Genomic DNA, 57,671 nt, shown 5'->3' on the forward strand with positions numbered 1-57,671 from the left:
AGCTCTCATCTATGATCTGACAAAGTGCGTGTATGATCAAAATGTGCATTTCTTGAATTCTAGCCGTATCATCGCTTGGCACGACAAGATTATAATCACAAAGCTTATTCATCATTCCACCACCTTTTCCGCTAAGCCCTAAACAAAGCATATTAAGTTCTTTTGCTTTTTTAAAAGCTTCTAAAACATTAGGGCTTTTTCCACTCGTTGAAATACCGATTAAAATATCATTTTCATTTCCTAAAGCTTCCACTTGTCTTGAAAAAACAAACTCAAAACCATAGTCATTTCCTATAGCACTAAGTGCTGAAGTATCGGTTGTAAGTGCTATACCTGCTAAAGCCTTGCGTTCTTTTTTATAACGCCCACTGAGTTCAGCTGCAAAATGCTGTGCATCAGCTGCACTTCCACCATTTCCACAAATCAAAATCTTGCCACCTTTTTTAAGACATTCACATAAAAGCTCACCTATTTTAGCGATTTGTCCTTTTAAAATTTCACTTTCTTGAACGATTTTTTGATGTTCTTGCCATTCTTTTTCTACTAAATTTATCATTTTTTATCCTTAATCTTTTCTATGATCTTACTTGTGCTAAATCCTTCTTCAAAGTCGATTAATTTAACTTTTGAAACAATATCCGTACCCACAACAAGCTTATCTTTATAATCAGCTCCTTTAACCAAAATATCGGGTTTTAAAAAGCTTATAAGTTCCAAAGGGGTATCTTCATCAAAAATCACTACAAAATCTACAAAATAAAAAGCTGCCAACATACAAGCTCTTTGAAACTCTGAATTTACAGGACGACTCTCACCTTTGAGTCTTTTCACACTCGCATCTGAGTTTAAACCTACAATCAAAACATCACCCAATCTTTTAGCTTTCTCAAGGTATTTTATATGTCCAAAATGCACGATATCAAAACAACCATTGGTAAAAACGATCTTTTTATCATTTTGTTTTAAAAGCATTAAAAGTTCTTCTTTGCTTTTGATTTTTTTCTCAAAATCCACACGATTAAAACTCTTAATCTCATCAAAACTCACACTCACGCTACCTATTTTACTCACTACAACAGCTGCAGCTTCATTAGCAAGTTCACAAGCTTTAAAAATTTCAATCCCATTTGCCAAACAAAAAGCTAAAATGGCGATCACACTATCGCCAGCCCCTGTTACATCATAAACTTCTAAGGCTTTAGCGGGTGCGATTTTTAAACTCTCATCAAAAAGTGCGATCCCCGCTTCTGAAAGAGTGATGATAGAATAACGCAAAGCAAAATCTTCTTTTAATTTTTTAATCCCTTTTTCTAAATTTTCACCCTCTAAATTTTCAAATTTTAAAGCTTCTAAAGCTTCTTTTTTATTAGGCGTGAGTAAGGTTGCACCGCTATATTTACTAAAATCACTGCCTTTAGGATCAACTAAAACAGGGATATTTAAAGCCTTAGCCTTTTTTATCACAGCCTTGCAAACTTTAGGGGTTAAAACACCTTTGGCATAATCACTTAAAACCACAGCTTTAAAATCTTTAATCTTTTCATCAAACAAAGCTATAAGTTCATCTTCAAGCAAAATTGCACTTATGTCTTCTTCATCTAGTCTTAAAACCTGCTGATTGTGTGCCATAATGCGATTTTTAAAAGGGGTTTTGCGTCCTTTTTGGATCAAAAATTCTCCTTTTAAATTTTCTTGTAAAAATTTCCCACTCTCATCATCACCCACAACACCAAGCGCAAAAACATCAGCTCCCAAGCTTTTTAAATTTGCATAAACATTCGCAGCCCCGCCTAATCTTTTATCTTCTTTAAGAGTTTTAGCTACCAAAACAGGAGCTTCAGGACTGATACGCGAACAATCACACCAAGTGTAATTATCCACCATAAAATCCCCTATAATTAAAATTTTAGGTTTTTGCTGACTTAAAAACTCAAGCATTTACTTCCTTTTCAAAAAGTCTTTTTATCTCACCTAAATAATCTTTTACCCCTTCTTCTAAAGTGAATTTTGGCTGATAATCCCAAGTTTGATCTAGCTTTGCTTCAGTATGGAATTGATAAGATTTTACATAAGGATTTGGGATATATTCACAAGGCAAATCAGTCTTTAACTCTTTTTGCAAAATATCAACTATATCTTGAAAAGTCCTTGCTTTACCACTACCTACATTATAAACTCCACATTTTGAGTCAAGAGCGATTAAATTGGCATTAATAACATCTTTAATATAAGTAAAATCTCTATAAATTTGATCACTTCTTTCAAACAAGCGTGGATTTTTTCCTGCTAAAATTTGATGGCCAAATTGTAAAACCATAGAAGCGGTTTTGTTTTTATAAAATTCGCCTTTTCCATAAACATTAAAATATCTAAGTCCTACTAAATGGGCTTTATCGTAGTATTTTTTCGCTAGCTTATCCATCATCAATTTTGAAAAAGCATAAGGATTTTTTGGTTCTTCATCTTTACCTACAGTTTGTGGACTTTTTGCATCACCATAAACCGAAGCTGAACTTGCATAAATAAGCTTTGCATTAAGATCTATGCTAAGTTCTATAAAATCTTTAAAAGTATTTAAATTGGTTTGCAAAACCTTAGTTTGATCAAAAACCGTAGTGTCTGAAATTGCTGCTTGATGAAAAATAATGTCTGGCTTAAAATCTTCAATCTTTTTTAAAACTTTTTCATCGTTAATATCGCCTGCAAAAAGTTCTCCATCAAATTCAAGTAAATTTTTAAAATGTCCAAAACTTTGTAAATTTCCATTTTCAAAAGTCGCACTGCTACGCATTTTATCAATGATTAAAATTTCATGTTTTTCTTGCAAATTTAAAGCCAGTTGCGAACCTATAAATCCTGCACCACCTGTGATTGCTACTCTCATTTAAATGTCCTTTTCTTTAAAAAAACTCAAAATTTCTTTTAAATTTTTAAATTGTCTAAAAAAATCGCCTTCTTTTTTTTCTTCATTTACCAAAATCAAAGTGCCAATATTAGCATTTAACCCTGCTTGCATATCGCTTAGATTATCCCCGATAAAAATAGAATTTTTCATATCTAAATTAAACTCATCTTTTGCTTTTAAAAGCATTCCTGCTTTAGGTTTGCGACATTCACAACCTTCTAAATGCGGACAATGATAAATTTTATCAATTTTTATACCTTGTTTAGTAAATTCTTTAAGCATATAATCACAAAGCTTAAAAAAATCACTTTCCTTATAATATCCTCTTGCAATGCCTGATTGATTTGTCGCTATAAAAAGCAAATATTTTTTAGCTAAAAAATATCTACAAAGTTCAAAAATTCCATCACAAAATTCAAAATCTTCTATTTTATAGACATATTTTTTATCTATATTAATCACACCGTCTCTATCTAAAAATAATGCTTTTGTTTTCATAAAAAACATTATAATATAGCTTTTTTGAAAAGAAAATAAACATTATCTTTATTTTCTTAAGATTTTTATAAAAATAAAGATATATAATATCTGGCAATCTAATTTTTACTGAGGAGAAATCAAATGAAAAAATTATTAGTAGTTTCTGCTTTGGCATGTCTTGGTGTTTCTGCTTTTGCTGCAGATGGTGCTACACTTTTTAAAAAATGCGCAGTATGCCATGGTGCAAATGCTGACAAAGTTTACTTAAACAAAGTTCCAGCTTTAAAAACTCTTTCTTCTGCTGAAAGACTTCAATACATGAAAGAATATTCAGAAGGCAAAAGAAATGCTTATGGTCAAGGTGCGATCATGAAACTTAACCTTAAAGGTTTAACTGAAGAAGATTTTAAAGCTATCGAAGCTCATATTGAAACTTTAAAATAATTTCTAAAAAAGGCTTTTCTTTTTAAGAAAGCCTTTTTTTATCCAAAGCTTCTTTTTTACGCCTTTCTAATTCTATAGCATCACGCAAAGAATCCTCATCATCATTTAAAGTAGTAAATTTATAATCATCATCAAATTGTTTATTTTTAATCCCCCAAAGCAAAGTTGCCAAAATGATAAAAAACGCTAAGATAGAAACCCCTATCATCATCATGATTATACTATTCATTCTTTAATCCTTAAAGCATTTAAAATAACTATTATACTACTAAAAGACATAGAAATAGCAGCGAATAAAGGATTAATCATACCCAAAAAAGCCAAAGGTATGGTACAAGCATTATAAAACAAAGAAAAAGCAAGATTTTGCTTGATAATTTTAAAGGTATTTTTAGATAATTTGATGGCTTTTTTTAAAGAAAGCAAGTCATTTTTCAAAAGTAAAACATCACTACTTTCTATAGCTAGATCACTTCCTTCTCTTAAAGTCATCGAAACACTTGCATATTTTAAAGCTAGTGCATCATTTACCCCATCACCTACAAATAAAACTTTGTAATTTTTGCTTAAATTTTCTATAGTTTTCATTTTATCTTCTGGCAAACAAGAAGCTTGATAATTTTGAATTTCTAACTTTTTAGCGATTTTTTCCACTGCTTTTTGATGATCGCCACTTAGTATCATTAATTCTTTTTTTTCTTTTTTAAGATAAGCGATAAGCTCTTTTGCACCTTCTCTTAAAACACTATCAAACTCAAAAGAAGCTAAAATTTTACCTTCCTTAGCAAAAATAAAATGTGTATTATCAAATTCTTTAGCCACAATACCCTTTTCTTGCAAAAATTTAGAACTTCCGCCTAAAAGCAACTCTTCATTTAACTCAGCACTTAAACCTTTAGCTTGAATACTTGAATGCTTTTTAAAATCTAAATTTAATTCCTTAGCTCCTTTTTGCTTTAAATACGACGCAATATTTTGAGAGATAGGATGTTTAGAAAGTTTTACAAAATTATAAAGCTCATTTAAATCAAGCGCTTCATCTAAAAAAACCTCTTTAAGTTCAAGCTCTATTTTGGTTAAAATACCCGTTTTATCAAACACCACGCAATCACATTTGCTTAAATCTTCTATCACGCTAGAACTTTTAAACAAAATATGTTTTTTCAAAGCTCTACCTAAAGCTACAAGATTGCTCACTGGCGTTGCTAAAGCCAAAGCACAAGGACAAGCGATAATCAAAACTGCAATCGCATTGACTAAAGAAATTTCAAAACTCTCTTCCTTGTAAAAAAACCAAAAAGCAAAACAAACAAAAGCGATCAATAAAACCGTTCTAGAAAAATAAGCCGAAAGACTATTGACCAAACTTTCAAGTTTTGCTTTTTTAGAACTTGCAAGTTCTAAAAGCTGGATAATTTGACTGAGTTTTGAATCCTTGTAAAGCTTTGTTGCTTCATACTCCACACTTCCATCAAGCACTATACAAGCTGAAAAAATTTCATCTTCTTTTTGTATGAGTTTTGGAATACTTTCTCCGTTTAAAGAAGAAGTATCCACGCTCATTTCACCACTTTTACAGATCCCATCGATTAAAATTTTATCTCCAGTTTTAAGCAAAATTCTATCCCCTAAACAAACCTTTTGCACTTCTTTAGGAACAAATTCTTTACCATCAAAAACCAAAACTTCATTTTGCAAAAAATCATTAAGCCCATCTATGGTATCTAAAGCACGCTTTTTGCTAAACATCTCAAGATATTTTCCTATAAATACAAAGCAAACTATCATCGCCACAGAGTCAAAATACACTTCCCCCACCCTAAAAAACATAGCCCATAAAGAATAAATATAAGCCAAACTCGCTCCACTAATTACCAATACATCCATATTTAAACTATGCATTTTTAAAGTTTTAAAAGCGCTTTTATAAAAATGAGATCCCGTATAAAAAAGCACAGGAGAACAAAGGATAAATTCAGCAAAATTTAAAATATCTTTAGTATCCTTATCCATACCGCTAAAAAATCCTGCGTATTTTGCCACTGCTATCCACATGATATTCATCACACAAGCTATAGCCACAACAAGCTTAGAATAAAATTCCCTTTTTAATAAATCCGCTTTTTTTGAAGCCTTGCTCGCATCATAAGCACTCGCTTTATAGCCTATACTTTCAATAAGTCTTAAAATTTGCACCAAAGAAATGCTTTGTTCATCAAAAACAATGCGTGCTTTATGGTTTAAATGATTGATATCAAGTTCTAAAATTCCTTCTTGCTTCGTTAAAATTTTCTCATTAAGCCACACACAAGCTGCACATTCTATACCGTGTATCATGAGATAAATTTCACTAAATCCTTCTTTAGTTTTAGTAATAAACTCATCATAATTTTTCATTTCATTTTGAAAATTTACAGGGCTTAAAGTTTGATTTCCAAGCTTTTCATAAAACTCATCTAATCCACTTTCATGTAAAATTTCCCAAACGCTCTCACAACCCTTACAGCAAAAAAATTTACCCTTATACTTTATCATTTGGGCTTGTTTATAATCAAGTCTACAATGTTCACATTTCATAATCATTCTTTAAAAAAATATTTTTTATAATTATAGACAAATTTGACAAAAAGTGCATTTTTTTACTAAAATCACATTTTACAAAAATTATTCTGCTAAATCTTACGAGGACTCATGGAAAAAGAAAAAAAACAACATCAAAGAACCCACGTTCCAGTGGAAGGTTATAAAATCGAAGAATTAAAATTATTAGATTTAGAAAATCTAGTTAAAATCGCTAATGAATGTGAAATCGAAAACCCAAGAGAATTTCGCCGTCAAGAACTTATTTTTGAAATTTTAAAAGCACAAACAAAAAAAGGCGGTTTCATACTTTTTACAGGGATTTTAGAAATTTCTTCTGAAGGTTATGGCTTTTTAAGAGGCATGGACTCTAATCTTAGCGATAGTGTTAATGACGCTTATGTTTCAAATTCGCAAATTAGAAAATTTGCTCTACGTGTAGGCGATATCGTTACAGGACAAGTTAGAGAACCAAAAGATCAAGAAAAATACTACGCTCTTTTAAAAATCGAAGCGATCAATTATCTGCCTTTACAAGAAGCTAAAGAAAGACCTTTATTTGATAACTTAACCCCTATTTTTCCAACAGAAAAAATCAAACTCGAATACGATGCTATGAAGCTTACAGGTCGTGTTTTGGATCTTTTTACTCCTATAGGAAAAGGACAACGCGGACTCATCGTTGCTCCACCACGCACAGGTAAAACAGAGCTTATGAAAGAACTTGCTACTGCTATTGCAAAAAACCACCCAGAAATGCATTTAATCGTGCTTTTAGTCGATGAAAGACCTGAAGAAGTTACCGATATGCAAAGATGTGTAAAAGGCGAAGTTTTTAGTTCTACTTTTGATTTACCTGCTTATAATCATGTGCGTGTAGCTGAACTCGTGATAGAAAAAGCCAAAAGAATGGTAGAAACAGGAAAAGATGTTATCATCTTACTTGATAGTATCACAAGACTGGCACGTGCTTATAACACCGCAACTCCAAGCAGTGGAAAAGTCCTAAGCGGTGGGGTAGATGCTAATGCTTTGCACAAACCAAAACGCTTTTTTGGTGCAGCTAGAAATATAGAAAATGGAGGCTCTTTAACCATAGTTGCTACAGCTTTAATTGACACAGGTTCAAGAATGGATGATGTGATTTTTGAAGAATTTAAAGGCACAGGAAATAGCGAAATAGTTCTTGATAGAAATATCGCCGATAGAAGAATTTATCCTGCGATTAATATCATCAAATCAGGAACAAGAAAAGAAGAATTACTCCAAGGCGTAGCAAATCTTCAAAAAATTTGGGCGATCCGTTCGGCGATTTCTCAAATGGATGATGTTGAGGCATTGAAATTTTTATATTCTAAAATGCTTAAAACCAAAGACAATGTAGAACTTTTATCTATAATGAACGAGTAGAAAATGCTTCAAGCTCTAGCGATTAAATACAGACCAAAAACCTTTGATGAACTCATAGGACAAAAAACAGTTAGCGTAAGTTTAAAATACGCTCTAAATCATAATCGCTTAGCTCATGCTTATCTTTTTTCAGGACTTAGAGGAAGCGGAAAAACCTCAAGTGCTAGAATTTTTTCTCGTGCTTTAGTTTGCGAACAAGGACCAAGTGATACTCCATGTGGCACTTGCAAGCACTGTCTTGCAGCACTTGAAGGCAAACATATAGACATTATAGAAATGGATGCTGCAAGCAACCGTGGACTTGAAGACATACAAACCTTAATCGAGCAAACCAAATACACCCCTTCTATGGCAAGATTTAAAATTTTCATCATCGATGAAGTACATATGCTTACCCCGCAAGCTGCAAATGCACTTTTAAAAACCTTAGAAGAACCACCAAGTTATGTTAAATTTATACTTGCAACAACAGATCCTTTAAAACTCCCAGCTACTGTACTTTCAAGAACGCAACATTTTCGCTTTAAACAAATTCCACAAAGTGAAATTTTAAATCATCTTAAAGAAATTTTACTTAAAGAAAATGTTAAATTTGAAGAAGAAGCTTTAAAATTCATAGCAAGAAGCGGCAATGGATCTTTAAGAGATACTTTAACCTTACTTGATCAAGCTATTATTTTTTGTCAAAATGAAATCAGCATTAGTAAAATTACAGATATGCTAGGCTTTTTAGATCCTCAAAAAATCAAAGCCTTTTATCAAGCTATTTTAACAAAAGACAAAGAAAAAGTTTTTGCATATTTAGAAGAATTGCAAGACTATGAAGCTTCAAGCGTGATTGATGAAATGCTTTTTTATTTAAAAGAAAGTTTTTTTGCAAAAAGTACAGAATTTTCTACTTTAATTTATGAAAGATTTTTCCGTATTTTATCAAAAGCTAAAAATATGCTTTGCGATGATGATGGCTTTACGCTTTGTGTTATGGCTTTTATGATGATGGAAGCAAGTCATTTAAAAGAAATTGACGCACAAATCCAAGAAATCAAACAAGAAAATATAACAAATACTACACCTAAGATCACACCTTCTCCTATCATGCCTAATCTTGAGAAAAAAATAGAAAAAAATGCTTATGAAATCTTGCTTGATAGTATTTATGATAGGGATTTTGATCTTGCAGAATGCTTTAAACAAAGCACAAAATTTATTAGTTTTGAAAATAATACTTTAAATATAAGCTCAAACGCACAAGGAAAAAATCGCGATACGCTCAATAAAGGTTTTAAACTCATGCAAAAACTTTTTAAAGCTAAATTTGGAGAAAATGCAAAAATTAATGTGCAAAAAGCACTAACAATTGATGAAAATAAACTTCAATCCTTAACCCAAGAATTACCAAACAGTGAAAATAAAAACAATATTCAAAGTTCTATTAATATACTTAAAGAAGGGGCTAAAAAATTTGACCCACAAGAAGATCTTAAAGAGGCTCTTAAAGATTGTTTTGGCAATCCTCAAATCCAAAATATAGATTAAGGTATTGCTTAATAATAATATAATTGATCTTTAGCTACAATATTTTTATAAATTATTTAGAAAGAGGAATAAAAATGCAAAGAAGAGACTTTCTTAATGGCATGGCCTTAGCTGTCGTTGCCGGCATGACACCCTTACAATTACTCTATGGAAAAGATAGCAAAATTGAAGACTTTACAAAAGAATATTATCCTCCCAATCTACTTGGATTAAGAGGTAGTAATAATAAAAGCTATAAATACGCTCACATGCTAAGAGATGGAGATAAATTTGGTTTTAGCAGTATAAAACCTAAAGAAAAATATGATTTAGTAATCGTTGGAGCTGGAATCAGTGGGCTAGCTGCAGCTTGTTTTTATCAACAAAAATTTGGGGAAAATAAAAAAATTTTAATTCTTGACAATCATGATGATTTTGGAGGACATGCTAGACGCAATGAAATACAACTTGATGAAGGAACCATTTTAAGTTACGGAGGAAGTGAAAGTTTTCAATCCCCAAAAGCACTTTATTCTAAAGAAGTAATCGAACTCTTAAAATCACTTGGAGTCAGTATAGATGAATTAGCAAAACGATTTGATGTAAATTTTTACCCAGATTTAAAATTAAGCAGAGGGGTATATTTTTCAAAAGAAAATTTTGGTGTTGATAAAGTTGTCAATGGAAATCCTAGAAAAGTTATTTGCGATGATATCCCAGATTCTAAAAATAATGGAAAAAGTATTGAAAATTTTATTAAAGATTTTCCTATGACTTCTAAAGATAAAAGAGAGTTAATATCTCTTTTTAAAAGCAATAAAGACTATCTCAAAGGTTTAAGCAAAGAGGAAAAAGAAGAATATATGGCTAAAACAAGTTACAAAAAATTCTTAGAAGAAAAAGTAAAATTATCCCAAAAAGCCATAACATTTTTTGAGGGAATGACGGATGATTTTTTAGCTTTAGGTATAGATGCAATCTCTTGTGAGGATGCAAGAATTTCTTTTTTACCTGGGTTTGATAAATTAGGACTTGATCCTATCGAAGGAGAAGCTTTGGCCGAAATGGAAGAACCTTACATTTATCATTGTGCCGATGGAAATGCTACAGTAGCAAGATTAATGGTAAGAAAGCTGATTCCTACAGTGTCACAAAAAGGTAAAGATATGGACGATATCACCTTAGCCCATTTTGATTACTCAAAACTTGATGACCCTAATAATAAAGTTCGTTTACGATTAAACAGCACTGTTATTCATGTAGAAAATACAAAAAATGGAACCTTAATAAGCTATATCAATCAAGGAAAAAAATATAGAATTAAAGCAAAAAATGTTGTAATGGCTAATTATAACAGTATGATTCCTTATATTATCCCTAGTTTACCTAAAGAACAAAAAGAAGCCTTAAGTAAAAATGTAAAAACATCTCTACTTCACACCAAAGTAATTATAAGCAATTGGGAACCATTTATTAAACTAGGAGTTCACGAAATTTATTCACCGAAAATGCCTTACGCTAGAACAAAACTTGATTATCCGGTTGATATGGGTGGCTATCATCACCCAAGAGATCCAAAAAAACCTATATGTATTCATATGGTTTGCTCTCCTTTAGCTCTAGCCAATATTCAAGGTATTGATCTTGAAGGGCTTGATGCAAGAGATAGAGCCAGAGTAGGTAGAAATTTATTATTTACCATGAGTTTTAAAGAACATGAAAAAATCATTAGGGAACAACTTCAAGGAATGTTGGGATCTGCAGGTTTTAACCACGAAAAAGATATATTAGCAATTGTTGTAAATCGCTGGGGGCATTGTTACTCCTATACAGAAAATAGTCTTTATGATGATCCTAAAATTGCAGAGCAAACCAGGCTTATAGCTAGAAAACCTTTTGGCAATATTGTTATAGCTAATTCAGATTCAGATTGGTCAGCTTATATGCATTCAGCTATCGACCAAGCTTATCGCGCTATTAATGAGATCAAGGCTTAGATTTTCTAAGCCTTAAAGAATTAAGTACCACAGCAACAGAACTAAAACACATTGCAAGTGCTGCTATATGAGGACTTAAAGTGATAAAAGGTACAAATCCTGCTGCGATAGGAATGCAAAGTACATTATAAATAAAAGCCCAAAAAAGATTTAGCTTGATAATACTGCGTGTTTTTTTAGCAAGTTTAAAACATTTAAAAATCGCTGATAAATCATCTTTTATCAAGATAAAATCCCCTGTTTTTTTTGCAAGTTCATTTGCTTTTGAGAAACTCATACTCGCGCTTGCAGCAGATAAAGCCGCCGCATCATTGATCCCATCTCCTACAAAAAGAGTTTTTTTAAATTTTTGAATGATTTGTAGTTTTTCTTCACTCTTAAGTTGAGCGTGAAATTCATCTATTTGTAATTCTTTGGCTATTTTTTCTACATTTTTTATATGATCACCACTTAAAATAAAAGTTTTAAGATTTTGCTTTTTTAAATTTAACACAAGCTCTTTGGCCCCATCTTTTAAAGCATTGCTTAACAAAACACCACCTAAACACTTTTTATTCTTAGCAAAATACACCCTAACATATTCTTTAAAAGAATCAAAAAAGATATCGCTTTCTTTTGTGTCAACTTCATTTTTGTGCAAAAACTCCGCGCTACCTACAAGATAAATATTATTATCTTCTTTGTATTTTATACCAGAACCCACAATCACTCTTCCCTCGCCCTTTAAATCAAAAATTTGATCTTTATGCAAAGCCTTGGCTATAGGATGAGAGCTTAAACTTTCAATTTGACATAATTTATCAAAATCATCTTTAGAAAGATTGTGCTTAAAAATACTCAAATTTTCCTTTGTTAATGTACCTGTTTTATCAAAAAAAGCGTACTTAACTAAGGCTAATTTTTCTAAAGCAGCAGGATTTTTAATAAGAATGAAATTTTTTGCCGCATTTGCACTTGCCACAACCAAAGCTATAGGCGTTGCAAGCCCTAAAGCACAAGGACAAGAAATCAAAAGCACAGCACAAGCGTGTAAAAAAGCTGTATTTAAATCCGCTTTTACCGCCCAAAAAACAAAAACTAAAAAAGCAAAAAATATTATACCCCCTACAAAGTATTTAGAAATTTGATCTGCTAAATTTGCCAAAGGACTTTTAATATTTCCTGCTTCAAAAACTAGATTTTTGATTTGTTCTAAAGTACTATCCATAGCCTTTTTGTTTGCTTTGATCCTTAAAGCGCCATTTAAAACTACTGCTCCTGCTTGAACTTCATCGCCTTCTTTTTTTAAAACAGGCAAAAACTCTCCATTTAAAAAACTCATATCAAGCTCTGCGCTCCCTAAAAGCACTACTCCATCTGCAACAATGCTTTCTCCTTCTTTTACCAAAAGCACATCGCCACTTTTGACAAAAGAACTTGGAATTTCTTTAATACTTTCATCTTCAAGCAAAATTTTTGTCTTTTTTGTATCTATATTTTCCAAAATTCTTTGATAATCTTGTGCTTTAAATTTAGCTTTACTTTCAAGATATTTTCCTAAAAGCACAAAGGAAATAATCATCATTGCACCACTAAAATACAAATCTTCTTCTTTAAAAATTTGCAAATACACCAAAAAAGAATACACAAAAGCACTCAAAGTCCCTAAAGCTACAAGGGTATTCATATCTAAATTTTTACTTTTAAGTCCTAAAAAAGCATGAGAAAAAAAATCTCTCCCGCAATAAAATATCCCAAAAAAACTCAAAGCCATTTGGATATTTTGTGAAAAAGAACTTTTAACAAACATTTCAAAATACATAATAATCACACTCAAAACTATACTTAAGAGCAAATTTTTTCTTAATTCTAAGTGTTTTTTTGCCTTGTATGCGTTCAAGCTTTGTTCATCTTCTAAAATTTCAAAGCCTAAATTTTTAATTTTTGCGATGATATCTTTGCGTTTTTCTTGATCTTCAAGTAAAAAAACTCCGCTAGAATTCACATAAGAAACACTAGCATCTTTAACACCATCAATTTTTTTACAAGCTCTTTCTATAGCGTTAGAACAATTAACGCAAGTCATTTTACCTATTTTTATACGCAATTCTTCCATTATAAACGCTCTATGATTTCAAAACCTAAATCTTGAAATTCTTTTGAAAAATTTGATACTTGATTCTCTTCTAAATTTAAACTTAAAATTTTTTGCTCCAAATCCACTTCTATATTTCCAAATTCATCTTCAAGAGAATTTTTGATCAGATTTACACAATTCATACAATTAACATTTTTTACTTTAAATTTCATTTTCACTCCTTATAGGATGTATGGTAATGTGCCCGATTTCAAATTCATGTAGTAATTTATGGGATAAATCCTGAGATAGTTTTTCAAATTCCTTTAGATCGCAAACTTTCACTTTTAAATGCATAGAAGCTACTAGCATTTTATTGGTGATTTGAGTAATATGCAAATCCACTACCTCATCCACACTAGGATTTAAAAGCAAAACTTGTCTTACTTTTTCTATATCCACAGGAGAACTTTCAAGTAAGACATTAGCGCTTTGTTTAAGCAAGATAATTGCCCATCTTAAAAGCAAGATTGATAATACAATAGCTAAAATCGTATCTATATAAACAATACCACTGAAATACACCGCTATTCCACCTATAATAACCACTAAAGAACCCAATAAATCACTCATCATATGTAAAAAAGCGGACTTCATATTGACATTTTCTAAATTTGCACCCTTAAACATCATCAAAGCATTAATCCCATTTACCAAAAAGCCCAAAATAGCTACAATTATCATGGTTTTAGCGTCAATTTCTTTTGGATTAATAAATTTTTCTATAGCCTCATAAATGATAAATAAAGCCGATAAAATAATAGTTAAAGCATTGACAAAAGCCACTAAAACTTCAAGACGAAAGTACCCAAAGGTCTTTTGATGATCTTGCCATTTTTCTACAGCTATGATGGCTAAAAAACTAAGAGCTAAGGCAAAAACATCAGAAAACATATGCAAAGTATCGCTTAAAAGTGCCAAAGAATTTGAAAGGATTGAATAAATAAATTGCACAAGCATCATAGAAAAAGTCATTAAAAGAGAAATTTTTAAAATCTTTTTATCCATACTCCTTGCATCAGCATGGGAATGATGATGTTCATGAGAATGTTCTTCGTGATTATGATTACAAGATTTGTTAGCTAAAGGCTCATGTGATAAAAATTTATACATTTTATATCCTTTTTGCTTGACATTTTAAGATATTAAGTTAAAAAGAATATAAATATTTGTTATTCTTATAAAAATTAAAAGTCAAAAAGTTCGCCTAGCCAACTTTCTTTCCTTTTCTTTTTATAGTAATCATTGTGCTGATGATAAGCTGAGTTATTATATCTTGACTCTTGTCTTGAAACTTGGTTAAAATTTGCTGTATTAGGGACACTGCGTTCTATGATTTTGTCAAGTTCTCCACGATCAAGCCAAACGCCACGACATTTTGGACAATAATCAATCTCAACTCCACTCCTATCGCTCATAACCAAATCCACATTGCAAACTGGACATAACATACAATACCGCCTTTTTTTAAATTTTTGATTTAAAATTATAAAAAGAAATACTAAACAATTTTACAACAAGTTTTAATGTTTTTTTGCATGTCTAGTCATCATAAAACTTTGTTCAAAAAATATAAGCAAAGTAACACTCACTCCTATAGCTAGAGCCAAAGTCACAGAAACAGTTGTAAAAAAATAATCAAAAAATTGAACCAAAAATTCAGACTTAGCCTTCAAATCATCACTGCGTATAAAAGAAATAAGATACAAAATCGCTTTATAAGCATAAATTCCAGGTATCATAGGAATAAGAGCAGGAAAAGCGATAATTTCAGCAGGGGTTTTGATGATTTTTGCTAGAACAATTCCTAAACTTCCTATACAAAATGAAGCAATAAAAGTTGCAATTGCTAAAGTTTGAAAATGAAAATATTCCACCAGGGTAAAACGAAGCCCATGTGCAATTGCTGCTAAAATAGCAGATAAAATAAGGGTTTTTAAAGGTGGATTGCAAGCATAAGCAAAGCCAAATCCCGCCACAGCAGCAAAAAACATATCTCTTAAAATAAATTCAATCATCTTAAAATCCCAAAATCCGAAATACTAAGTGTCATGTAAATTCCAAGTGCTATACAACAAATCAAAATAGCCACGCTGATAATACGACTAAGCCCCATTAAAATATGATCTTTTAATATATCAATCACAGAATTTATAAAAAATACCCCTGGTATAAGATATAAAATACTAGAACCCAAAGCCACATCAGAAGTATTGGTATATCCCATATCCAGTCCAAAAAACACAAACCACGATGAGATAAAAGAACAAAGGATGTATTGAATTCTTAAATCAATCTTTGCTTTAGTTAAAATATATCTTAACAACAATCCCACGAAAGTTGCAAAAAACACTAAATTTCCAGCACCAAAATCACCGCCAAAAAGCCTACAAAAAGCCGAATTTGCCATAGAAACAAACAAAAGATTAAACAAATAAGAATGCTTTTTTTGTTGAGAAATTTTCTCAAAAACAACTTGCGCTTTTTCAAGATCGTATTTGTGATCATATATAGCCCAGCTTAAAGCACTTAAATCAAAAATAAGCTTGAAATTAACATGGGCATGATGATTGGGTATGACATAAGTTCTTTGAATGGAGTTATCATCCATATCTACAACATTTAAAGTAATATGATGAAAAAAGAAATTGATATTTATCTCATAGCCATAAACCTCAGCTATTCTTCCTACGCATTTTGCCACCCTAGCTGTATAAGTTCCAGCACCTAGCAAAGTTTTAGTATATATGATTAAAAAATTAGTTAATCTTTGTATATCAGGTTTTTCCATATTTTGATCATCTTTAACTTGAATTTATTACAATTATAGCAAATTTGAAAATAATAAAGAAAAAAATATTTATAATTTAAATCATTTATTAAAAGGCTTTTTGATTTTGATATAAATTAAACTTGCTAAAATCACAAAAACAATTATAATGATTAGAATTTGAGTTAAATAAGTTTTAATCAACTCTTCATTTTGTCCTATATAATAACCCAAAAATACAAGTATAGCCACCCAAATAGCACTACCAAGTGCAGTAAAAAGTATAAAATTTACAAGTTTCATTTTTACCAAACCTGCGGGCATAGAGATGTACTGACGAATCCCTGGTAAAAGACGACAAGTAAAGGTTGAAAATTCCCCGTGTTTGTTAAAAAATTCTTCAAATTTAGCAAATTTGGCTTCATTTATGCCAAAATACTTACCCCATTTTAATACAAAATTTTTACCCCAAAAAAAGCAAATATAGTAATTAATCAAAGCCCCTAAAACAGAACCTAAAGTCCCACTAAGTATACAAAGAGTGATATCAAGTTCGCCTTTATGTGCCAAATATCCAGCAGGTATCATAACAACTTCACTTGGAAAAGGTATAAAACAACTCTCTAAGGTCATTAAGATAATAATACCCAAATACCCCCAAGCGCTAGCCGTCTCAACAATAAAAGAAATGATTTCTTGCATATTAGCCTTATTTGAAGAAAAATTTTAAAAAATTGTAGCTTAAAAGATTAAACAGTAAAAAGCGGTTTTACACCGCTTTTTTTTATTTACCTGCAACTGAAACTTGATTTGGATTGTCCGCTGCACGAGCGATCATGCACTCTTTTAAAATAGCAGCATCAGCTGGATCGCTAACTTTTTTACTAATCCAGCGTTCAACTTGTTTCATTGTTTTTGACTCTGGCTCTGGAGCTTCGTATTTTGCCATCAAACTTGCACAATCAGCCAAAGCAATGATAGGTAATAAACTTGCAAAAAGTATTTTTCTCATCTTTTGCTCCTTAGAATTTTACATTATACATTAACATGATATTATCAGCTCTTGCTTTATCTTTTTTCGCTCCACCAAATGGTAAGCCACGATTGCCCCAAATGTTTTGGATATTAGTATAGCTTAAGCGTAAGAATTGATATCTATCAAGTTGATAAATCACATAAAAATCATGTGCTGTTCCTCTTGTCATTCTTATATTAAGTGGATCGTTGATACTTGGACGGCTCATAGTATACCAGTATCTACTTCCCCAGAAGAACTCATACCCTACTTTTAAAGCCTTAGTAAAATCATAGCGTCCACCTACATGTACAGCATAGCCATCTTCTTCATTAAACTTGCCATCGCCATAACCTTGACTTTTAAGAATTGCACTTAATGTCGAACTTAATTGATTGTTATTCCCGTGAGAATAACCTAAAGATAGAAAATAATTAAAATTCGTTCCAAAAGCTTTATAGTTTTCAAAATGAAGATTTGCTATAGTTAAATCTCCTAAATTTACCACACCATCATCATCAAGAACGCCGCCACTAGGTAAAGCAATTGGACCATTGTTAAGCGGCAAAGCAAAATCGCTTAAATATGCAATATTAAATAATATTAAATTATCTCCCATGCCTTCTATAGGAAGCTCTCCTTCTACTGCAGCATAGTAAAGATTTGCATCAGCATCTTTTTGATCACTCATCCAGTCTCTTACCTTGCCTTCTTCATCCCATTGATAAGTTTTACCATAAGCTGCACGGATAGCTACCTTATGATCTTGCAAACTTTCAGGTTTATAAGTGATCACCGCTGCATCACCTAGAGCGTTGATTGCCAAGGCTGGATAAGTGGATTGTCTTAAAGCATTGTTTCTAAGATTACTTCCTGGACCATCGGTTCCTGGCTGTCTTCCTATAGTTGCAATCCACTCAGGTGTGATATAGTAATCAAGATAAGCTCTATCTACATAAAGTACAGGCCCACTTGTTCTTGTATTTCTTCCTGCATCTAAATCATAAGGAGTGCCACTCCAAGCCATTTGAGACCAGTTTTTAGCCATAGATAAACGACCATAGAATTTGGTTTTATCATTAATATCAGCATTCATATTTAAATGAAGCTCATTCATCCACTTGTTATTGGCACTATAATCTTGTCCGCCAACTTTATAGTTTGTATTTGAAACCGCTGTTGAAAACTCAAGTCCAAATTTAACCTTGCTTAAAGCAGCTTGAAATTCTGTTTCATCAGCTCTATCGTTAAGATCAGCAAGTTCAGCTTTTACAGCTTCATTTTGCTTAGCTTGAGCTTCCCTTTCTTTTCTGATTTGTGCAAGTTCAGCTTGAATTTGTGCAAGCTGTTTTTGAAGCTTGGTTATTTCATCATCTGTATTTTTAGCAAAAAGTGAAGATGAAAGAAGACAAGCGCTTAAAATAAGTGAAAACTTAGTTTTCATAATCATAACTCCTTGTAATTTTGTTACATTTCACTGAAATAAAATTATAATTATAGAAAAAAAAGCTTTAAAAAAAATTATGTGTTAATTATTTTTAGCTAGTCAAATTTTATGACTAGCTTTACATTGATAAGATTTAAATTTAATTACAAAATTTTTATATCTAAAATTTTATCTCCTTGGCGTATAGAGTCTAAAACTTCCAAACTTTCTTCATCTTTTGGATCAATTTGCCCAAAAACAGTATGAACCCCATCTAAATGAGCTTGAGGGCTGTGACAAATGAAAAATTGGGATCCACCCGTATCGCGTCCTGCGTGTGCCATAGATAAGGTTCCACGCTCATGTTTATGTTCTTGATCATCACATTCACAAATGATTTCATATCCAGGCCCACCTATACCATTGCCGTGTGGACAACCCCCTTGTATGACAAAATTTGGGATCACACGATGAAAATTTAAATCTTTATAAAATCCTTCATTAGCCAAAGTAGCAAAATTACAAACCGTTTGTGGAGCCTCATCACCAAAAAGTTTTAGCTTCATTGTACCTTTTTCAGTTTCTATAAGAGCAAATTTGTATTCATTTACTTTGCTTGTGTCAATTGTTTTTATCATATTTTTCTCCTTAATCTATATTTGTATAAACAGCTTGAACATCATCATCATCTTCTAACTTATCTAAAAGCTTTTCTATATCACTAAGCTGTTCTTCACTAAAGCTTACAGGATTGTTTGGTATATACTCAAGTCCTGCTTTTTTAAGAATTAAACCCTTAGTTTCTATAGCAGAGCTTAGCTCACCAAAAGCAGTATAATCACCGCTAATTACCAACTCTTCTTCATTTTGTTCTAATTCTTCAAGCCCTGCATCGATCAAATCAAGTTCTAATTCTTCTAAATCTCCTGCAAATTTTTCAAGATGAAAAACCGCTTTTCTTGTAAACATAAAGCCTAAAGATCCATTTTGTAAAACTTCTCCACCATTCTTGCTAAAAATAGCTTTTACATTGGCCACGGTGCGTGTAGGGTTATCACTCATACATTCAACTATAACTAAAGCTCCATGCGCAGCTTTTCCTTCATAATGAATGTTTTTAATATCTGCGCTATCTTTTCCACTCGCACGCTTAATAGCCGCATCTATATTATCTTTTGGCATATTATTTGCTTTTGCTGTAGCTATAGCACTTCTTAATTTTGGATTCATATCAGGATCAGTGCCACCTTCTTTAGCAGCTACTTGTATGGCTTTAGCAAGCTTAGGAAAAAGCTTGCTCATTTTATCCCATCTAGCCTCTTTAGAAGCTCTTCGGTATTCAAATGCTCGTCCCATAAATTCTCACTTTCTTTAAAGATTTTCAAACTTAAAAGTATAAACTAAAAAGGCTAATTAAAGCTTTAAATGGTATGATTTTACCATTTATTTTAGGAGAAGTTTTTGAATATCACAAAAAAAGAACTTTTTGTTGCTTGGTTTTTCTTGATTGTTGCTATTGTATTTGAAGTTTTAGGTACTAGTTTTTTAAAAATGGAAAATCAAATTTTAGGCTATATATTTATGGCTTTATTTATAGCTTTTTCTTATTTTTTTATGGGCAAAGCGATTAAAAAAATTCAAGTAGGCATAGCCTATGCTGTATGGGAACTTTTAGGGATTATTCTTATACTTTTAGTTTCTTTTATAGTTTTTAAAGAGAGTTTAACCTTAACTCAAATTCTAGGCATTGTTCTTTCTATCGTTGGAATTATCATGATTAATATAGGCGAGGTTAAAGAATAATGTATATTTTTATCATTGTTTTATCAGCATTCTTAGATATCATAGCAAATTTATTGCTAAAAAAATCAGATGGTTTTAAGCATAAAATTTGGGGCTTGGCTGCGATTGTCAATGCTATACTTGCTTTTTTTCTACTTTCTTTTTCTTTAAAATACGTTCCTTTAAGCATAGCTTACTCAACTTGGGGTGCTATAGGCATCATAGGAACTTGTCTTGGTGGATGGATTTTATATAAAGAAAAATTAAACAAAATAGGAATTTTAGGCATCATTATCGTAATAATAGCAGTATTTTTACTAAATTATTAAAACAGCAAAATGCTGTTTTAATGTTCCATTTTGTTTTTCGCTTCAATACCCATTAAAGAAAATGCGGTTTTAATACTAAGAGCAACCAAAGAAAATAATTTAAGTAAATCATTTTCATTTGCAGAGCCTACAACTTTATTTTCATTGTAGAATTTATGAAAATTTGCAGCTAAATTTTTAAGATAATCAGGAATTTTTTGCAAAGCTCTAGCCTCAAAAGCATCGTTTAAAATAGCTTTTAAATTCAAAGCTTCAAAAAGTAAATTTACACCATCTTGATTTAAACTTTGTAAATCAGCTCCCATTACATCATCGATTTTTTTACCAGCTTTAGCAAACACTTGATGAATTCTAGCGTGTGCGTAGTTGATATAATACACAGGATTAGAGCTATCTTCTTTTTGCAAATCACTAATATCAAATTCCAAATGAGTATCGCACTTTTTACTCAAAAAGATATAACGCAAAGCATCACTTCCTATTTCATCAATCACATCGCTCATCAAGATAAAATTTCCTGCTCTTTTACTCATTTTATAAGGCTCTCCATCTTTAAGCAAGGAAACCATTTGTGCTAAAATAATCTCAAGATTATTAGAGTCAAATCCCAAAAACTCCATCGCAGCTTTCATTCTAGGGATATAACCATGATGATCTGCTCCCCAGATATTAATACACTTGCCATAACCACGACTCATTTTATCCTTATGATAAACAATATCTGCTGCCAAATAAGTCCCGCGTCCATCTTCACGGATAATTACCCTATCTTTTTCATCGCCTTTTTGCGAAGAAGCAAGCCAAATTTTACCTTCTTGCTCGTAAATTCCTTTATGTTTTTTTAAAGATTCTAAAGTTGCATTTAAAGCGTCATAATACGATCTCTCACTTACATAGCTGTCAATTTTAATCTTTGCTTGTTCTAAATTTTGTTTAATCAAAACAAGCATTTTATCTTTTGCCCAATCAGCTAAACTAGGGATATTTTCTTCACTAAAAAATTCTTTACCAAATTTTTCAAAAGCTTCTTTTGCCAAATCTGCTATATACTCGCCTTTGTAATATTGCTCTGGATATTCAACATTTTCATGAAGTATATTTTCTTTCACACTTAGTAAAATAGAAAGCCCTAGTAAATAAATTTGATTACCCGCATCATTGACATAGTATTCTGTATCAAATTTATAGCCCAAATGTCTCGCAAGTCTTGTTAAGGTGTCTCCAAAAACAGCGCCTCTTGCATGTCCTATGTGCAAAGGCCCAGTAGGATTTGCACTCACATATTCAAGCAAAAAACTTTCTTGTTTTTTTTCTCCTTTAGAAAAATCATTTGGATTTGCTAAAGCCTGATTTGCAAGTTCATTTAAAAAAGTTTTGGAAATTCTAAAATTTAAATACCCATTTATAGCTTCAACTAATTCAAAACAATCATGATTTTGAAATTTGCTCGCTAAGTCGCTAGCGATCAACATAGGAGATTTTTTTAATTCCTTAGCCAGTGAAAAAGCCAAAGGGGTAGCAAAATGTGCTAAATTTTTATCCTTTGGATTTTCAAGTGTAAAATCACACTCTAAAATCTTTTTAATTTCATTAAAAATAATACTTTTCAAAAGACTAAACCTTAAGCTTTTTTTGTTTCGTCTATACTTGCGTCAGCATTTGTATTATTAGTTGTGTTTTTGTTTTCTTCTATTTTTTGAGTATTTTTTGCTACTTCATCATCATTATTCATTTCATCTTTAAAAGTTTTAATACCTTTACCTAAACCCTTTGCAAGTTCTGGAATTTTTTTTGCTCCAAAAAGCAATACAACAATCAATAAAATAATCAACCAATGACTTGGACTTGACCAACCACCCATTTTATTCTCCTTCATTCCAAATATTTTGAATTTGTCCTAGATTCTGCCCTTTGGTTCTAAATTTATGGGCGATTAAAATCGCTCGCAATACTTCATAGCTTTGCTTTAGCTCATCATTAATGATAAGATAATCATACTCGCTAAGTTCTTTCATTTCATCACTAGCGTTTTGTAATCTTTTTTCTAGTTGTATTATTGTATCAGTATTTCGCTTAATAAGTCTTTTTTTTAGCTCATCTTTATTTTTTGTAGTAATAAAAACAGAAACAATCTTATCAGCCATTTTTTGTCTGGCTATTTTAAATCCTTGCACATCAATATCAAAAACAACTATTTTTCCATTATCTAAAGCATCTTGAGTATGCTTTAAAGAAGTGCCATAAAAATTTTCATGCACCTTAGCCCATTCTAAAAAATGATCACCATCTATACCTTTTTGAAATTCTTCATGGGATATGAAATGATAATGTATTCCATTTTTTTCACCCTCTCTTGGTTTGCGAGTTGTTGAAGAAATAGAAAAATAAAGCTCATCTTCAAATTCATCAAAAAGTTTTTTTAAAAGAGTTGATTTTCCAGCTCCACTAGGACCTGAAATCAACAAAATAAAACCTTGCAATTTTAATCCTCTTTAAAACTAATGTTTATATTTATATTCATATTCATACCCTTAAGAGCAGCTTTTAAGGTATCATCCTTAATACTTGAAGTGATCGCTCCTACTATGCTTTGGCTAAGCTCATTAACTATCTCTTCACTATTATCATCTTTAGTTGCATTACTTACTATAGGCTCTTCATTTTTTTCTACAATTTCCTCTCCAAGAGCTTCTTGTATATCACTTTCTTTCAATGCATCAAAATCACTTATATTTAAATTTGGCACAACCACTTCCTCTTCATTTGTTCCTAATTCTATATCGTCTAAAATTGGCTCATCTTTAAAATCTTCTAAAACCTTGCTACTATTATCATTATCAATACCATAATCAAGCTCATCAAGTTGAGCTAGTTCTTCTTTGATTTGATCTTGAGTGCTCAAATTTGAAATAAAATCATCCATTTCATCTTGAACATCTTCTTCCACAACAGGAGAAAACTCCTCTAAATTTTCCTCTGATTCTTCATTATCTTTTGCTTGACCTAAAAATTCAGCATCCTCAGGAATATCATCAAAATCCATTTCTTTTTCTTGCTCTTCAACCACAGGAAGAACATCAAAGTCGCTTATATTAGCTTGTAATTCTTTGTTATCTTCTAAATCTTCATCATTTTTATCATCTAGTTCGTCTAAACTAGGCTCAGAATCCAAAGCTGTATGTTCTTGGCTTAAGTCTTCTTTTTCGCTTCCGCCATCTTCCAAAGTTAAATCTAAATCAGTTTGAATGTCTTCTTGAGTCTGTTCTTTAATTGCTTCTTGTTCTAAATTTTCATCTTCTAAATTTTGAGTTTCTAAAGTTTTGTTTGCATTATCATCTTGAGCGTTAAGCTCTTCTTGCATTTCTAATGTATTTGTTTTAGAATCGTTTAATAATTCTTGCTTTTCTATTTCTTCATTTTTGTCATCTTCTTTGATTTCTAAATCTTCATCATTTTTATCATCTATACTAGGCTCAGAATCCAAAGCTGTATGTTCTTGGCTTAAGTCTTCTTTTTCGCTTCCGCCATCTTCCAAAGTTAAATCTAAATCAGTTTGAATGTCTTCTTGAGTCTGTTCTTTAATTGCTTCTTGTTCTAAATTTTCATCTTCTAAATTTTGAGTTTCTAAAGTTTCGTTTGCATTATCATCTTGCGCATCATCATCAAAACTCAAATCTTCCATTCCATCTGAAGTTATATCTAAAGAATTTTCATCAGGCAAATCATCTAAATTTAAATTATCTAAATCCAAGCTTATATCAGCATAAGGATTTTCATCATTGCTTAATATTGGCAAATCAATAGATGTATGTTTGTTTGTATCTTTATTATTAAGTAAATTTAAAAAATCTGTAGGTAAAAAAGGTTTTTGTAAAATTTGCGCATCTATATCTTCTACATTTTGGTTTCGCGGAGCTAAAAAAATCAATCTATCACATTTTTCTTTAAGAATTTTTAAAGGTGCTGGAGTATCGCTATCTACAACAATCACATCATAATTACCCAAATTTTCACTATAAGCATTAAGTTCTTCAAAATCATAAGACATTTTTTTAGCACTAAGGCTTACAAGTCTTGAAACTACAGGGTTTTCATTTAAAAGTAAAATTTTCATCACTTTAATCCTTGAAAAATAATCACTATTTTACGATAATTTCATTTATCCTTTCCTTAGGAGAAAAAAAGAGTTTGCATATGAGTAAAAAGTTCTAAAATTAAATTTTTAAAATATTGCATCATAACTAGTAAAATAGCAATCAAAACTACAAAGCCTAAAGCTATCTTTATAGGATAGCCAATAACTAAAAGATTAAATTGTGGCATTGTTTTCATCAAAAGTCCAAAAATAACATCGGCTAAAAGTGAAATTCCAAGTATGGGAAAGCTCATAGTAAAACCTATGATGAAAATATTAAACATACCCATATTTAAATAATGCATTAAATTCTCATGCGGATAAAATCCACCTAAACTAATATAACCTAAAGAATGACTTAAAAACAAAAGCATTAAATGATGACCATCAAAAGCAAGAAAAAACATCAAAGCAAGCAAATTTAAAATTTGTGCCGTAATAGGCATACTCGTTCCAGAACTTGGATCTAATATACTTGCCATAGTAAATCCCATAGTAAAAGCAATCTGCTCACCTGCCATCATAATAATAGCAAAAATAATTTGAAGCATTAATCCTGCTATCATTCCAAAAATCACTTCACTAATAAGCTGTAAAACAAAAAAACTATCTAAATGCAAAGATTCTAATCTAGCCAAAGGATATAAATACATAGTCAAAAATAAAACTATAGTACTTTTTATCACCATAGGAATAGAATTATGTGAAAAAAAAGGAAAAAAAACTATAAGACCACTCATTCTAGCAAGAAGCAACATAAAAGTTACAACATTTTTATCGCCTAAATAATTAACAAATTCCATTGGCGTTTATAGTATAAGTTTTATCACAAAAACTTGCGAGCTTGCTATCGTGAGTTACAAAAAATAAAGCTGCATCATTTTCTTTAACATAGGAAATTAAAAGTTCAATAACATTTTTAGCATTATCAAAATCCAAATTTCCAGTTGCTTCATCAGCAAAAATAATCTTTGGTTTTTTACAAAGCACGCGCGCGATACTCACACGCTGTTGTTGTCCGCCGCTAAGCTTTCCTATTTTTTGATGTAAAAGCGTATCAATACCTAATCTTTTTAAAATTTTCTCATCTAAATCTTGACCCGATAAAACACTAGCAAGTTCGATATTTTCTAAAGCTGAAAAACCTTTAAAAAGATAATGTGTCTGAAAAATAATACCAAAATCATAACGGCGAATTTTTAATCTTTCGTTTTCATCTATCTGATAAAGACTAGAACCTTTAAAAAAAACTTCACCTTTTTTTGGAATTAATAAAGAAGAAAGTATATGTAAAAGAGTAGATTTGCCACAACCGCTACTCCCTTGAATAGCAATGCAATCTTTAGTGTTTAAAGTAAGATTTAAACCCTCAAAAAGCGGATAATCAAAACTATGGCTTAAATTTTCCGCTCTTAAGAGTTCCATTTTTAACCGTTTTTAAAGTTGTGCAGCAACTTCAGCCGCAAAATCTTCAGTTTTCTTTTCTAAACCTTCGCCAACTTCAAAGCAAATAAATTCGACAATTTTAATTTTTCCGCCAAATTCTTTTTCTTTTTCGGCAATTACTTGTTCTACGGTTTTTTTATCATCCATTACATAAAACTGACCCATTAAAGTAAGTTTGCTATCAAGTTGAGAATTATCTGCTATAAAGCTATTCATTTTACCTGGGATAATATTGTCCCAAATTTTTTCAGGTTTACCTTGAGCTTTAAGCTCTTCTTTGATTTTTTCTTCAGCTTCTTTTAAAATTGCATCGCTTAATTGTTTGCGACTTGCAAATTGAGGAATTTTATGTTCAGGTTTATTTGGATCTTTAAGTCTGCGTCTTTCTTCATTTTCTTTTTCAAGTTCAGCAACCAAAGCTTTGTATTCATTTTCAACAAAAGTCATATCCAAATCTTCATAACTTAAATAACTTGGTCTCATTGCTGCAATATGCATACAAATTTGTCTTAATAAATCTCTTGATTTTGAAGCCACTTCAGCGCTATCACAAGCTGCAGCGATCACAACACCAACACGGCCATTTGTATGGATATAACCATTTACAACGCCATTAGGACCTGCTTTTAAAGTTGCAAATCTTCTTACAACTAAGTTTTCTCCTATAGTTGCAATTTGACTTTTTAAATATTCTTCAAATTTTACGCCATTGATTATGCTTGAATGAAGTTCTTCCACACTTTGCAAGCCATTACTTTGAATATGAGCTGTAGTATCTTTTGTTAAAGCGATAAACTGATCATTTTTTGCCACAAAATCTGTTTCGGAATTAATCTCGCTTACAGTTGCGCTTGTAAAATCATCGCTTACTTTTACACTTACTAAACCTTCCGCAGCAAGTCTGTCTGCTTTTTTAGCAGCCTTACCTAAACCTTTTTCTCTTAAAAGTTGTACCGCTTTATCAAAATCTCCATTAGTTTCACTCAAAGCATTTTTACAATCCATCATCCCCGCACCTGTACTTTCGCGGAGTTCTTTTACCATTGCAGCAGTGATTTCAGCCATTATTCTTGCTCCTCACCGAAGTCTTCTTCGCTCATCGCTTCATCTAAAACTTCTTTTTTCTCTTCATCGGTGATTTCTTTTTCTTCATTTGCTAAAGCTTCACCGTCTTGTTCTCTTAAAGCTTTTCCTTCATTAATCGCTTCAGCCATTTCTTGACAGAAAAGTTGCACTGAACGAATTGCATCATCATTTCCTGGAATAGGATAAGTTACCAAATCAGGATCGCAGTTTGTATCTAGTGGAGCTACAACAGGAATTCTTAATCTATTTGCTTCTTGAACAGCAATTTTTTCTTTTACTGTGTCAACAACAAAAATCATATCAGGTTGAGTTTTCATATAACGAATTCCACCTAAATAAGCTAATAATTTTTCTTTTTTTCTTGTAAGCATTAAAGCTTCTTTTTTAGTTAAAAGCTTAATACTTCCATCTTCTTCCATTTTTTCAATTACTTCTAATTTTCTAATTGATTGGCGAATGGTACCAAAATTTGTCATCATACCGCCAAGCCATCTATGATTTACATAAGGCATACCGCATTTTTCAGCGTATTCTTTAATCGCTCCACCTGCTTGTTTTTTTGTCCCAACAAAAAGTATAGTTTTTCCTTCAGCAGCAGCGTCACGAACGATATTATAGGTATATCTAAAATATCTTAAAGTTTTTTGTAAATCAATTACATAAATACCTTTTCTCTCGCCAAAAATGAATTTTTTCATCTTTGGATTCCAGCGTCTTGTTTGGTGTCCAAAATGCACACCGCATTCTAATAAATCTCTCATACTAACCATGAGTTTCTCCTTATAAATTTAGCTTTATTCCTTCACATCCCTTAATTTACACAAGCTAAAAAGGATTGATGTGTGTGAAATGAAGCTAAGATTTTATCAAATTTAAGTTTAGTTTTTACTTATATATGTAGTCCTTGGTAAGACTTAGATTATTATTGATTTCTTTTGTGATTAAAAATTGAAACAAATCCACGCTTCCAACACGAAAAGCAGAGGCACAAGAACGAAGGTACAAATCCCACATTCTTATAAATTCTTCATCATATTTTTCCCTTACCTTGTCTAATACTTTGTTAAAATTTTCATCCCATAAATCTAAAGTTTTTGCATAGTGCATTCTTAAACTTTCTGCTAAAAGAAGATGAAAATCCCACTCGCTCATAGCACTTACAACCTCTCTTAAAGAAGGTAAATATCCTCCTGGAAAAATATATTTATCTATCCAAGCATTTGTTTTTCCTTCAAACATGGCTAAAATAGAATGTAAAAGCATAGAACCTCCAGGTTTTAACACTTGTTTTACTTTCATGAAATAAAGTCCTAAATTCTCTTTACCTACATGTTCAAACATACCCACAGAAACAACTTTATCAAAATAATTTTCAAATTCTAAATCTTGATAATTTTGAAGTCTTATTTCTATTTTATCTTCAAGACCAAGTTCTTTTACTCTTTCCTTAGCTTTTTTACACTGCTCCTCTGAAATAGTAATTCCAACAACCTTAACTCCATACTTTTGAGCCGCCATAATAGAAAGCCAACCCCAGCCACAACCTATATCTAAAAGCTTTTCTCCTTCTTTTAAATCAAGTTTTTTAAGGGTATGTTCTATTTTGTTAATTTGAGCTTCATAAAGAGTATTATTAGGCTCTTTAAAATAAGCGCAAGAATAGCTCATAGTATCATCAAGCCAAAGCTTATAAAAATCATTACCTATATCATAATGACTTTTGATATTTTTACTTTCTTGCTTTTGAGTTATTTTACTCAATACATCTTTTTTGGTTTTAAAAAATTGCTGATTAGAAAAATAATATAATACCCTAGCCATTTCATCATAATCGCCCTCTATGTCAAGTTTTGCCTGCATATAATGTCTTGCAAAAACCAAACTTGTATCACCAAATAACTCCAAAAAAGGAATTTTTTCTTTAAAAATTAAAGAAAATTTAGCAGGTTTGTTTCCGATAAAAAATTCTTCTTTATCCCAAAAAACAACTCTAAAATCCCCATAATCCCATTTTTTTAAAATAGATTTGATTAAAGTTTTTTCTAACATAAAATACTCCTAAATTCTAAAATAATTATATTTTGAAGTATCTCTCTTTAAATATTAAAAATTAATAAAAATGAAGAAAAAATAAGATTTTTGCCATTATCATTAAATAATGGCAAAAAATGTAATATTAATGTAATTTAGACCAAACAGAACGCTTCCAACCTATAGCAAAAATACTTAAAATTACAAAGAATATCATTACATAAATTCCTGTAGTTTTTCTTTCTTCTTTTTTGCTATCACCCACTTGATCAATATAAGATACAACCTTAGCCTGTGCAGCTTCTGTTAAACCTACTCTTGGCATAGCGGTTCCTGGAAGAAGTTTTTGAGTGTTATTAATAAAATCATGTAAATATTGCTCACCACGAGATCTTATCATCATAGAAAGATCAGGCGGAACAGAACCTAAATAAGTTTTTAAATCATTTTGATTTGATGGAGTAAAAAAGCTATCGTATTTCATATCATGACAACGTCCGCAAGCCTCAATAAAAGTTGCTTTATCTTTAGCAAATTTTATATCTTTTTCCATTAAAGCCGCTTTTTGAGCACTATTTTCCATTTTAGCATATTTTGCCTCAACATCTTTCTTAATAGTAGCATCTTCATTGGCTTCAAATTTAACACTCACATCTTTAAGATAAGCAATTACATTGGCTATATTTGCATTTGTAGTTTCTTCACTTTCTCCTGAAGTATCTTTATTGTAAGCTGTCATAATAAAAGCATCACCAAATTTATGATCTACTTTTAAAGCAAGCGCAGGATGCATAATCAAAGCAGCTAAAAATTTTTCATCAAAAATAGCACCAGCTGCACTAAGATCAGGTGGTATTACTCCCATAGAAGAATCAGTAATATTAGCTGTTATTCCATCTTCTTTTACACCATGACATGCAAAACAGTTATTTTCAAAAAATTCTTTACCTTTTTTTGCATCACCCTTAGCAAAATCGATCTTTGCAACATCTGCCCAAAGTGTTTCAACTTTGCTTAATTCTTCTTTTGCTTTTTCAAGTTCTTTGTTTGCACTCTCTATTCTTTTAGCATCTCCTGAAGCTTGTGCATCTTTTAGAGCTAATTCTTTAGCTTCAACTATACCTTTTGCAAAAGTAGCATCTTCAACAGCAAAATCAAAATTTGCAGGAGCAACATGAGGTTTCATCACTGAATGAGCATAAGGCTCTACCCCCCAATATACAAGCGCAGTAAAAACTACCACAACTAAAAATATTTTTATTTCTCTCATTGTTTAGCTCCTTTTCTCTCCATAATAGTAATAACCGGTAAAACTACAATAAGTAAAAGTAAAAATACTATAGAAGCATAAAATCCTACCCAAGCATTTACACCTGTTGGAGGTAATTTTCCATAAACTGTTAAAACAATTAAATCGATAAGCAATATCCAAAACCAAATGAAAAATAAAGGTCTTTCATGAGCCGGTTTTACAACATCACTTCTATCAAGCCAAGGAAGCAAGAAGAAAATCACTTGAGCAATACCAAATGCAGCCAAACCTATATCAAAAGCTTTAATACCTGCAATATCAAAGAAAAATCCTCTTAAAACTTCATAACTCCATAAGAAATACCACTCAGGATAAATATGAGCTGGTGTTTTAAGCGCATTAGCCGGATCAAAATTAATTGGATCCATTGCAAATTCAAATTTAAAACAGACCAAATAAAAGAAGAAAATCATAAAAAAGCTTATATACATAAAATCTTTTGATAAAAATCCTGGCCAAAAAGGAATCACTTTAGAACCCTTTGTGTCACCTGCCATGTACTTTTCAGCCTCTAAGTCAAAGTCAAGTTCTTCAGAAATTTCATTATTAACATGAGGAATTCTTAAAGAATAGAAGTGAAATGCTATAATAGCAATGATAACTATAGGAAGCAAGCACACATGAAGCATAAAAAATCTTGTTAAAGTTGGATCAGAAACCGCATAATCTCCACGAATCCAAATCACAAGCTCAGGGCCAATAAATGGTATCCCTCCAAAAAGATTAGTGATTACTTGAGCTGCCCAATAACTCATTTGTCCCCAAGGAAGCATATATCCACTAAAAGCTTCAGCAGAAAATACAACAAACAAAAGCATACCGCTAACCCAAATCATCTCACGACCTTTTTTATAAGAACCGTAATAAATTCCTGTTAGCATATGTATGTATATAATCAAAAATACAACAGAAGCGGCAACACCATGCATGTGACGCCAAAGCCATCCATAATCCACCTCTTGCATAATAGTCTTATTCACACTATCAAAAGCAAGTGCAGTATCTGGTTTATAATACATCACAAGTAAAAGTCCTGTAACAAAAAGCACTGCAAAAAGAGTGGTTAAAATAACCCCCATTGCCCAAAGAAAGTTAATTTGCTTTGGTATCCAATACTTTACCATTAAAACATCAAGCAGTTTATGTACTGCGAGTCTTTGATCAAGCCAATCTACAAGACCATTAGCTTTTCTAATTTGTGCCATCTTAAGCCTCCGCTATCATTTTTTTATATTCAGGACCCTCTTCGCCTAAAACAAGTTTGGTTCCATCGATCTTAAAAGGAGGAATTTCAAGAGGCTTTGGAGGAGGTCCAAAGACATTTTTTCCACTTGTGTCAAATTCTCCACCATGACAGGCACATTTAAACAATTGCTCGCTTGGTTGGTAAGCAGGTATACAACCCAAATGCGTACAAAGTCCTATAACCACAGTATAAGCTGCGTTATCTACCACAACATCACGTTTTTCATCTTTTGGCATACTCGCATCTTTTTTTAATATAAAAATAGGCTTTTTACGCCATTCTATAGTTCTAAGCTCTCCATCTTGCATTCCTGATAAATCCACTGTAGTAAAACCTGCAGCTTTGACACTTGGAAGCGGATCCCAAGTTTTTTTCATCGCAACAAGCGAGAAAACACCGCCTACAGCAGCTACGCTTCCAAATGCAAAGCCCATAAAGCTTCGTCTACTCTCAGATGTAGCCATAACTTGTCCTTTCGATTTTATTTTTTAACCAAGTTAAAAGTTTATCGAAATTAAAATAAATTTTTTCTTTGTTTAACAAGTTTTGATATTTAGACAATAAGAGCAAAAAGAGAAAAAACAAGCACAGGTAAAGTTATCAAAAAGCCAAATTTAGAATATTGCCAAAAAGAAATATTAATGCCTTTTCTAGCCAAAACTCTAAGCCAAAGCAAAGTTGCCAAAGAACCTATTGGCGTAAGTTTTGGGCCTATATTTACTCCTAAAAGATGAGCATAAATCATCAAAGAATCAAAAGAAAAACTTTCAAAATATTCTTTTAATGCTAAATCTCCGATTAAAACCATAGGCAAATTATTAAACACAGAAGATCCAAAAGCCGAAATCAAAGCCACGCCAAAAATTCCACTCTTAACTTGCATGAAAAAAGCATAGCTTTTAACCAAAATTTCACTCACACCTATTTTATGTAAAGCAAAAACCACCATATAAAGCCCAAAACTAAAAAGCAAAACTCCATAAGGTGCTTCTAAAAGAATTTTAATACTTTTTTTACCTTGAATTTTTAAAACAATAAGCCAAAAAATTCCCGCCCAAAGCAAAGCAAAAAAACTTATTTTAATATCAAAAATTTCACCTATAAAAAAACTGATCACAAAAAGAAATAAAAATACTATGCAAAGAAAAAACAACTTCGATGAAATTTGCTCTTTTTTAACTAATTTAAATTCAAGCCTTTTAGGTAAAACTCTCACATAAAGCACAAAAACCATAACTATAGTAGAAAGCAAAACAAAAAAATTTGGCAAAAACATATTTTTAGCAAATTCTAAAAATTCTATCTTAAAATAATTTGCTGTAATGATATTGGTTAAATTTGAAATAACCAAAGCATTTGAACTTGCATCACATAAAAAAGAAAGACTAAGCAAAAAAGAACTTAAAATAAAAGCATGATTTTTACAATCTTTAAGAGTTGAAAATAAAGCTATAATAATAGGTGTAATGATTAAAATCGCTCCATCGTTAGCAAAAAATGCAGAAAGAAAAAAGACAAAAATCAACAAAAATAACATCAATTTTTTTGTGCTGATATAAATTTTTTCTTGATTTTTCTCTCTAGAAAAATGCAAAATTTTACTCGCAATAAAATCAAAAAATCCTAAAGCTTCCAAGCTAAAAGAAAGGATAATCAACCCAACTAAAGTTAAAGAACTATCCCAAACCAAAGAAAAAACAAAATAAGCATCTTTAAAATATACCAATTGAAAAATAAAAACAAAAAAAGCTCCCAAGCTAGAAAATACCCAAATAGGTAAATTCCATGGACGCCAAAAAAGTAAAATTAAAGTAGATAAAAAAATAAAAAAAGCAAGCATTTAAGCTTTTTTCTTTTGCATTTTGATATAAATTTGCAAAATATCCAACGCCGCAGGAGTGATTCCACTGATTTGACTTGCAGCAAAAATAGTTGGAGGTTTATGATGATTAAGCTTTTCTACAACTTCATTACTCAAACCGCTTACACTTTTAAAATCAAAATTTTCAGGAATTTTAAGCTCGCTAAGATTTTTCATTTTTTCTACTTGAGCTTTTTGCATACTGATATAATGATAATACTTTGCCTCATTTAAAATCTCTCTTAAGGAGTAATGATCCATAGTTTCAAACATAGGATCAAGTTTTTTTAATTTTTCTATATCAAAACTTGCTCTTGCAACAATTTTTTGAAGATTGACTATAGAAGAAATTTTATCTTCTCCTAAACTCTCTAAAAAAGCATTATTTTGGTTATTAGGCGTGAATTCTTTAGAAAGTAAAAATTCAAGTCCTTTTTGAAGATTGTTTGCGATATTTTGTATATAAGTAAAATCTTGCTCGCTTAAAAGCCCTAAATCATAGCCATATTTTCCAAGTCTAAGTATAGCATTTTCTTCCCTTAAAAGCAGTCTAAATTCCGCTCTTGAAGTAAACATTCTATAAGGTTCTTTTGTACCTTTTACTACCAAATCATCGATTAAAACTCCTATATAAGCTTCATCACGCCTTAAAATCAAAGGCTCTTTCATATCTATGCTTAAACTTGCATTGATTCCTGCCATAAAGCCTTGTGCTGCAGCCTCTTCATAACCTGTAGTTCCATTAATCTGTCCTGCACAATAAAGATTTTTAATCTTTTTAAGTTCTAAAGTATGCTTAAGTTCAGTTGGCTCTATATAGTCATATTCTATAGCATAACCAAAACGGGTTATTTTAGCATTTTCAAAACCCTTTATAGAACGCAGCATTTGAGTTTGTACTTCATAGGGCAAAGAAGTAGAAAAACCATTGATATAATACTCCGTTGCATCGATAGTTTGAGGCTCTATAAAAAGATGATGACTTTCTTTGTCACTAAAACGATTGATCTTATCTTCTATAGAAGGACAATACCTTGGCCCCACACCTTCAATCTGTCCTGTAAAAAGTGGGGCACGATAAAAATTATTCTTAATAATCTCATGTGTAGTTGTATTAGTGCGTGCGATATAACAAGGAAGTTGAGTAGGATTAAAATTTCTTGAACGAAAACTAAAAGCTTTAGGGTTTACATCACCATCTTGAATTTCAAGTACGCTAAAATCAATGCTTTTTGCATCCACTCTTGGGCAAGTTCCTGTTTTTAAACGCCCCATTTTTAAACCCAAAGTTTGTAGATAATTGCCTAAATTGACTGAAGCAAGCTCCCCTACCCTTCCTGCTTGAAGTTTATTTTCGCCTATATGAATAAGTCCATTTAAAAAAGTCCCTGTTGTAAGTATCACTTTTTTGGCAAAATATGTGTTTTCTAAATTTGTTTTTACGCCTTTAACTTCATCATTTTCTACGATTAAAGCATTCGCTTGTTCTTGAGAAATTTCTAAATTTGGAAGTTTTAAAAGTTTATTACGTGCAATGATACGGTATTTATCCATATCAATTTGCGCCCTACTTCCTTGAACGGCTACACCCTTACTTTCATTTAAAATGCGAAATTGTATTCCCGCTTCATCGGTAATTTCACCCATAAGACCACCCATGGCATCAAGTTCTTTTACCAAATGCCCTTTAGCAAGCCCACCTATAGCTGGATTACAACTTGCTGCTCCTATTTGCTCAATCAATGTAGTTAAAAGTAAGGTTTTTTTACCCATTCTAGCAGCAGCAGCACTTGCTTCAACACCTGCATGTCCACCACCTATAACAATGACATCAAACATATATTGCCTTGAAAAATGTGAATTTTTAAAAGAAAGATTATATAATATTTAGACTTAAAACAAACTCGTTTTAAGTCTAACAAAAATTTATTTAGCTTCTTGAAGAGAGAAAATTAACTCATTATAAGTTTTATCTGCATCTTTGCAGAAATTTTTAAGCATCTCAACACCCTTATTTAAACCTTGTTGCTGTTCTACTCTTAAAAGCTCACTATAAAGGCTTTCTATTGTAGAAATAGCGCTTTTATTTGGCATACGACGAACGGAATAATAGCCTATGATATTATTATTAATGTCTATTGATGGAGTTACATTTGCAAAAACCCAGTAGTAATTGTTATCTTTAGTTTTGTTTTTTACGTAAGCAAAAATTTCCTTACCCTCTCTCATATAATCCCATAAATATTTAAAAACAGTTTTTGGCATATCTTCATGTCTTACTATGTTATGAGGTTTATTTAAAACTTCACCCATGGTATAACCTGCATACTTTAAAAAATCATCATTTGCATAAACTATTTTACCTTTTAAATCTGTTTTAGAAGTAATTAAACTGTCTTCTTGTAAAAAAATTTCTCTTGACATTTTCCCACTCTCTTAATTTATATTTTTAATTTTGCTAAGATTTCAGCACTTCTTTGCTCTAGTGATTTAATATCATTTACAATCGCATCATAAGCTTTTTGATCGATATAATCTTGACTTGATTCTTCTATTGCTTTTTTAGCGTTATCTTTTATAAATTCTTTAGCTAAATTTAACTCAGTTTCAGAACTAAGTTCATTAATAACACCTTGAGCTCTCTCATCTTGGCAAAGATTAGAAATTGGATCTACACTTTCAAGATTGAAATTTTGAGCCCCATTTAAATTTAAATATATATTTGATTTATAAAGAATATGATCGATTTTAACTACAGATAAAATCAATCTCTTTGCAAAGGATCCAAAATTAACACCAAGAGCACTACTATTTTCTTCTAGACGTTTAAAAGCTTGAGAAAATTTATTAATTCTTTCTTCAGATTCACTAACAATGTTAAAAACTTGATCGCTGCCACTTTGGATATTTACAAAATCCTGTTGCATAGTCTGAATTGCAATGGAAATTTCGCTTGTAGATCTTTGAGTTCTTTCTGCTAACTTTCTAACTTCATCAGCCACAACCGCAAAGCCCCTACCATGTTCTCCTGCACGTGCAGCTTCAATAGCAGCATTTAAAGCTAGAAGATTGGTTTGATCAGCTATATCGCGTATTACTTCAACCACTGAAGTAATATTTTGGGAATTAGCCACAAAAGTTTGTACTGTTTCCTTGCTCGAATTTACAACATCCATTAAAGAACCCATGGCACTTTGCAAAGAATCCACCTCTGAGCCATTTTCTGTAGCTGTATGAGTAATGGCATCAACTGTATCATATACATTTTTCATCATGCTAATATCTTGATTTAATGAGCTAGAAATTTGAGACATATCTTTATTTTGATTTCCAAGGCTTAAATCCATTAAAGTTCTTGATAAAGCATTTTTAAAAGTGGATCTTGCTGTCACTTCTATGTTTGCTAAAGCTTTATTTATAAATTCGATATTATGAGCAAAAATTCCTTTTAAACCTTCAGGCAAAGCCTTACGATAAAATTCGCCTTTTTGGGAACAAGAAATAGAAGTATTAATTTCCCTTAAATAAGCTTCTAGTCCATCAATAGTATTGTTAAGATTATCTGCTATTTCGGCTAATTTTTTGCTTTTTGTTTTTACATAGATCATTCTATTGTCAAAATTTCCTTCTTTTAACTCTCTACAAAGAACCAAAAGTTTATCTATCATTATTTGCTCATCTTTGTGTTGTCTAAGCAAATAAATCATTAAAACAGCGATTAAAATAAAAATTATCACTCCAACATAAATATGAATAAAAATGGCACCTAAAACACCGATAATACTTAGAAAAATAGTTAATAATAATCCATTTTTCACCATAAATTTACCCCTTTATTAAAAATTTTTGAAGTCATAAATTAAAGTAATACTTTAATAATATATATTACTTTAATTTTTAGGCGAAGATTGTACAATAAAAAAGATTAAATATATCTTATTTAGTTATCTTCTTGCAAGTTAAAAACAAGTTCATTATAAGTCATTTTATAAGAACTTACAATATCCATTAAAGCCGAAACTCCAGCATTAATGCCTGATTTTTGCTCTTTTTCAAGTAAAATTTTATAAACTTCTTCAATTATAGGAAGAGATTTTCTATTGGGTGCACGACGAACAGAATAGTAGTTGATGATATCTCCATTGGCATCAAATGAAGCACTTACATTTGCAAACACCCAGTAAAAACTACCATCCTTGGCTTTATTTTTTACAAATGCAAAAATTTCTTCTCCTTTTTGAATATAATCCCAAAGACATTTAAATACAGTACGTGGCATATCTTCATGTCTTACTATATTATGAGATTTATACAAAAGCTCATCGACTTTATAACCTGCGTATTGTAAAAAGTCATTATTGGCATAAATGATATTCCCCTTAAGATCTGTTTTAGAAGTAATTAAAGCATTTTCAGACAAAACTATTTCTTTCATAATTAAAACATCCCAATAAAACAAATAAATCAAAAATAGAATTATTACTAATAATAAACAATAAAAAGTATACTAAATTATAAAATTTTCAAAAAATATTTTAAATTTTATAATGTAAATAATGAGAAATTTTGTAACATTTATATAAAAAATTGTCATATCATATAAAAGAAAGTATTTCTAGATTTGTTTTTTTGTTAAAATTTACAAGACGCATTGTTAAAATTATATTTCACAAAAGATCAAAAGGAGTGAATAAACTTGGAAACTTTAAGTCAAACTTTAGCTGAAAGAAAACCGCCTTTATATAAACGTATTATAAAAAGTCTTGGATTTTGGGTGATTATAGGCATTATTACAGGTATTATACTTGGCTATACAGATAAAGAATTAGCCATTGCTAGCAAACCAGGAGTTGATTATTTTATAGGTGCTTTAAAGGTTCTTATAGGTCCTATTATTTTTGTTACTTTGGTTTTGGGTATCATTAGTCTTGAAAGTTTAAAAAAAGTAGGTAGTATTGGTGCTAAAGCGGTTATTTACTTTGAAGTTGTAAGTACTTTAGCACTTGCTATAGGTATTTTTATGGCAAATGTTATGCAACCAGGCCATGGAATGAATCTTGATCCAAGTCAACTTGATACAAAAAGCGTTCAAAAATATATTTCTCAAACCACAGAAGTAAGCGCGAGCTCTGAGATCATGCATATTTTAAAAGATGCTATGCCTACTGATATTATCACGCCTTTTACAGAAGGAAAAACCATACAAGTTTTAGTCATTGCTATAATTACTGCTTTGATTATTTCTTTAATGAGAATAGAAGATAAACAGGCAATTCAAAGAGTTTTTGAAGTGGTACAAAATTTTGTTTTTAAAATTCTACAAATCATTATGTATTTTAGTCCTATTGCCGCCTTTTCAGCAATGGCTGTACTCATAGCTCAATACGGAATTGGCTCTTTGATCAACTTAGCATATTTACTTTTAGTAATGCTGATTTCATGTCTTGTTTTTATATTTGGAATCTTAGGCCTGATTTGTTATTTTGCAAAAGTAAATATCTTCAAATTTATGAGATTTATCTCAAGAGAAGTATTGATCGTTTTTGCAACCAGTTCAAGCGAGTCTGCGCTTGCTCCTTTAATGAGAAAACTAGAAAAAGCAGGACTTTCTAAAGCAACAGTCGGACTTGTTTTACCAACGGGATATAGTTTTAATCTTGATTGTACAAATATTTATCTAGCTATGAGCTTAATCTTTCTAGCACAAGCTTTCAATGTAAATTTAAGTTTAGCACACGAAATCAGTATTTTAATAGTATTAATGATAGCCTCAAAAGGTGCAGTAGGTGTAACTGGATCAGGTTTTATAGTGCTTGGAAGTACGCTTGCGGCTCTAGGAAATATGGAAATTTCAGAAGCAAATGCAACCTTAGCGCAAGTTCTACCAGTAGCTGCCATAGGTGTTCTTTTAGGTGTTGATAAATTTATGTCTGAAATGAGGGCTGTTGGAAATCTTTGTGGAAATTCAGTAGCAGCTTTAATCGTTGCTATCTGGGATAAACAAATTGATCGGGAAAAATTCAACTATGCTATGGATAATCCAGAAAAATTCCATAATGCTGGAATGAACTAATGGGTTCTTTGGAGGAAATCATATCGATTAACCTCCTCTAAAGTATTATCTTTTTTCCTAAATTGTTTTAAAAAACTTTCATTGAAATTAAAACTAAATCCAACTTGAACAACGGTATCATCAACAGTCTCTCTTGCGCTATAATCACGACGCAATAAATTTAAACTAAATACACTATAAGGAGAGTAAGATACTTGATAATTAGTTTTATCATTATCCTTGCTTATATCAAAAGCAAAAGCGGTGTAAGTTGGAATTACAAAACTCATTCCAAGCTGTAAATTTTTTTCTGCTTCATTGGGTATGTAATAATTACTATAAGCCTTTATAAATTTACTATAACCAAACTCTGCACCAAAGCTTTTAGTATCTTTTTGTTCCTTTTGTTTGTCAATAAAACCATTAACTCCAAATAAAAAATCATCTTTTTCATAACGATTGATTAAGCCCCCTGAGTAATTATAATTATCTTGAGCCACAAAAAGTTCTTTTTGAAAAAGCAAAGAATTATTCTCTCCCTCATAAAGAGAACTTAAATTTTTAACCTGCGCGTTTTCGTTTTGAAAATCTAAATTCCCATCTGTTTTATCTATACCATTATTATTTTCTAAAGTTTTTGAAAGCAAGCTATCAAAAGTGCTTTTAAAATCCACATTCTCTTCTTGAATTTTTGGAGCTTCTTTGGTATTTTTATAATCAAAGTGCTCCCAAGAATTTTGATTATTATTTTTTGCTAAAGCCTCTGTAAGTTCATCGGCATTGAGTAAAGAAAACAATGCTATTATATAAAAAATACCCCTCATTATTCTTATATTCCTTATTATTTCTTGTTTGAGTATTTATTATAAAAAAATAATATAAATAAAAATTCCACAAAGACTAAAAATTAAAATTAGCAAATTTAAAGTAAATAAGTGTATAATTAAAATAAAAAAGGGTTATTAATGCAAAAAGACAACCTCATAGCTTTTGTTATTTTTATTATCAGTGCTATCGCATTTGTTATTTGGGGATTTGGTTATATTTCGCAACATCAACTCATTCTTTTTATTCTTGCTTCTATATTTGGCATTTTTATGGCATTTAATATAGGTGGAAATGATGTAGCCAATTCTTTTGGAACAAGCGTTGGTGCAAAAACAGTAACCATTAAACAAGCTTTAATTATAGCAGCTGTTTTTGAGCTAAGCGGAGCAATCTTCGCAGGCGCAGAAGTTACTAAGACCATACGCAGCGGTATTGTTATTTTTCCAAATTCTTTAGATCCTATGCTTTTTGTTATCATTATGCTTGCTGCACTTTTAAGCTCTGGGGTTTGGATTTTTATTGCAACCAAGAAAGGCTTACCTGTATCAACCACACACAGTATAGTTGGTGGGATTGTAGGTGCTAGCATTATGATGGGGCTTTTAAAATTTGATGGGATCCAAACACTCTCTATGGTTAAATGGAGTGAAATTTTAAGAATAGCTATTTCTTGGGTAGCTTCTCCTCTTTTAGGGGGTATTGTAGCTTATATTATTTATTCATATATTGATAAGAAAATTTTAAAACCATCAGAAAAACTAAATGACGATTTGAAAAATATCAAAAAAGAAAGAAAAAAATTCAAAGAAAAATATTTTTTAAATTTAAAAACAAAATCCCAAGAAGAACAAATTAAAGAACTTTCCGCTATAGCTTTGGATGAAGAAGAACAAGAAAATAATTTCTATAGAAATAAAATGAAGGAATTTAAGGATCAAGAAAAAGATATAGATATTTACTCTATTTTAAAAACTCATATGCCAATCATTGCTTGTATTGCTGCTGCTATCATTTCGGCAATGTTTTTATTTAAAGGTTTAAATAATGTTAGCACTTTGGATATTTTACAAAACTTTTGGATTATCGGAATTATAGGAACTATAAGTTATGTTATAACATTTGCTATAGTCAAAATCGTTAAAAAAACAGAACTTAATAAAACTACTGATAGAATTTTCTCATGGTTTCAAATATTTACAGCTTCTAGTTTTGCATTTTCACACGGAGCCAATGATATAGCCAATGCTATAGGTCCTTTTGCAGCGATTTTAGATGTCTTAAAAAACGGCACAATTAACGCGACTTCTCCTGTACCTTTTGCTGCTTTAGCTATGTTTGGAGTTGCTCTAGTTGTAGGACTTTGGTTTTTAGGTAAAGAAGTGATTACCACAGTGGGTTCAAAACTTGCAACCATACGCCCTACTACTGGATTTTCTGCAGAACTTGGTGCAAGCATAGTTATACTCTTAGCTACACAATTTGGAATTCCTGTTAGCTCCACCCATATACTCATAGGTGCTATCTTGGGTATAGGAGTGTATAATAAAAATGCAAATTGGATTATGATGAAGCCTATAGGATTGGCTTGGATTATCACTTTACCAGCCGCTGGTATTATGGCAGCACTTGTATTTTTAGGATTTAAACTATCTTTAGGAATTTAAGTAAAGCTTATTTTTCTAAAATATTTTTTCCTTTAATTATATGCATTTTAATCTTTCCAAAAAGTTTATCCTCAGAATAAAGAGAACTTTTTGGAGCAAAAATTTCTTCATTCTCATCAAAAAGAACTAGATTAGCTTCTTTTCCGACTTCTATAACTCCACTATTCAAACCTAAAAATTTACTAGGATTTTTACTTGTAAATCGACAAAGCTCTTGCCAATTTAAAAATCCTTCTTTGATTAAAAAAGTATAACAAAGACTTATAAATTCGCATACGCTATGAATTCCAAAAGCCGCTTCATCAAAAGCTAAATCTTTTAAAGAAATTGATTTTGCACTATGTAGGGAAGTTAAAAAGCTAATCTTTCCTTCTTTTAAAGCCTCTCTTAAAGCCAAAACATCTTCTTTGCTTCTTAAAGGTGGCATAAGTTTCGCAGCAGTATTAAAATCTTCACAAGCACTATCATCTTTGATAAGATGATGAATGCTTACAAGTTTTAAATCCTTTTCATCTAATAATACTAAAGAATCTTTCAAACTTAAAAGATCAAAAATAACTTTATTTTTATAAAATTTAGCCAATTCTTTCATTTTAGCTATCTGGCTAGTTTCAGCGATTTTACTCATGCCTATAAGCCCTAGCTCAAAACTCATTTCACAATCATTCATCACTCCATTATCATCAAAATCCTTATCATAACAACGCACAAAAATTGGAGAGTCTTTCATAAAAGCATATTGTGAACTTACTTTTAAAGTATTTGCATCTAAAGAGCTGTCAAGTTCTAGAGCACAAGCACCTTTATTTAAAAGAGTGGCTAAATTTTTAAGCTTGCCGTTTGTATCCTTAACCCGCACACTTGAAAAAATTTGCATCTTTCTTTGAGCTAAATTTTGTAAAAATAAAGCAAAACTTTCTTCATCAAAATCCATGCAATCACGCAAAACTATACTAGAAATTCCTCCTTTTAGACACTCATTTTCCAAAAGCTCTAAATTAGCTAAAGAAAATTTATCGTTTTTTAAACTCACACACAAATCCACAAAAGATGGAAGTAAAGTCATACCTTTAGCATCTAAAATTTCTTCGCCTTTTAAATTAGAACCAATATTGGTAATTTTTCCTTCTTTAATCTCTATATCTTGTAAAGAATTTCCATAAATTTTTGCATTTTTAATTATCATGATTTTTCCTTAATCATTTTGCTTTAATAAATTCTGCGTTGCTTCTTGCACGCTTTTACCCTTAAAAATTGCCACTACTTCATTTACAATAGGTGTATAAATTCCTTTCATTTTTGCTAATTTTTCTATGGCATAAGCAGTTTTTACACCTTCTGCTACTTCATTAAGTTCGGCTAAAATACTATCTAACTTTTGATTTTGCGCCAGTTTTAAACCCACTCTATAATTTCTTGATAAAACACTCGTTGCAGTTAAAAACAAATCCCCTGCTCCACTTAACCCTAAAAAAGTTTCTTCTTTAGCGCCAAAAAATTTACCAAAACGGTGCATTTCTATAAGTCCTCTTGAAATCAATGCTGCTCTTGCATTATTGCCAAGTTTTAACCCATCACTAATCCCACTTGCAATCGCCAAAACATTCTTATAAGCACCACAAATTTCAGCACCACGCACATCATTATCAATATAAGTTTTAATAAAATCAGGGAAAAAACTTGCAAATTTTTTACAAAGCCCTTGATTTATCCCACTAATCATCAAAGCAGTAGGAAGTTTTTGCATTACTTCAGCAGCAAAAGAAGGACCACTTAAAACACAAAAATTTTCTTTTGGTACAAAATCTAAAAAAATTTCATCTAAAAATTGACAACTTTGATCTTCTATGCCTTTTGAAGCAATTAAAATTTTTTGTCCCTTGTTGATAAAATTTTCTTTAAGCCAAGCACGCATTCCTTGAGAACTTAAAGCAAAAATAAGATATTCACATTCTAAAGCTTCTTTTATACTAACAAAATCTTCTAAATCACGCTGATGCAAAGAACTGATAAAGCAATTGTGATTTTCTTTTAAGGCTAGATGTAAAGCACTGCCCCATTTTCCCGCACCAATAACCGCTATACGCATCAACCAAGCTTTGCTTTTAAAATTTCATTTACTTTTGCAGGATTAAAAGCTCCTTTGCCTTCTTTCATTACTTGACCCACAAAAAATCCAAAAAGCTTCTCTTTACCACTTTTATACTCTGCAACCTTATCAGCATTTGCATTTAAAATTTGTTCAATCACCGCTTCTATGGCTGAGTCATCACTTACTTGCTTAAGTCCTAGCTTTTCTATAGCTTCATCAATTTCCATGCTAGTATTTTCAAACACAAAAGCTAAGACATCTTTAGCCGCTTTTGCACTGATAGTGCCATCTTCTATGCGTTTAATTAAAACTCCAAGCTTTTGAGCATCTACGGGAGAATTTTCTATAGTCAATTCTCCTTTTAAAAGTCCCATAAGTTCAGTATTTAACCAATTTACACAAAGCTTAGGATTTAAATTTTGAGAAATAAGACTTTCAAAAAAACGACTCATTTCTAAAGAACTGATTAAAACCTCAGCATCACTTTCTTTTATACCAAGCTCGTCTATAAAGCGTGCTTTCTTCTCATCAGGAAGTTCAGGGATTTTAATATCCAAAAACTCATCTTTTAATAAAACAGGCAATAAATCAGGATCTGGAAAATAGCGATATTCTGCCGCTTCTTCTTTACCACGCATACTTCTTGTAACTAAATTTGTTGTATCAAAAAGTCTGGTTTCTTGAACTACTTCTTGTTCGTAAGTTCCATCTTCCCAAGCCTCACTTTGTCTTTTTACCTCATATTCTATAGCTTTTTGGATAAAACGAAAAGAATTAAGATTTTTAATCTCTACCCTAGTATAAAGTTTTGTATCACCCTTAGGTCTTATACTAACATTTGCATCGCATCTAAAACTTCCTTCTTGCATATTTGCATCTGAAATGTCTAAAAAGCGTATGATAGAATGAAGCTTTTTAAGATAAGCTACTGCCTCATCGCTACTTCTAAGCTCAGGTTCGCTGACAATCTCAAGCAAAGGAGTTCCTGCGCGATTTAAGTCCACTTTAGAAAAATTATTTTCGTGGATATTTTTACCTGCATCTTCTTCTAAGTGTGCTCTTGTAATACCTATGCGTTTATTTTCACCCTTTACATTGATAAAAAGCTCACCCTTTTCTACTATAGGGATATCAAATTGTGAAATTTGATAAGCCTTAGGTAAATCTGGATAAAAATAATTCTTACGATTAAAAACACTTTTTTTATTAATTGTTGCATTGACAGCTTTTCCAAAAGCTATAGCTTTTTTTACAACCTCTTCATTTAAAACAGGCAAAGCTCCTGGTAAGGCCAAACAAGTGGGACAAACATTGGTATTTGGAGCTTCTCCAAAAGAAGTTGCACATGAACAAAAGATTTTTGTTTTAGTATTTAATTGAGTATGAACTTCAAGACCTATAACTACTTCAAACATAAAATTTCCTTGAATTTTTAAATGCTTTATTTTATCTTTTTTTCTTTTAGAAAAGGCTTTAAATATTAGACTTTGATTTGTATTTGTTTAATTTTAAAATTATGAAATTATAAAACAACTATTTTTTCTGATTTTTAAGTTCATAGTTTTCTATAAACAACATAAAAACCAAAAATAAAAGCAGGCTAAAAATAAACCCCAAAACAAGATAAAAATAAGATATAAATTTAAAAAGGAGAAAAAAGGTGCACAAAAGCATTAAAGCTAAAGATGCACCTTTAAAAAATTCTAAAATATAGATCAATGACCTTCCTCAACAACAGTTGCACCCGCTAAATATACATAAGTTAAAATCATAAAAATAAAAGCTTGTAAAAATGCCATAAAAGTTAAAAGCACATAAGCAGGAAGCGGAGCTATATAAGGAACTAAAGCTAAAATTACCATCAAAAATAAATCGTCACCTTTAATATTTCCAAACAAACGGAAGGACAAAGAAACCACACGAGAAAGATGAGAGACTATCTCTATAGGAAACATCAAAGGAGCTAAAAGTTTAATAGGTCCCATGAAATGAGCAAAATACTTTACAAAACCTTGTGCCCTAATACCCTCAAAATGATAATATACAAAAACTATAATAGCCAAGGACAAAGTCAAATTTAAACTTGCAGTTGGAGCGTGAAAACCAGGTATTATACCTATAATATTACTAAAAAACACTATAATCCCCAAAGTTGCAACCAAAGGAAGATATTTTCTTGCACCTTTTTCACTTCCCATGGTATCTCTACCCATAGATAAAACTCCCTCTAAAAAAGCCTCACCTAAATTTTGCATACCGCGTGGAACAAGTTGCATAGAACGAGTAGCCATCATAGCCACTATAACAGCAATTAAAGCTACCAAACCTATGTGAAAAAAATAAGAAAAAGTATGACTTGCATCAAGCAAAGAGCTAAATAAAAATAAATCTTTCATGGTTTCCTCAAAAATTTTATTCTAAACTCGAAATTTTAGCAAAATCTTACTTATATTTTAATGAAAATTTACATCCATTCTAAAACTTGCGAAAGTTCTTTAGCAACAAAACACGTAAGCCCTATATCTTCCAAAGGCTTAGAAGGAACAATGGCATTTTTAAATTTTTGCATTTTAGCTTCTTTTAAACGCGTATCAAGGCTAAAAACCTCTCTAATTTCTCCATTTAAACTAAGCTCCCCTATAAAAATACTATCTTTGCTCAAAGGGCGATTTTTAAAACTTGAAATAATAGCTGCAACCACAGCCAAATCCGCAGCAGTTTCACTTACTTTTACTCCGCCGCTAATATTTACAAATACATCATAATGTCCTAAAGGAATTTCAAGCTTTCTTTCAAGCAAAGCCAAAAGCATATCTAAGCGATTTTTTTCATATCCCGTAGCGCTACGCTTTGGATAAGAACTTTCACACACTAAAGCTTGAACTTCTAAAACCAAAGCACGAGATCCTTCCATCACAACCCCTAAAGCGCTTCCTGAAATAGCCTTTCCACGAGTAAAAAAACGATTTGCCAAATCTTTTGCGCTGATCAAACCTTTAGCAGTCATCTCAAAAATACCTACTTCATTCGTTCCACCAAAACGATTTTTAAAGCCTCTTAAAAGTCTAATTTCTTTAGTGGCATCTCCTTCAAAATAAAGCACCACATCTACCATATGTTCAAGAACCCTAGGTCCTGCTATAGCACCTTCTTTAGTAATGTGCCCTATGATAAAAGTACTGATATTATAAGCCTTGCTAACACGCATAAGTTCAAAAGTAATCTCACGCACCTGAGTGATGCTTCCTGCTGCTGAAGTGATTTTATTTGAATAGAGAGTTTGTATAGAATCAATGATAAGAATGTTATAATCTTTTTTGTGCAATTCTTCTAAAATATTTTCAAGGCAAAGCTCAGTAAGTAAAAATAAATTTGGAGTATTAGCCTCAAGACGATCAGCTCTTAATTTAATCTGAGCTTTACTTTCTTCGCCACTGACATAAAGCACTTTTTTACCCTGTTTAGCTAAATTTGAAGCAATTTTTAACAAAAGCGTAGATTTTCCTACGCCTGGACTTCCACCTATAAGCACTAAAGAACCTTCAACAAGCCCTCCACCTAAAACCAAATCAAGCTCATTATCATCTGTGCTGTATCTTGTAAAATGTTCTAACTCCACATCTTCAATACAAACAGCTTCACTTGTTTTCATACTAACTTGTGTAAGCTCTTTTAAAACTTTAATTTGCTCCGCTTTTAATTCTATAAAACTATCCCAAGCTCCACAATCAGGACATTTTCCAAGCCATTTGCTTTGTTGATTTCCACAAGCTTGGCATTCAAAAAGTGCTTTATTCTTTGCCATTATTCAAAAATAGGATCTAATAAAGTATCTAAATAAGCACTTGCATTAAATTCTTGTAAATCCGTCATTTGCTCACCTACGCCTACATAAAAAATAGGAAGTTCAAGCTCTCTTGCTATGCTAAAAAGCGCACCTCCTTTAGCAGTCCCATCAAGCTTTGTGATAATCACGCCATCAAGTTTTACAAGCTCATTAAAAGCTTTAGCTTGTAAAATTCCAGCATTTCCCTGTGTTCCATCTAAAACTAAAATTTTTCTATGGGGTGCACCTTCTAAAGCCTTGTTTGAAATTCTTACAATTTTTTCAAGCTCATGAGCTAAATTTTTTTGATTTTGCAAACGCCCTGCTGTATCGATAATAACCCTATCAAAATCCTTTGCTTTTGCTTTAGAAATGGTATCAAAAGCAACCGCTGAAGGATCATGCCCTTGCGCAGTTAAAACTATATCTACATCCACTTTTTGCGCCCAAAGTTTTAATTGCTCAATCGCACCTGCTCTAAAAGTATCACACGCTCCTAAAATCACTTTTTGATTTTGGTTTTTATATAAATAAGCAAGTTTGGCAATACTTGTTGTTTTTCCTGCTCCATTTACTCCTAAAATAAGCTCTACAAAAGGTTTTTCTTGATTGATTTCTTTTTTTTCATAAAGAAAATAAGAACCCATAACACGCTTTAAATCTTCTTTTTTTACTTCATTTTGAGGTGGTAAATAATAAACTATCTCTTCAACTATTTCATAACTTACATCTGCTTCAAGCAAAATTTCTTCAAGCAAATCTTTGGTTATCTTTTTATTCTCTCCTTTAACTCCAATAATATTTTCAAGAGTTTTTGTAAGTCCTTTTTTAAAAAAATTAAACATTAAAGTATAGCCTTTTGTATATCGATTTCTAGCATTTCTTCAGGAATAAGCCCTAAATACTGATTAATCAATTTAGAATGCTTGTTGTAAAGAAACATGGTAGGAATTCCATTTACCCCACCTAAAACTTTAGCTAAAAGATAGTTATTTTCACCATTAGAGACTTTATAAGATATTTTATGTTGTTCTATAAATTTTTGAATCTCCTCATTAGACTTATCCTCTAATAAAACTCCAACTATATTAAAATCATTGTTATACTTTTCTTGCAGTTTGTTAAGATGAGGAATTTCCGCAATACAAGGAGTACACCAAGTAGTAAAAAATACAAACAAAGTTGCCTTATTTTCATCGTTGAAATTTAAAACGGCATTTTCTTTTTTTACTGAAATTGATCCTCCATCAATCAAATTAAGTTTAAAATTCATATCATCACTTTGATTTATACTTGCCTCGGTGCTTAAATTTACATCATTTTGCTGTTTTTCTTTATCATTGCTACAAGCAACAAATAAACAAGATATTACCACTAGTAAAAGTATTTTTTTAATCTTCATTATTTATCAATCCTTTATTCTTCTTTATAAAAATGCTAAAATTATAACATATATAAGATAATATTTTTTTAAAGGCATATTAATGGAAAAAACAGATTTTAGGGCATTGCAAAAAATACGCCTTTTCAAACATTCAAAACTAAATTTCAAACAAGATTATAAAATATTTAAAGAATGTCTTAAAATAATAAAACTATTTAAAGCTAAAAATATTTTAATTTTTATTCCTTTGCATTATGAACCAAACTTAATAAAATTTCGCCATATTCTTAATAAAAATTACAAACTTTTTGTTCCATTTATGCAAGATAAAAGTTTAAAAATTGTAAAATTAAGATTGCCTTTTATTAAAAAAAGGTTTGGGGTTTTAGAGCCTATAGATTCTTTTTTTAAAGCAAAAATTGATTTAGCCATTGTGCCTGTAATTGGCGTCGATAAAAATTTAAAAAGAATAGGACATGGGCAAGGTTTTTATGATAGATTTTTTGAAAATTTAAATTACAAACCTCATATAATATTTGTCCAAAGTATAGATGCTTTAAGTCAAAATAATCTAACACAAAAGCATGATATTTCAGGAAAATTATACATAAACCCTTATAAAAAATATTACAAGAAAGAAAGAAAAAATGATAGAATCACTTATCGCATTTATAGCCGCTATAGTCGGACTCGGTATAGGATATTTAGTTGCAAAAAAAATCAATGATGCCAAATATGAAATTTTCGTAGAGCAAGCTAAAGCTAAAGCCAAAGCTATAGAATACGAAGCAGAGCTTATTTTAAAAGATGCAAAAAATTCAATTCTTAATGCAGAATTAGAAGTTAAAAAAAAATATGAAGAAAAAACTCACAAAATTCAAAAAGATTTTAATCAAAAATTTGATGATCTTTCTAAAAAAGAACAAAAACTTCAGCAAGAAGAAGAAAAACTAAAAGAAGATAAAGAATACCTTTGCAAGTCACAAAAACACATTCAAGACTTACAAACTGATGTTGATAAATTAAAAAATAAATATCAAGAAAAACTTGAAGATGTTTTAAAAATTTTAGAACATTCTACAGGACTTACACAAAATGAAGCCAAAGAAATCATTCTTAAAAAAGTAGAAGAAAATTCTCGCGAGCAAATTGCACATATAGTAAGAAAATATGAAGAAGAAGCAAAAAATGAAGCCAAAAGAAAAGCTAATTTCATCATTGCTCAAGCTACCTCTCGTTTTGCAGGTGAATTTGCAGCTGAAAGACTTATCAATGTTATTAACATTAAAAACGATGAACTTAAAGGACGTATCATTGGTAAAGAAGGACGCAATGTTAAAACCTTAGAAATGGTTTTAGGTGTTGATATTATCATCGATGATACACCAGGTGCTATTATAGTAAGTTGTTTTAATCTTTATCGCCGTGCTATTGCTACAAAAGTTATAGAGCTTTTAGTTGAAGATGGCAGAATTCAACCCGCGCGCATAGAAGAAATTCACGAAAAAGTATGCAAAGAATTTGATAGTGCTATTCTAGAAGAAGGCGAAACCATAGTTATGGATCTAGGTTTAAATAAAATACACCCTGAAATTGTAAAACTCATAGGAAAACTCAAATACCGCGCAAGCTATGGACAAAACGCTTTAGCACATTCTTTGGAAGTAGCTCACCTTGCAGGAATCATTGCTGCTGAGTGCGGTGGGGATGAAAACTTAGCACGTCGTGCGGGAATTTTACATGATATAGGAAAAGCATTAACCCATGATTTTGAAGGATCTCATGTGGATTTAGGCGCAGAACTTTGCAAACGCTATAAAGAGCATCCTGTAGTAATCAATGCTATTTACGCACACCATGGACACGAAGAAGCTGCAAGCATAGAATCAGCAGCTGTTTGTGCAGCAGACACTTTAAGTGCTGCACGACCTGGAGCTAGAAGAGAAGTGTTAGAAGCTTTCTTAAAAAGAGTCAGTGAGCTAGAAGATATCGCTAAAAGTAAAGAAGGGATTAAAAATGCCTATGCAATCAATGCCGGAAGAGAAATTCGCGTCATAGCCAATGCTCAGCTTGTTAATGATGATGAAAGTGTACTTTTGGCTAAGGAAATAGCAGCTGAAATTCAAGAAAAAATGCAATATCCTGGCGAAATTAAAGTCAATGTTATACGTGAACTTAGAGCTGTAGAATACGCTAAATAAGGTTTATTATGCAAGATATGATTGATACTTTAATAAAATATGGTTATATTGTTTTATTCTTTTACTCTTTAGGAGGTGGAATGGTTGGAATTTTAGCTGCAGGAGTTTTAAGTTCTCAAGGAAAAATGGATCTTAGTTTTTGCATTACTCTTGCTTTTATTGCTAATACCATAGGTTCAACTTTGCTTTTTATACTTGGAAAATATTATAAAAAAGATATTATGCCTTATTTTAAAAAACACCGACGCAAACTAGCCCTTGCTATGATGAAAACAAAACAACACGGAATTATTTTACTTGTAACTCAAAAATTTATTTATGGTTTAAAAACTTTCATTCCCATAGCTGCAGGTATGGCAAAATATAATTTTATTAAATTTTTTATTATCAATACTCTAGCTAGTTTGGCATGGGCTATTGTTCTAGGTTTTGCTGCTTATACTTTTGGGTATGTTATTGAAGCAATTTTTGATAAACTGAGTTTATATCCTTATACTGCTCCTTTATTTTTATTATTTTTAGCTGGAATAATTTGGTTTTATTTAAGTAAATTTTCCAAAAAATAATGTCTCTATGGAATTCTTTTTTTTACTCTTTTAAAGAATTTCATTATTTATTTTTATCTGTTGTTATTATTTTTATTTTTAATATCCTTTTAGAATATAATAATTTTTTAAACTTTAAAAACCAAAAACATTACTTTATAAGTAAAGCTCTATTAACGCACCAATATATAAAATATAATAAAAAAAATAAAAAATACTGGGTTTTAAAGCTACAAACTGAAAACTTCACTTTTTATACTACAAGTTTTAAGGATTTAAATTTAAGCAAGAATCAACTTTTAAGCCTTAGAATTATCACCCATAATATTAACTTTAAAGACTATCTGAGCAAAAGTTTTTATACACCTTCTTATGATTTTAAAAAATTAAAAGAAAAAGAATACAATCCCATTATATCTTACTTCTTAAATCAACATACAAATGAAAAAATTAAAGAATTTTATGGTGCTTTATTTTTTGCACTGCCCATATCTTTAGAGCTTAGAAACGATGTAAATTACTACGGCATAGCACACCTTATAGCAATTAGCGGTTATCACATAGGCTTACTTTTTAGTTTAGTTTTCTTTATTTTAGCTCCAATTTATAGTTTTTTCCAAAAAAGATATTTTCCTTATAGAAATTTACGTTTAGATTTAAGTATTTTAATTTTTACACTACTTTTAGCTTATGCTTATTTAATAGGGTTTGTCCCTTCTTTTGTGCGCTCCTTGATTATGGCTTTTTGGGTTTTTTATCTATTGTGTAAAAATATAAAAATTATTAATTTCTTTACACTTTTTTGTAGTATTTTATTGTGCATTTCTCTTTACCCTAGACTTTTATTTAGCATTGGATTTTTATTTTCTATTTTAGGTGTTTTTTATATTTTTTTATATATGCATCATTTTACAAATAAATTTAATAATCTTATAAATATTATTTTGCTTAATATTTGGACTTTTTTTGCTATGGTTTTACCTGTGCTTTATTTTTTTCCACTTATAAGCTACCAACAAATTTTAGGTATTATTTTGAGTGGAATTTTTGTAATATTTTATCCTTTAGTATTATTTTTGCATCTTATAAACTATGGAGATTTGCTCGATTTTATCTTAGATGAATTTTTTAAATTTAAAATTTATGGAACTAATATCCATATCCCGTTTTGGATTTTTATAAGTTATCTTATTACTTCTTTAATCTCTGTGCGATTTAAATATCTAGCTTTTCTTTGTATTTTTGCGAATTTTATTCCCTTCATTATGATTGTGATTTAGAAAATAATAGAGTTTAAGCCCAAAAAGATAAATAATCCAAGAAATATAAATCCAAATAAAAAAGAATAAAATAGTAGAAAAAGATCCATAAACACTAGCGTATGTTTTATTATATACCACATAATATACAAATAAATTTTTTCCTATATACCAAATAGCACCCGCTCCAAAAGATACTAAAGCTAAACTTTTAAGAGTTCCCTTATGAACAGAACTTGAATAAGATATAAAAAATAAACCCCAAATAATTACAAAGGGTAAAATTTCAAAAAAATTAAACCCTATTTTATAATCATCTAAAGTTTGTTGGATAAAACCTGAAATATAAAAACTAAGCCCAAGCCCTAAAGGAACAAGAGTCAAAAGAGTCCAATAAGAACTAATGCTTTGCCAAAGTCCTTTAGGTTCATTTTTAGTAATGCGATTGATTACAAAATCATAGCCTGAAAAAAAAGCTAAAGAAGTAAATGCCATAGCAATAAGACCTACAATACCCAAATTTACACTATTTTTTAAAAAAGTATCAATGTAAGTAGCAACAATATCTTGTTGCGTTGGTATTAAAAAAGCAAAAATTACTTGCTTTGCTTTTTCATAATAAGCTTTAAAACTGGAAATTTGCGTAAAAACAGAAAAACATACAAATAAAATAGGTATTAAAGATAATACAGTATAAAAACTAAGCGCTGCTGCATAATTTAAAATTTCCTTATCGCGCAAATTTAGCAAAATAGTAAAAAAATTTTTCACCTTCTAAAGTCCCATTTTAAAAGGATTTAATATATTATTTGGATCAAAAACTTTTTTAATATTTCTCATTAAATTCATTTCGGCTTCAGAAAAAGCTAAATTCATAAAAGGTGCTTTAGAGAGTCCGATACCATGCTCTCCGCTTAAAGTTCCTCCAAGTTTCACTGTTAATTTAAAAATCTCTTCTACAGCTTCGTAGCCTTTTTTCACCTGCTCTTTATCATTTTTATCAGGAATCATAACATTAGTATGCACATTTCCATCCCCTGTATGCCCAAAACAAGGAATTTTAAAACCATATCTTTTAGAAATCTCATCTATACCTTCAAGCAAAGCAGGTAGTTTAGAACGCGGAACTGTAATATCTTCATTAAGTTTTAAAGCCCCATACATGGCAATACTTTGAGAACAATTCCTTCTAGCAAACCAAATATCTGCGGCTTCTTGTTCATCTTTTGCTATTTTAAATTCACTAGCTCCAGCTTCTAAAAAATAATATTCTAAATTTCTTAAATCCTCATCAATAGCTTCTTTAACATTACCATCCACATCAGCAATCAAAATAGCACCCGCTTCTATAGGCAAACCTTTATTAAATTTACTCTCAACCGCTCTAATGCTAAGATTGTCTAAAAATTCCATAGATACAGGACTTACACCGCTAGCAAGACTTTTGTAAACCGCATTCATAGCACTTTTTACACTTGGAAAAATAGCAAAAGCAGTTTTTTTGAATTTAGGTAAAGGTATTAATTTTAAAGTAAGCTCACTTAAAACTGCCAAAGAACCTTCACTAGCGATTAAAATTCCTGCCAAATTATAACCTGCTACATCTTTAATAGTGCGTTTTCCTGCACGAATGATTTCTCCGCTAGGCAAAACAGCCCTTAAAGCCATCACGTAATCTTTTGTAATGCCATATTTTGCAGCTCTCATTCCCCCAGCATTTTCGCTTACATTACCCCCTAAGCTAGAATACTCCATGCTAGCAGGATCAGGCGGATAAAAAAGTCCGTATTTAGCCACTTCTTTTTGTAAATGTATATTAATAACCCCAGGTTGCACAACAGCCACTAAATTTTCAAGATCAATTTCCAAAATTTTATTCATATGCTTTTCAAAAGCAAGCACCACCCCGCCATTAACAGCTAAAGCTCCTCCTGTAAAACCAGATCCTGAGCCTCGTGGTATGACTATGATATTATTTTCATTGCAAAATTTTAAAATTTGAGCAATATCTTCTTCATGTCTTGGAAAAAGAACCCCATCGGGTAAATAATGTTTTTTTGTCGCATCATAGCTATAAGCTCTTTTGTGAATTTCATCAAAATAAGCGTTTTCTTCTCCTAAAAATCGTTTAAAATATTGTTCAAATTCTTTTTTCATGTTTATTGCACCTTAGGAAGATTAATCAAAGCATCATAATACCTATAATAATTTCCTATTTCTTGAGAGTTAAAATCAAAAAAATTACTTTTATATCCACCTATACGAGAATAAAAAGGAACCTGAACGCTAGTTGGCTTGCTTATAGGCACTTCATAAAGCTTATTAAAATCTTGACAATCTACAACTTCTGCTTGATTTTCCAAAGCCACAACCAAAATGCCAACCGCATTATCATCACAAAATTGCCTAAAATCTGAACGCTTAGGAGAAAGAGTGGCCGTTCTAATTAATTGTGCTCCAAAAATGTCAATATGGGTAAAATATATCTGCGGAAATTCTCTAACAAGTTCATTATAAGTTTGTTCATCAGGAGCAATTACCAATCCTCTATCATAAAGAAAATTTAAAACAACCTCATCACCTACTTTAGGTAAAACATTTGGCAAAGGCAAAGCATCTTGCTTAAGAGCTGAAAAAACGCTAAATTCTAATTTTGCCAAACCATTTTTTTTATCTATAACACTTGCTCTAGCGATGATACTTTGCGAATTGCTAAAATGTTGTACTACTACGCCACTTGAATAAAGTTTTATATCATCACTATCTTTAATATAACCATAAATATCATCAACTTTTACAAGTTCACTTTTTATAGGTTTTAAATCAAATCCAACCGCAAAGAGGCTAAGGTTTAAAGCTAAAAAACACACTATAGTTTTAAACAAATTTGCTCCTTAAATAAAAATTTATAGAATTATAATCCTTTTTTGTTAAGCAATTGTAAGAAAAATAAAGTAAAATATAGCTTTCAAATTTCAAAATTCTTTTAAAAATTAAGGTTATCTCATGAAAAAATTATTGCTTTTATTTATTTTTGTTGTTCAAAGTTTTGCAGCTTTAAGTGTTGAAGAGCTAACTTGGGATAATGGAGATACCTTACTTAAATTCTTACAAAGAAATTCCATACCTATGTCGCTTTATTATGGACTTGATAGAGAAGATCAAGAGCTTGCTTCTGATATAGCCTACAAAATAAAATATCAAGTTTTAAAAGATGAAAACAACAACATAGAACAAGTTTTAATTCCAATTAGTGATGATTTACAAATTCATATCTATAAAGATAAAGGTGGACAATACACTCTTGCTTTTACTCCTGTATCTTATCAAAAAGAAGATAGAATTTTACATTTAACCATTAAAAGCTCTGCTTATCAAGATGTCTATGAAGAAAGTGGTAGCAGCACTTTAGCTCGTGCTATGGTTCGTGCTTTTCGAGGAAGTATAAATTTTCGCAATATCCAAAAAGGTGATGAAGTAACCCTATATTATGAACAAAAAAGACGCATGGGTAAACTTTGGGGTGATATAAATATAAAAATGGCAATGGTAGAAATCAATAAAAGCGCAAGAGAAGTCTTTTCTTATAATGATATATTCTATGATCGTGATGGCAAAGAATTGGAATCTTTTTTGCTTACAAAACCTGTGAATTACACTAGAATTTCCTCTCCTTTTACAACAGCAAGATATCATCCTATATTAAAACGCTATCGCGCCCATCTTGGTATAGACTATGCTGCACCTACCGGAACCCCCGTGAAAAGTGCTGGCAAAGGAGTAGTAACCTTTATAGGCACAAAAGGTGGTTATGGAAATGTAATTCAAATCAAGCATGACTCAGGTTATATGACTTTATATGCTCATCTTAGTCGTTTTGCAAAAATTAAAAACGGACAAAAGGTAAATCAAGGACAAGTAATTGCATATGTTG

58 protein-coding genes and 1 pseudogene (1 of these 59 running past the window's edge) are annotated in these 57,671 nt (G+C 31.1%); 13 read left to right on the plus strand and 46 right to left on the minus strand.

The features are described from left to right. The 4 genes and pseudogenes from gmhA to gmhB all read right to left on the minus strand — a co-directional run. Positions 1-556 (minus strand): D-sedoheptulose 7-phosphate isomerase (gene gmhA, locus AJ939_RS09285; protein WP_044780033.1); only part of this gene is annotated, 556 nt, incomplete at its 3' end. After that, entirely contained in the window at positions 553-1,938 is a 1,386-nt protein-coding gene (gene rfaE1, locus AJ939_RS09290) for a D-glycero-beta-D-manno-heptose-7-phosphate kinase (protein ID WP_070276632.1), read from the minus strand. The genes rfaE1 and gmhA, both read right to left, overlap by 4 nt. Next, positions 1,931-2,884 (minus strand): ADP-glyceromanno-heptose 6-epimerase, encoded by a 954-nt coding sequence (gene rfaD, locus AJ939_RS09295; RefSeq protein WP_070276634.1) that lies wholly within the window; start codon positions 2,882-2,884, stop codon positions 1,931-1,933. Before rfaD ends, rfaE1 begins: the two co-directional genes overlap by 8 nt. Next, a pseudogene (gene gmhB / locus AJ939_RS09300) lies at positions 2,885-3,446 on the minus strand (D-glycero-alpha-D-manno-heptose-1,7-bisphosphate 7-phosphatase). It abuts the gene before it with no gap. Between the two features lie 80 nt (positions 3,447-3,526). On the opposite strand from gmhB, the gene AJ939_RS09305 reads away from it, so the two are divergent. Beyond that, positions 3,527-3,829 (plus strand): c-type cytochrome, encoded by a 303-nt coding sequence (locus AJ939_RS09305; protein ID WP_002852762.1) that lies wholly within the window; start codon positions 3,527-3,529, stop codon positions 3,827-3,829. A 22-nt stretch (positions 3,830-3,851) separates the two neighbouring features. Here the strand turns inward: AJ939_RS09305 and ccoS are convergent, their stop codons facing one another. Next, entirely contained in the window at positions 3,852-4,058 is a 207-nt protein-coding gene (gene ccoS, locus AJ939_RS09310) for a cbb3-type cytochrome oxidase assembly protein CcoS (protein WP_002852798.1), read from the minus strand. Continuing rightward, positions 4,055-6,412 carry a heavy metal translocating P-type ATPase gene (locus AJ939_RS09315; protein WP_079860521.1) on the minus strand — a complete coding sequence of 786 codons (2,358 nt, stop codon included), beginning with the start codon at positions 6,410-6,412 and terminating at the stop codon, positions 4,055-4,057. Before AJ939_RS09315 ends, ccoS begins: the two co-directional genes overlap by 4 nt. 108 nt (positions 6,413-6,520) lie before the next feature. On the opposite strand from AJ939_RS09315, the gene rho reads away from it, so the two are divergent. The 3 genes from rho to AJ939_RS09330 all read left to right on the plus strand — a co-directional run bounded on the left by rho (position 6,521) and on the right by AJ939_RS09330 (position 11,331). Beyond that, positions 6,521-7,819, plus strand: coding sequence for a transcription termination factor Rho (gene rho / locus AJ939_RS09320; protein ID WP_002853705.1), 1,299 nt, complete (start codon positions 6,521-6,523; stop codon positions 7,817-7,819). A 3-nt stretch (positions 7,820-7,822) separates the two neighbouring features. Then, positions 7,823-9,355, plus strand: a complete 1,533-nt coding sequence (locus AJ939_RS09325) for a DNA polymerase III subunit gamma/tau (RefSeq protein ID WP_070276638.1) — start codon at positions 7,823-7,825, stop codon at positions 9,353-9,355. Between the two features lie 74 nt (positions 9,356-9,429). Next, on the plus strand, positions 9,430-11,331 hold the full coding sequence (locus tag AJ939_RS09330) for an NAD(P)/FAD-dependent oxidoreductase (RefSeq protein WP_002861873.1): 1,902 nt from the start codon (positions 9,430-9,432) through the stop codon (positions 11,329-11,331). On the opposite strand, the gene copA is transcribed toward AJ939_RS09330, so the two are convergent. From copA to AJ939_RS09385, 11 genes are all read right to left on the minus strand, one after another. After that, positions 11,321-13,426, minus strand: a complete 2,106-nt coding sequence (gene copA, locus AJ939_RS09335; protein ID WP_002861874.1) for a copper-translocating P-type ATPase CopA — start codon at positions 13,424-13,426, stop codon at positions 11,321-11,323. The genes AJ939_RS09330 and copA overlap by 11 nt on opposite strands. After that, positions 13,426-13,620 carry a heavy-metal-associated domain-containing protein gene (locus tag AJ939_RS09340; protein WP_070233533.1) on the minus strand — a complete coding sequence of 65 codons (195 nt, stop codon included), beginning with the start codon at positions 13,618-13,620 and terminating at the stop codon, positions 13,426-13,428. The genes copA and AJ939_RS09340 overlap by 1 nt, the downstream gene beginning before the upstream one ends. Further along, the gene (gene czcD, locus AJ939_RS09345) at positions 13,610-14,560 is read right to left on the minus strand and encodes a CDF family cation-efflux transporter CzcD (RefSeq protein WP_002870480.1); all 951 of its coding nucleotides are present in this window, start codon (positions 14,558-14,560) and stop codon (positions 13,610-13,612) included. The genes AJ939_RS09340 and czcD overlap by 11 nt, the downstream gene beginning before the upstream one ends. Positions 14,561-14,634: 74 nt before the next feature. After that, complete coding sequence (locus tag AJ939_RS09350) at positions 14,635-14,898, minus strand: zf-TFIIB domain-containing protein (protein ID WP_070276640.1); 264 nt, start codon at positions 14,896-14,898, stop codon at positions 14,635-14,637. Positions 14,899-14,970: 72 nt separating this feature from the next. Next, a complete protein-coding gene (locus tag AJ939_RS09355) occupies positions 14,971-15,465 on the minus strand; it encodes a threonine/serine exporter family protein (protein WP_070276642.1) in 495 nt (164 codons plus the stop codon). Continuing rightward, complete coding sequence (locus tag AJ939_RS09360; protein WP_070276644.1) at positions 15,462-16,238, minus strand: threonine/serine exporter family protein; 777 nt, start codon at positions 16,236-16,238, stop codon at positions 15,462-15,464. The genes AJ939_RS09355 and AJ939_RS09360 overlap by 4 nt, the downstream gene beginning before the upstream one ends. Positions 16,239-16,319: 81 nt before the next feature. After that, complete coding sequence (locus tag AJ939_RS09365) at positions 16,320-16,919, minus strand: DedA family protein (protein WP_070276646.1); 600 nt, start codon at positions 16,917-16,919, stop codon at positions 16,320-16,322. Between the two features lie 82 nt (positions 16,920-17,001). Continuing rightward, a complete protein-coding gene (locus AJ939_RS09370) occupies positions 17,002-17,229 on the minus strand; it encodes a hypothetical protein (RefSeq protein ID WP_044779097.1) in 228 nt (75 codons plus the stop codon). A gap of 10 nt (positions 17,230-17,239) precedes the next feature. Continuing rightward, positions 17,240-18,676, minus strand: coding sequence for a DUF3373 family protein (locus tag AJ939_RS09375; protein ID WP_070276648.1), 1,437 nt, complete (start codon positions 18,674-18,676; stop codon positions 17,240-17,242). A gap of 146 nt (positions 18,677-18,822) precedes the next feature. Next, positions 18,823-19,296 (minus strand): peptidylprolyl isomerase, encoded by a 474-nt coding sequence (locus AJ939_RS09380; RefSeq protein ID WP_044780073.1) that lies wholly within the window; start codon positions 19,294-19,296, stop codon positions 18,823-18,825. 10 nt (positions 19,297-19,306) lie between these two features. Next, positions 19,307-20,014 carry a YebC/PmpR family DNA-binding transcriptional regulator gene (locus tag AJ939_RS09385; RefSeq protein ID WP_002861884.1) on the minus strand — a complete coding sequence of 236 codons (708 nt, stop codon included), beginning with the start codon at positions 20,012-20,014 and terminating at the stop codon, positions 19,307-19,309. A 105-nt stretch (positions 20,015-20,119) separates the two neighbouring features. Here AJ939_RS09385 and AJ939_RS09390 point away from each other — a divergent pair, with 105 nt between their 5' ends. Both AJ939_RS09390 and AJ939_RS09395 read left to right on the plus strand, forming a co-directional pair. Beyond that, complete coding sequence (locus AJ939_RS09390) at positions 20,120-20,461, plus strand: DMT family transporter (RefSeq protein ID WP_070276650.1); 342 nt, start codon at positions 20,120-20,122, stop codon at positions 20,459-20,461. Further along, on the plus strand, positions 20,461-20,769 hold the full coding sequence (locus AJ939_RS09395; protein ID WP_002861886.1) for a DMT family transporter: 309 nt from the start codon (positions 20,461-20,463) through the stop codon (positions 20,767-20,769). Before AJ939_RS09390 ends, AJ939_RS09395 begins: the two co-directional genes overlap by 1 nt. Positions 20,770-20,786: 17 nt before the next feature. On the opposite strand, the gene argS is transcribed toward AJ939_RS09395, so the two are convergent. From argS to cetC, 17 genes are all read right to left on the minus strand, one after another. After that, positions 20,787-22,379, minus strand: coding sequence for an arginine--tRNA ligase (gene argS / locus AJ939_RS09400; RefSeq protein ID WP_070247781.1), 1,593 nt, complete (start codon positions 22,377-22,379; stop codon positions 20,787-20,789). An 11-nt stretch (positions 22,380-22,390) separates the two neighbouring features. Then, the gene (locus AJ939_RS09405) at positions 22,391-22,630 is read right to left on the minus strand and encodes a twin-arginine translocase TatA/TatE family subunit (RefSeq protein ID WP_002852866.1); all 240 of its coding nucleotides are present in this window, start codon (positions 22,628-22,630) and stop codon (positions 22,391-22,393) included. Position 22,631: 1 nt separating this feature from the next. After that, positions 22,632-23,249 (minus strand): guanylate kinase, encoded by a 618-nt coding sequence (gene gmk / locus AJ939_RS09410; RefSeq protein WP_002870471.1) that lies wholly within the window; start codon positions 23,247-23,249, stop codon positions 22,632-22,634. A 2-nt stretch (positions 23,250-23,251) separates the two neighbouring features. Next, positions 23,252-24,883, minus strand: a complete 1,632-nt coding sequence (locus AJ939_RS09415; protein ID WP_070276652.1) for a highly acidic protein — start codon at positions 24,881-24,883, stop codon at positions 23,252-23,254. A 56-nt stretch (positions 24,884-24,939) separates the two neighbouring features. Then, on the minus strand, positions 24,940-25,707 hold the full coding sequence (gene fliR, locus AJ939_RS09420) for a flagellar biosynthetic protein FliR (RefSeq protein ID WP_002859266.1): 768 nt from the start codon (positions 25,705-25,707) through the stop codon (positions 24,940-24,942). Next, a complete protein-coding gene (locus AJ939_RS09425) occupies positions 25,694-26,329 on the minus strand; it encodes an ABC transporter ATP-binding protein (RefSeq protein ID WP_002852807.1) in 636 nt (211 codons plus the stop codon). The genes fliR and AJ939_RS09425 overlap by 14 nt, the downstream gene beginning before the upstream one ends. Positions 26,330-26,341: 12 nt before the next feature. Next, positions 26,342-27,415, minus strand: coding sequence for a translation elongation factor Ts (gene tsf, locus AJ939_RS09430; RefSeq protein ID WP_070276654.1), 1,074 nt, complete (start codon positions 27,413-27,415; stop codon positions 26,342-26,344). Beyond that, positions 27,415-28,206, minus strand: coding sequence for a 30S ribosomal protein S2 (rpsB, locus tag AJ939_RS09435; protein WP_002870699.1), 792 nt, complete (start codon positions 28,204-28,206; stop codon positions 27,415-27,417). Before rpsB ends, tsf begins: the two co-directional genes overlap by 1 nt. Positions 28,207-28,321: 115 nt before the next feature. Then, a complete protein-coding gene (locus tag AJ939_RS09440; RefSeq protein WP_002861892.1) occupies positions 28,322-29,485 on the minus strand; it encodes an SAM-dependent methyltransferase in 1,164 nt (387 codons plus the stop codon). Positions 29,486-29,612: 127 nt separating this feature from the next. Further along, entirely contained in the window at positions 29,613-30,737 is a 1,125-nt protein-coding gene (locus AJ939_RS09445; protein ID WP_070276657.1) for a cytochrome c1, read from the minus strand. Then, positions 30,734-31,984, minus strand: a complete 1,251-nt coding sequence (locus tag AJ939_RS09450; RefSeq protein ID WP_002852758.1) for a cytochrome b — start codon at positions 31,982-31,984, stop codon at positions 30,734-30,736. Before AJ939_RS09450 ends, AJ939_RS09445 begins: the two co-directional genes overlap by 4 nt. 1 nt (position 31,985) lies before the next feature. Next, a complete protein-coding gene (gene petA / locus AJ939_RS09455; RefSeq protein WP_002852880.1) occupies positions 31,986-32,489 on the minus strand; it encodes a ubiquinol-cytochrome c reductase iron-sulfur subunit in 504 nt (167 codons plus the stop codon). Positions 32,490-32,578: 89 nt separating this feature from the next. Beyond that, the gene (locus AJ939_RS09460; protein WP_070276659.1) at positions 32,579-33,865 is read right to left on the minus strand and encodes an arsenic transporter; all 1,287 of its coding nucleotides are present in this window, start codon (positions 33,863-33,865) and stop codon (positions 32,579-32,581) included. Continuing rightward, a complete protein-coding gene (gene mnmG, locus AJ939_RS09465) occupies positions 33,866-35,725 on the minus strand; it encodes a tRNA uridine-5-carboxymethylaminomethyl(34) synthesis enzyme MnmG (protein ID WP_070276661.1) in 1,860 nt (619 codons plus the stop codon). Between the two features lie 87 nt (positions 35,726-35,812). Further along, complete coding sequence (gene cetB, locus AJ939_RS09470) at positions 35,813-36,310, minus strand: bipartate energy taxis response protein CetB (RefSeq protein ID WP_070276663.1); 498 nt, start codon at positions 36,308-36,310, stop codon at positions 35,813-35,815. A 17-nt stretch (positions 36,311-36,327) separates the two neighbouring features. Continuing rightward, a complete protein-coding gene (cetA, locus tag AJ939_RS09475; RefSeq protein ID WP_002861898.1) occupies positions 36,328-37,707 on the minus strand; it encodes a bipartate energy taxis response protein CetA in 1,380 nt (459 codons plus the stop codon). Positions 37,708-37,826: 119 nt separating this feature from the next. After that, on the minus strand, positions 37,827-38,321 hold the full coding sequence (cetC, locus tag AJ939_RS09480; RefSeq protein ID WP_002861899.1) for an energy taxis response protein CetC: 495 nt from the start codon (positions 38,319-38,321) through the stop codon (positions 37,827-37,829). Positions 38,322-38,582: 261 nt separating this feature from the next. Between cetC and AJ939_RS09485 the strand changes: the two genes are divergently transcribed. Beyond that, entirely contained in the window at positions 38,583-39,959 is a 1,377-nt protein-coding gene (locus AJ939_RS09485) for a cation:dicarboxylate symporter family transporter (RefSeq protein WP_044779083.1), read from the plus strand. Here the strand turns inward: AJ939_RS09485 and AJ939_RS09490 are convergent. After that, complete coding sequence (locus AJ939_RS09490) at positions 39,956-40,762, minus strand: inverse autotransporter beta domain-containing protein (RefSeq protein WP_044779082.1); 807 nt, start codon at positions 40,760-40,762, stop codon at positions 39,956-39,958. The two genes, AJ939_RS09485 and AJ939_RS09490, sit on opposite strands and share 4 nt — an antisense overlap. 141 nt (positions 40,763-40,903) lie before the next feature. Here AJ939_RS09490 and AJ939_RS09495 point away from each other — a divergent pair, with 141 nt between their 5' ends. Next, on the plus strand, positions 40,904-42,430 hold the full coding sequence (locus AJ939_RS09495) for an inorganic phosphate transporter (protein WP_070276665.1): 1,527 nt from the start codon (positions 40,904-40,906) through the stop codon (positions 42,428-42,430). Positions 42,431-42,437: 7 nt separating this feature from the next. Here AJ939_RS09495 and AJ939_RS09500 read toward each other — a convergent pair whose 3' ends face one another. From AJ939_RS09500 to AJ939_RS09535, 8 genes are all read right to left on the minus strand, one after another. Next, a complete protein-coding gene (locus tag AJ939_RS09500; RefSeq protein ID WP_044779080.1) occupies positions 42,438-43,616 on the minus strand; it encodes a metal-dependent hydrolase in 1,179 nt (392 codons plus the stop codon). A gap of 9 nt (positions 43,617-43,625) precedes the next feature. After that, the gene (locus tag AJ939_RS09505) at positions 43,626-44,522 is read right to left on the minus strand and encodes an NAD(P)H-dependent glycerol-3-phosphate dehydrogenase (RefSeq protein ID WP_079396983.1); all 897 of its coding nucleotides are present in this window, start codon (positions 44,520-44,522) and stop codon (positions 43,626-43,628) included. Further along, the gene (gene gatB, locus AJ939_RS09510; protein ID WP_044779078.1) at positions 44,519-45,937 is read right to left on the minus strand and encodes an Asp-tRNA(Asn)/Glu-tRNA(Gln) amidotransferase subunit GatB; all 1,419 of its coding nucleotides are present in this window, start codon (positions 45,935-45,937) and stop codon (positions 44,519-44,521) included. Before gatB ends, AJ939_RS09505 begins: the two co-directional genes overlap by 4 nt. Positions 45,938-46,055: 118 nt before the next feature. After that, a complete protein-coding gene (locus AJ939_RS11270; protein WP_044779077.1) occupies positions 46,056-46,241 on the minus strand; it encodes a hypothetical protein in 186 nt (61 codons plus the stop codon). Beyond that, positions 46,238-46,918 (minus strand): F0F1 ATP synthase subunit A, encoded by a 681-nt coding sequence (locus AJ939_RS09520; RefSeq protein ID WP_002858390.1) that lies wholly within the window; start codon positions 46,916-46,918, stop codon positions 46,238-46,240. The genes AJ939_RS11270 and AJ939_RS09520 overlap by 4 nt, the downstream gene beginning before the upstream one ends. A gap of 68 nt (positions 46,919-46,986) precedes the next feature. After that, on the minus strand, positions 46,987-48,327 hold the full coding sequence (gene radA, locus AJ939_RS09525) for a DNA repair protein RadA (protein WP_070276667.1): 1,341 nt from the start codon (positions 48,325-48,327) through the stop codon (positions 46,987-46,989). Then, complete coding sequence (gene ftsY / locus AJ939_RS09530; protein WP_044779074.1) at positions 48,327-49,193, minus strand: signal recognition particle-docking protein FtsY; 867 nt, start codon at positions 49,191-49,193, stop codon at positions 48,327-48,329. The genes radA and ftsY overlap by 1 nt, the downstream gene beginning before the upstream one ends. Continuing rightward, a complete protein-coding gene (locus tag AJ939_RS09535; RefSeq protein WP_044779073.1) occupies positions 49,193-49,750 on the minus strand; it encodes a TlpA family protein disulfide reductase in 558 nt (185 codons plus the stop codon). Before AJ939_RS09535 ends, ftsY begins: the two co-directional genes overlap by 1 nt. Positions 49,751-49,832: 82 nt before the next feature. Here AJ939_RS09535 and AJ939_RS09540 point away from each other — a divergent pair, with 82 nt between their 5' ends. The 4 genes from AJ939_RS09540 to AJ939_RS09555 are packed head-to-tail and all read left to right on the plus strand — an operon-like array spanning position 49,833 to position 53,758. Beyond that, positions 49,833-50,459, plus strand: coding sequence for a 5-formyltetrahydrofolate cyclo-ligase (locus AJ939_RS09540; protein ID WP_044779072.1), 627 nt, complete (start codon positions 49,833-49,835; stop codon positions 50,457-50,459). Further along, a complete protein-coding gene (gene rny / locus AJ939_RS09545; RefSeq protein WP_044779071.1) occupies positions 50,380-51,933 on the plus strand; it encodes a ribonuclease Y in 1,554 nt (517 codons plus the stop codon). Before AJ939_RS09540 ends, rny begins: the two co-directional genes overlap by 80 nt. Before the next feature lie 8 nt (positions 51,934-51,941). After that, positions 51,942-52,499 (plus strand): DedA family protein, encoded by a 558-nt coding sequence (locus AJ939_RS09550; RefSeq protein ID WP_044779070.1) that lies wholly within the window; start codon positions 51,942-51,944, stop codon positions 52,497-52,499. Beyond that, positions 52,499-53,758 (plus strand): ComEC/Rec2 family competence protein, encoded by a 1,260-nt coding sequence (locus tag AJ939_RS09555; protein ID WP_070276669.1) that lies wholly within the window; start codon positions 52,499-52,501, stop codon positions 53,756-53,758. Before AJ939_RS09550 ends, AJ939_RS09555 begins: the two co-directional genes overlap by 1 nt. On the opposite strand, the gene AJ939_RS09560 is transcribed toward AJ939_RS09555, so the two are convergent. Genes AJ939_RS09560 through AJ939_RS09570 form a run of 3 tightly spaced genes read right to left on the minus strand, consistent with a single transcriptional unit; the run spans position 53,702 to position 56,622 of the window. Then, positions 53,702-54,508: a YihY/virulence factor BrkB family protein gene (locus AJ939_RS09560; RefSeq protein ID WP_044779068.1), complete on the minus strand. Its 807-nt coding sequence runs from the start codon at positions 54,506-54,508 to the stop codon at positions 53,702-53,704. The genes AJ939_RS09555 and AJ939_RS09560 overlap by 57 nt on opposite strands. 3 nt (positions 54,509-54,511) lie before the next feature. Further along, positions 54,512-55,894: an FAD-linked oxidase C-terminal domain-containing protein gene (locus tag AJ939_RS09565; protein WP_044779067.1), complete on the minus strand. Its 1,383-nt coding sequence runs from the start codon at positions 55,892-55,894 to the stop codon at positions 54,512-54,514. 2 nt (positions 55,895-55,896) lie between these two features. Next, on the minus strand, positions 55,897-56,622 hold the full coding sequence (locus AJ939_RS09570; protein WP_002853792.1) for a plasminogen-binding N-terminal domain-containing protein: 726 nt from the start codon (positions 56,620-56,622) through the stop codon (positions 55,897-55,899). Between the two features lie 121 nt (positions 56,623-56,743). Here AJ939_RS09570 and AJ939_RS09575 point away from each other — a divergent pair, with 121 nt between their 5' ends. Continuing rightward, a protein-coding gene (locus tag AJ939_RS09575) for a M23 family metallopeptidase (protein WP_070248819.1) crosses the window boundary here: on the plus strand, positions 56,744-57,671 show its 5' portion. Its footprint extends 233 nt past the window's final position; 928 of the gene's 1,161 nt are visible here — the first part of the coding sequence; it begins with the start codon at positions 56,744-56,746; its stop codon lies off the right edge, out of view.

Origin of the sequence: Campylobacter sp. BCW_6889 (assembly GCF_001762535.1) — a bacterium.
In the GTDB taxonomy this organism is placed as follows: Bacteria; Campylobacterota; Campylobacteria; order Campylobacterales; family Campylobacteraceae; genus Campylobacter_D; species Campylobacter_D jejuni.

What these genes read in the sequence shown, in the direction of transcription:
- tsf (WP_070276654.1), bottom strand. Translation starts at nt 27,415, where the DNA reads ATGGCTGAAATCACTGCTGCAATGGTAAAAGAACTCCGCGAAAGTACA.
- AJ939_RS09415 (WP_070276652.1), bottom strand. Translation starts at nt 24,883, where the DNA reads ATGAAAATTTTACTTTTAAATGAAAACCCTGTAGTTTCAAGACTTGTA.
- gatB (WP_044779078.1), bottom strand. Translation starts at nt 45,937, where the DNA reads ATGTTTGAAGTAGTTATAGGTCTTGAAGTTCATACTCAATTAAATACT.
- mnmG (WP_070276661.1), bottom strand. Translation starts at nt 35,725, where the DNA reads ATGTTTGATGTCATTGTTATAGGTGGTGGACATGCAGGTGTTGAAGCA.
- cetA (WP_002861898.1), bottom strand. Translation starts at nt 37,707, where the DNA reads ATGGTGAAAAATGGATTATTATTAACTATTTTTCTAAGTATTATCGGT.
- AJ939_RS09535 (WP_044779073.1), bottom strand. Translation starts at nt 49,750, where the DNA reads ATGAAGATTAAAAAAATACTTTTACTAGTGGTAATATCTTGTTTATTT.
- AJ939_RS09450 (WP_002852758.1), bottom strand. Translation starts at nt 31,984, where the DNA reads ATGGCACAAATTAGAAAAGCTAATGGTCTTGTAGATTGGCTTGATCAA.
- rfaE1 (WP_070276632.1), bottom strand. Translation starts at nt 1,938, where the DNA reads ATGCTTGAGTTTTTAAGTCAGCAAAAACCTAAAATTTTAATTATAGGG.
- radA (WP_070276667.1), bottom strand. Translation starts at nt 48,327, where the DNA reads ATGGCAAAGAATAAAGCACTTTTTGAATGCCAAGCTTGTGGAAATCAA.
- rpsB (WP_002870699.1), bottom strand. Translation starts at nt 28,206, where the DNA reads ATGGTTAGTATGAGAGATTTATTAGAATGCGGTGTGCATTTTGGACAC.
- czcD (WP_002870480.1), bottom strand. Translation starts at nt 14,560, where the DNA reads ATGTATAAATTTTTATCACATGAGCCTTTAGCTAACAAATCTTGTAAT.
- AJ939_RS09375 (WP_070276648.1), bottom strand. Translation starts at nt 18,676, where the DNA reads ATGAAAACTAAGTTTTCACTTATTTTAAGCGCTTGTCTTCTTTCATCT.
- AJ939_RS09405 (WP_002852866.1), bottom strand. Translation starts at nt 22,630, where the DNA reads ATGGGTGGTTGGTCAAGTCCAAGTCATTGGTTGATTATTTTATTGATT.
- AJ939_RS09440 (WP_002861892.1), bottom strand. Translation starts at nt 29,485, where the DNA reads ATGTTAGAAAAAACTTTAATCAAATCTATTTTAAAAAAATGGGATTAT.
- AJ939_RS09495 (WP_070276665.1), top strand. Translation starts at nt 40,904, where the DNA reads ATGCAAAAAGACAACCTCATAGCTTTTGTTATTTTTATTATCAGTGCT.
- rfaD (WP_070276634.1), bottom strand. Translation starts at nt 2,884, where the DNA reads ATGAGAGTAGCAATCACAGGTGGTGCAGGATTTATAGGTTCGCAACTG.
- copA (WP_002861874.1), bottom strand. Translation starts at nt 13,426, where the DNA reads ATGGAAGAATTGCGTATAAAAATAGGTAAAATGACTTGCGTTAATTGT.
- fliR (WP_002859266.1), bottom strand. Translation starts at nt 25,707, where the DNA reads ATGGAATTTGTTAATTATTTAGGCGATAAAAATGTTGTAACTTTTATG.
- AJ939_RS09340 (WP_070233533.1), bottom strand. Translation starts at nt 13,620, where the DNA reads ATGAAATTTAAAGTAAAAAATGTTAATTGTATGAATTGTGTAAATCTG.
- AJ939_RS09460 (WP_070276659.1), bottom strand. Translation starts at nt 33,865, where the DNA reads ATGCTTGCTTTTTTTATTTTTTTATCTACTTTAATTTTACTTTTTTGG.
- AJ939_RS09315 (WP_079860521.1), bottom strand. Translation starts at nt 6,412, where the DNA reads ATGATTATGAAATGTGAACATTGTAGACTTGATTATAAACAAGCCCAA.
- AJ939_RS09365 (WP_070276646.1), bottom strand. Translation starts at nt 16,919, where the DNA reads ATGCAAGAAATCATTTCTTTTATTGTTGAGACGGCTAGCGCTTGGGGG.
- ftsY (WP_044779074.1), bottom strand. Translation starts at nt 49,193, where the DNA reads ATGTTTAATTTTTTTAAAAAAGGACTTACAAAAACTCTTGAAAATATT.
- rny (WP_044779071.1), top strand. Translation starts at nt 50,380, where the DNA reads ATGATAGAATCACTTATCGCATTTATAGCCGCTATAGTCGGACTCGGT.
- AJ939_RS09490 (WP_044779082.1), bottom strand. Translation starts at nt 40,762, where the DNA reads ATGAGGGGTATTTTTTATATAATAGCATTGTTTTCTTTACTCAATGCC.
- AJ939_RS09385 (WP_002861884.1), bottom strand. Translation starts at nt 20,014, where the DNA reads ATGGGACGAGCATTTGAATACCGAAGAGCTTCTAAAGAGGCTAGATGG.
- AJ939_RS09350 (WP_070276640.1), bottom strand. Translation starts at nt 14,898, where the DNA reads ATGTTATGTCCAGTTTGCAATGTGGATTTGGTTATGAGCGATAGGAGT.
- AJ939_RS09540 (WP_044779072.1), top strand. Translation starts at nt 49,833, where the DNA reads ATGGAAAAAACAGATTTTAGGGCATTGCAAAAAATACGCCTTTTCAAA.
- AJ939_RS09395 (WP_002861886.1), top strand. Translation starts at nt 20,461, where the DNA reads ATGTATATTTTTATCATTGTTTTATCAGCATTCTTAGATATCATAGCA.
- AJ939_RS09305 (WP_002852762.1), top strand. Translation starts at nt 3,527, where the DNA reads ATGAAAAAATTATTAGTAGTTTCTGCTTTGGCATGTCTTGGTGTTTCT.
- AJ939_RS09355 (WP_070276642.1), bottom strand. Translation starts at nt 15,465, where the DNA reads ATGATTGAATTTATTTTAAGAGATATGTTTTTTGCTGCTGTGGCGGGA.
- AJ939_RS09565 (WP_044779067.1), bottom strand. Translation starts at nt 55,894, where the DNA reads ATGAAAAAAGAATTTGAACAATATTTTAAACGATTTTTAGGAGAAGAA.
- AJ939_RS09500 (WP_044779080.1), bottom strand. Translation starts at nt 43,616, where the DNA reads ATGATAATTAAAAATGCAAAAATTTATGGAAATTCTTTACAAGATATA.
- AJ939_RS09360 (WP_070276644.1), bottom strand. Translation starts at nt 16,238, where the DNA reads ATGGAAAAACCTGATATACAAAGATTAACTAATTTTTTAATCATATAT.
- AJ939_RS09370 (WP_044779097.1), bottom strand. Translation starts at nt 17,229, where the DNA reads ATGAGAAAAATACTTTTTGCAAGTTTATTACCTATCATTGCTTTGGCT.
- rho (WP_002853705.1), top strand. Translation starts at nt 6,521, where the DNA reads ATGGAAAAAGAAAAAAAACAACATCAAAGAACCCACGTTCCAGTGGAA.
- AJ939_RS09425 (WP_002852807.1), bottom strand. Translation starts at nt 26,329, where the DNA reads ATGGAACTCTTAAGAGCGGAAAATTTAAGCCATAGTTTTGATTATCCG.
- ccoS (WP_002852798.1), bottom strand. Translation starts at nt 4,058, where the DNA reads ATGAATAGTATAATCATGATGATGATAGGGGTTTCTATCTTAGCGTTT.
- AJ939_RS09445 (WP_070276657.1), bottom strand. Translation starts at nt 30,737, where the DNA reads ATGAGAGAAATAAAAATATTTTTAGTTGTGGTAGTTTTTACTGCGCTT.
- AJ939_RS09330 (WP_002861873.1), top strand. Translation starts at nt 9,430, where the DNA reads ATGCAAAGAAGAGACTTTCTTAATGGCATGGCCTTAGCTGTCGTTGCC.
- cetB (WP_070276663.1), bottom strand. Translation starts at nt 36,310, where the DNA reads ATGTCAAGAGAAATTTTTTTACAAGAAGACAGTTTAATTACTTCTAAA.
- AJ939_RS09555 (WP_070276669.1), top strand. Translation starts at nt 52,499, where the DNA reads ATGTCTCTATGGAATTCTTTTTTTTACTCTTTTAAAGAATTTCATTAT.
- AJ939_RS09520 (WP_002858390.1), bottom strand. Translation starts at nt 46,918, where the DNA reads ATGAAAGATTTATTTTTATTTAGCTCTTTGCTTGATGCAAGTCATACT.
- cetC (WP_002861899.1), bottom strand. Translation starts at nt 38,321, where the DNA reads ATGAAAGAAATAGTTTTGTCTGAAAATGCTTTAATTACTTCTAAAACA.
- petA (WP_002852880.1), bottom strand. Translation starts at nt 32,489, where the DNA reads ATGGCTACATCTGAGAGTAGACGAAGCTTTATGGGCTTTGCATTTGGA.
- AJ939_RS09550 (WP_044779070.1), top strand. Translation starts at nt 51,942, where the DNA reads ATGCAAGATATGATTGATACTTTAATAAAATATGGTTATATTGTTTTA.
- AJ939_RS09325 (WP_070276638.1), top strand. Translation starts at nt 7,823, where the DNA reads ATGCTTCAAGCTCTAGCGATTAAATACAGACCAAAAACCTTTGATGAA.
- AJ939_RS09380 (WP_044780073.1), bottom strand. Translation starts at nt 19,296, where the DNA reads ATGATAAAAACAATTGACACAAGCAAAGTAAATGAATACAAATTTGCT.